34 protein-coding genes and 1 tRNA gene are annotated in these 41141 nt (G+C 49.2%); 7 read left to right on the plus strand and 28 right to left on the minus strand.

Going from position 1 to position 41141, the window contains the following annotated elements; all coding sequences use genetic code 11:
• Together ribH and HMPREF9442_RS02125 are read right to left on the minus strand one after the other, a co-directional pair.
• Positions 1-346 (minus strand): 6,7-dimethyl-8-ribityllumazine synthase (ribH, locus tag HMPREF9442_RS02120; protein WP_008624828.1); only part of this gene is annotated, 346 nt, incomplete at its 3' end.
• A gap of 22 nt (positions 347-368) precedes the next feature.
• Entirely contained in the window at positions 369-1046 is a 678-nt protein-coding gene (locus tag HMPREF9442_RS02125; RefSeq protein ID WP_008620179.1) for a tetratricopeptide repeat protein, read from the minus strand.
• Positions 1047-1223: 177 nt separating this feature from the next.
• Here HMPREF9442_RS02125 and recF point away from each other — a divergent pair, with 177 nt between their 5' ends.
• Together recF and HMPREF9442_RS02135 are read left to right on the plus strand one after the other, a co-directional pair.
• A complete protein-coding gene (gene recF / locus HMPREF9442_RS02130) occupies positions 1224-2321 on the plus strand; it encodes a DNA replication/repair protein RecF (protein WP_008624831.1) in 1098 nt (365 codons plus the stop codon).
• On the plus strand, positions 2318-2608 hold the full coding sequence (locus HMPREF9442_RS02135) for a DciA family protein (RefSeq protein WP_008624832.1): 291 nt from the start codon (positions 2318-2320) through the stop codon (positions 2606-2608). Before recF ends, HMPREF9442_RS02135 begins: the two co-directional genes overlap by 4 nt.
• A gap of 7 nt (positions 2609-2615) precedes the next feature.
• Here the strand turns inward: HMPREF9442_RS02135 and HMPREF9442_RS02140 are convergent, their stop codons facing one another.
• The 11 genes from HMPREF9442_RS02140 to HMPREF9442_RS02190 form a co-directional block, all read right to left on the minus strand.
• Positions 2616-3152, minus strand: a complete 537-nt coding sequence (locus tag HMPREF9442_RS02140) for a 5-formyltetrahydrofolate cyclo-ligase (protein WP_040602503.1) — start codon at positions 3150-3152, stop codon at positions 2616-2618.
• Between the two features lie 62 nt (positions 3153-3214).
• On the minus strand, positions 3215-4858 hold the full coding sequence (locus tag HMPREF9442_RS02145) for a S41 family peptidase (RefSeq protein WP_008624834.1): 1644 nt from the start codon (positions 4856-4858) through the stop codon (positions 3215-3217).
• Positions 4859-4871: 13 nt separating this feature from the next.
• The gene (locus HMPREF9442_RS02150) at positions 4872-5321 is read right to left on the minus strand and encodes a deoxycytidylate deaminase (protein WP_008624835.1); all 450 of its coding nucleotides are present in this window, start codon (positions 5319-5321) and stop codon (positions 4872-4874) included.
• Positions 5322-5329: 8 nt separating this feature from the next.
• Positions 5330-7411 carry a M3 family metallopeptidase gene (locus HMPREF9442_RS02155; RefSeq protein ID WP_008624836.1) on the minus strand — a complete coding sequence of 694 codons (2082 nt, stop codon included), beginning with the start codon at positions 7409-7411 and terminating at the stop codon, positions 5330-5332.
• Positions 7412-7427: 16 nt separating this feature from the next.
• Entirely contained in the window at positions 7428-8102 is a 675-nt protein-coding gene (locus HMPREF9442_RS02160) for a Crp/Fnr family transcriptional regulator (protein ID WP_008624837.1), read from the minus strand.
• A gap of 11 nt (positions 8103-8113) precedes the next feature.
• Entirely contained in the window at positions 8114-9145 is a 1032-nt protein-coding gene (locus tag HMPREF9442_RS02165) for an FAD:protein FMN transferase (protein WP_008624839.1), read from the minus strand.
• The gene (locus HMPREF9442_RS02170; protein WP_008624849.1) at positions 9136-9714 is read right to left on the minus strand and encodes a manganese efflux pump MntP; all 579 of its coding nucleotides are present in this window, start codon (positions 9712-9714) and stop codon (positions 9136-9138) included. Before HMPREF9442_RS02170 ends, HMPREF9442_RS02165 begins: the two co-directional genes overlap by 10 nt.
• 22 nt (positions 9715-9736) lie before the next feature.
• Positions 9737-10438 carry a DUF6048 family protein gene (locus HMPREF9442_RS02175; RefSeq protein ID WP_008624851.1) on the minus strand — a complete coding sequence of 234 codons (702 nt, stop codon included), beginning with the start codon at positions 10436-10438 and terminating at the stop codon, positions 9737-9739.
• Entirely contained in the window at positions 10395-10895 is a 501-nt protein-coding gene (locus HMPREF9442_RS02180; RefSeq protein ID WP_008624852.1) for a DUF6452 family protein, read from the minus strand. The genes HMPREF9442_RS02175 and HMPREF9442_RS02180 overlap by 44 nt, the downstream gene beginning before the upstream one ends.
• An 18-nt stretch (positions 10896-10913) precedes the next feature.
• Positions 10914-11867, minus strand: coding sequence for a glycosyltransferase family 2 protein (locus HMPREF9442_RS02185; protein WP_008624853.1), 954 nt, complete (start codon positions 11865-11867; stop codon positions 10914-10916).
• 2 nt (positions 11868-11869) lie between these two features.
• Complete coding sequence (locus HMPREF9442_RS02190) at positions 11870-12430, minus strand: DUF4199 domain-containing protein (RefSeq protein ID WP_008624854.1); 561 nt, start codon at positions 12428-12430, stop codon at positions 11870-11872.
• A gap of 284 nt (positions 12431-12714) precedes the next feature.
• On the opposite strand from HMPREF9442_RS02190, the gene HMPREF9442_RS02195 reads away from it, so the two are divergent.
• Positions 12715-12788, plus strand: a tRNA-Thr gene (locus tag HMPREF9442_RS02195).
• Between the two features lie 55 nt (positions 12789-12843).
• Positions 12844-13563, plus strand: a complete 720-nt coding sequence (locus HMPREF9442_RS02200) for a hypothetical protein (RefSeq protein ID WP_008624855.1) — start codon at positions 12844-12846, stop codon at positions 13561-13563.
• A gap of 91 nt (positions 13564-13654) precedes the next feature.
• On the opposite strand, the gene HMPREF9442_RS02205 is transcribed toward HMPREF9442_RS02200, so the two are convergent.
• The 12 genes from HMPREF9442_RS02205 to HMPREF9442_RS02255 all read right to left on the minus strand — a co-directional run bounded on the left by HMPREF9442_RS02205 (position 13655) and on the right by HMPREF9442_RS02255 (position 33794).
• Positions 13655-15649: a hypothetical protein gene (locus HMPREF9442_RS02205; protein WP_008624856.1), complete on the minus strand. Its 1995-nt coding sequence runs from the start codon at positions 15647-15649 to the stop codon at positions 13655-13657.
• A 180-nt stretch (positions 15650-15829) separates the two neighbouring features.
• A complete protein-coding gene (locus HMPREF9442_RS02210) occupies positions 15830-18499 on the minus strand; it encodes a hypothetical protein (protein WP_253270986.1) in 2670 nt (889 codons plus the stop codon).
• A 42-nt stretch (positions 18500-18541) separates the two neighbouring features.
• The gene (locus HMPREF9442_RS02215; protein WP_008624859.1) at positions 18542-19075 is read right to left on the minus strand and encodes a DUF3575 domain-containing protein; all 534 of its coding nucleotides are present in this window, start codon (positions 19073-19075) and stop codon (positions 18542-18544) included.
• Between the two features lie 117 nt (positions 19076-19192).
• Positions 19193-20410, minus strand: coding sequence for a fimbrillin family protein (locus HMPREF9442_RS02220; protein WP_040602501.1), 1218 nt, complete (start codon positions 20408-20410; stop codon positions 19193-19195).
• 47 nt (positions 20411-20457) lie between these two features.
• Positions 20458-21819 carry a fimbrillin family protein gene (locus tag HMPREF9442_RS02225; RefSeq protein ID WP_008624864.1) on the minus strand — a complete coding sequence of 454 codons (1362 nt, stop codon included), beginning with the start codon at positions 21817-21819 and terminating at the stop codon, positions 20458-20460.
• A 73-nt stretch (positions 21820-21892) separates the two neighbouring features.
• The gene (locus HMPREF9442_RS02230) at positions 21893-23179 is read right to left on the minus strand and encodes a hypothetical protein (protein WP_253270987.1); all 1287 of its coding nucleotides are present in this window, start codon (positions 23177-23179) and stop codon (positions 21893-21895) included.
• A 32-nt stretch (positions 23180-23211) separates the two neighbouring features.
• The gene (locus HMPREF9442_RS16605; protein ID WP_253270988.1) at positions 23212-23805 is read right to left on the minus strand and encodes a hypothetical protein; all 594 of its coding nucleotides are present in this window, start codon (positions 23803-23805) and stop codon (positions 23212-23214) included.
• A complete protein-coding gene (locus HMPREF9442_RS16610) occupies positions 23799-24413 on the minus strand; it encodes a hypothetical protein (protein WP_008624876.1) in 615 nt (204 codons plus the stop codon). Before HMPREF9442_RS16610 ends, HMPREF9442_RS16605 begins: the two co-directional genes overlap by 7 nt.
• Entirely contained in the window at positions 24410-25657 is a 1248-nt protein-coding gene (locus HMPREF9442_RS02240) for a DUF3575 domain-containing protein (RefSeq protein WP_253270989.1), read from the minus strand. The genes HMPREF9442_RS16610 and HMPREF9442_RS02240 overlap by 4 nt, the downstream gene beginning before the upstream one ends.
• Before the next feature lie 905 nt (positions 25658-26562).
• Positions 26563-29382, minus strand: coding sequence for a M16 family metallopeptidase (locus HMPREF9442_RS02245; protein WP_008624886.1), 2820 nt, complete (start codon positions 29380-29382; stop codon positions 26563-26565).
• A gap of 41 nt (positions 29383-29423) precedes the next feature.
• Positions 29424-31085, minus strand: a complete 1662-nt coding sequence (locus tag HMPREF9442_RS02250; protein WP_008624887.1) for an AMP-binding protein — start codon at positions 31083-31085, stop codon at positions 29424-29426.
• Positions 31086-31226: 141 nt separating this feature from the next.
• Positions 31227-33794: an endonuclease MutS2 gene (locus tag HMPREF9442_RS02255; RefSeq protein WP_008624889.1), complete on the minus strand. Its 2568-nt coding sequence runs from the start codon at positions 33792-33794 to the stop codon at positions 31227-31229.
• Between the two features lie 231 nt (positions 33795-34025).
• Between HMPREF9442_RS02255 and HMPREF9442_RS02260 the strand changes: the two genes are divergently transcribed.
• Positions 34026-34943 (plus strand): helix-turn-helix domain-containing protein, encoded by a 918-nt coding sequence (locus HMPREF9442_RS02260; RefSeq protein ID WP_008624890.1) that lies wholly within the window; start codon positions 34026-34028, stop codon positions 34941-34943.
• On the opposite strand, the gene HMPREF9442_RS02265 is transcribed toward HMPREF9442_RS02260, so the two are convergent.
• A complete protein-coding gene (locus HMPREF9442_RS02265; RefSeq protein WP_008624891.1) occupies positions 34935-35714 on the minus strand; it encodes a ZIP family metal transporter in 780 nt (259 codons plus the stop codon). The two genes, HMPREF9442_RS02260 and HMPREF9442_RS02265, sit on opposite strands and share 9 nt — an antisense overlap.
• Before the next feature lie 18 nt (positions 35715-35732).
• Positions 35733-36773, minus strand: a complete 1041-nt coding sequence (locus HMPREF9442_RS02270) for an asparaginase (RefSeq protein WP_008624892.1) — start codon at positions 36771-36773, stop codon at positions 35733-35735.
• Between the two features lie 206 nt (positions 36774-36979).
• Here HMPREF9442_RS02270 and HMPREF9442_RS02275 point away from each other — a divergent pair, with 206 nt between their 5' ends.
• A complete protein-coding gene (locus tag HMPREF9442_RS02275) occupies positions 36980-39442 on the plus strand; it encodes a DsrE/DsrF/DrsH-like family protein (RefSeq protein ID WP_008624895.1) in 2463 nt (820 codons plus the stop codon).
• 7 nt (positions 39443-39449) lie between these two features.
• Positions 39450-39806, plus strand: coding sequence for a MarR family winged helix-turn-helix transcriptional regulator (locus HMPREF9442_RS02280; RefSeq protein ID WP_008624896.1), 357 nt, complete (start codon positions 39450-39452; stop codon positions 39804-39806).
• 71 nt (positions 39807-39877) lie between these two features.
• Here the strand turns inward: HMPREF9442_RS02280 and HMPREF9442_RS02285 are convergent, their stop codons facing one another.
• Positions 39878-40930, minus strand: coding sequence for a YeiH family protein (locus HMPREF9442_RS02285; protein WP_008624898.1), 1053 nt, complete (start codon positions 40928-40930; stop codon positions 39878-39880).
• Between the last annotated feature and the right edge of the window lie 211 nt (positions 40931-41141).

The raw sequence follows: 41141 nt of genomic DNA on the forward strand, positions 1-41141 counted from the left end.
TGTCATCCATTACGTACAGTTTGTCTTGGGTTGCTCCCTCGCAGATGTAATCGAAGTGAGGAGTGTCGCCGCGAATCACGCAACCGATGGCTATCACGGCATCCACCTTGCCGCTTTTAGCCATTTGGGCGGCACCGAACACCAATTCAAAACTGCCCGGCACGGTCATGACCAAAATATCTTCTTCACTGACTCCATGTTTGAGCAAGGTGGTTTGCGCACCTTCCAACAACGAGCCGGTGATGTGGTGATTCCATTCGCTGACCACGATGCCGAAGCGCATGCCTTGGGCCGAGGGGACGGACTTGGGGTCATATTCAGACAAGTTATGTAAATTCGTTGCCATGTTCGTTTTCTGCTTTAGGACTTTATTCGCTTACACGTTCGATGTATTTGTCGATTTCGGCATACTGCATGGAGTTCACATACTTGGTCTTGATTTCTTTGTAGCATTCCAAAGCCTTGTCTTTCTTTCCTTGCGATTCGAAAATCTCACCGGCCTGAATCAGATAGAGGGGGCTGAGGCTGTTGTTGTCCGCCTTCTTGGCTGCTTCCAATAAAGTGGAAGTCGCTTTGTCTAATTGGTCCAATTCTGCATAGCAGTTGCCCAATGCACCGATGGCAGCAGGAGACACCATGGCATCGCCGCAATTTTTGAAATCTTCCAGACGGGTAACAGCTTCCTGATATTTACCCAATTTGGCATAACTTAATCCGGCATAGAGTTGTGCCAGATTGCCGGCTTTCGTGCTTCCGTAGTCGTTGGCGATTTTCAAGAAACCGGGAAAGCCTTGTCCGTCACCGTTCAACGCCTTTTCGTAATTGTCCGAAGCAAAATATTGCTGCCCTTTGAACATCAGTTCATTGGCTTTGGCCTCGCGCGGTTCGCTTACGAAACTCCGATAGAGGAAGTATCCGCCTACCAATACGACGATGGCGATGAAAACGTACATAATAGGCTTCTTGTATTTGTCGATGAAAGCCTCGGAAGAAATCAAAGTCTGTTCCACGTTGAGTGAATCATGCTGTGTCTTTTTGTTCGTCATTTTATTTGATGGTTTTATTATTATTTCCTGTTTTTCGTCCCATAGTGCATGGTACGGGAATAAAGCGGAGCAAAAGTAGCGAAATTCTCCCGTTTGATGAAATTTATAGCCTATTATTTTTAGGATTCGGGGGATAAACCTTAATTTTGCAGGGTGATTTAACGGGAAAACCTACGGATGATACTGAAAAAAATTTCTGTCTTGAATTATAAGAACATAGCGCAGGCCGAGTTGGCCTTCTCTCCGAAGATGAATTGTTTCATCGGACATAATGGTGAAGGAAAGACCAATTTGTTGGATGCTGTGTATTTTCTTTCCTTTTGTAAGAGCGCAACCCATTCCGTAGATTCCCAAAATATCCGGCACGGTGAGGACTTCTTCATGTTGCAGGGAGAGTATGAGCATGAGTCGGGAGAGCCGGAAGAGGTATATTGCGGTTTGAAACGCAAACAGAAAAAGCGTTTTAAGCGTAATAAGAAAGAGTATAAAAGATTGTCGGAGCATATCGGATTGGTGCCGGTAGTGCTCGTTTCTCCGGCCGATGCCGATTTGATTTCGGGGGGGAGTGAGGAGCGGCGACGCTTTATGGACATGGTAATCGTGCAATATGACCATGAATATCTCGATGCATTAGTGCGTTACAACAGGGCTTTGCAACAGAGGAACGTGTTGTTGAAACAGGAGGAGGAACCCGATGAAGCCCTTATAGGGCTATGGGAAGAAATGATGGCTCAGGAAGGGGAGAAGATATACGAGAAGCGAAAGGCTTACGTGGAGGAATTCGTTCCGGTCTTTCAGGATTTCTATGCGCGGATTTCCCGTGGAAAAGAACATGTGGGGCTGCGTTACATTTCTCATGGCCAACGTGGGGATTTGTTGGAAGTCATTCGTCGCGACCGTGCCAAGGACCGGATTATGGGGTATTCCCTGCATGGTGTCCATAAGGATGATTTGGAGATGACCTTGGGAGAGTTCCCTATAAAGCGGGAGGGTTCTCAGGGGCAGAACAAAACCTATTTGATTGCTTTGAAGTTGGCGCAGTTTGATTTCTTGCGCCGTACGGGAAGCCGTACTACTCCTTTATTGTTGTTGGACGATATTTTCGACAAGTTGGATGCTGACCGCGTGGAGCAGATTGTCAAATTGGTTTCCGGCGAACAGTTCGGGCAAATCTTCGTGACGGATACCAATCGAGACCATCTGGATCGTATTTTGGAGAAGACGGACGAAGACTACAAGCTCTTTTATGTGGAAAACGGAGAAATCAAGGCATGAGACGGAACAAGGCGGAATGCATAGGCGACATCATCCGGCAATATCTCCGGCAGGAAGGGTTGGAGACACCGTTGAATGAGACCCGGATGGCGGCAGCTTGGTCCGAAGTGATGGGGCAGGCTATTGCCCGGTATACAGGGGATGTTTTCGTGAAAAATCAAGTGTTATACGTCCATCTCAAGTCACCGGCCCTCAGGGCTAACCTAATGATGGGTAGGGAAGCATTGGTACGCAAACTGAATGAGTATGTGGGAGCGCAAGTCATTCAGAATATTGTGTTCCGTTGACAACGATTCAAAGAATCTCGTCCATGGGGATGTCATGGGGTTCGGTAGGAACATGTTCTACCCGTTGGAAATCGAAGCAAACACCTATTTTATATATATCGTAATGTTGCAACCGCGTCAGCAAACGGTCGTAAAAGCCTTGTCCGCGTCCCAAGCGGTTTCCTTTTGCATCAAAAGCCACTCCCGGGATAATGGCTAAATCAATAGAGGCGTAGTCGGTAAAGACCTCGCCGGTGGATTCTTGGATGCCGAAAGGCCCCTCTTCGAGCCGGTCTTCAGCTGCATAACGGTGCAACTCGATTTCTTTACCTTTTACGGTGGGAAGCAGGATGCATTTGCGCAAGCTCCAATAACGTACGAAGTCTTGTGTATCCACTTCGTCCGGCAATGAATGGTAGAGTAAAACCGTTCGTGCAGCGATGAATCGCGGATGTACAGCCAAACGTCTCAAAATCGGGCCGGAAAGGTCGAGTATGGCCGCCCGGGAAGTTTCTTTCTTATTTCGGGTCATTGATGCCCTTAATTCTTTTTTATTCATAAGCATAATTAATTTTGGAAAAACTACGGCATCATCAAATGCCATAGTTTTTCCAATAAGTCTCTATATTATTGGGAGGTTACAGTTTTCTGTGGGGCTTCCGGAAAAGCTTTTCCTTCTTCCAGAACCTTGATGGCACGTTCAACTGCCGGGTCATCACTGTTGACGAATTCGTAGAATTGTTCTGTTTCCTTCACGTTGTTGATGATGGAAGCATAAAGGCTTCTTCTGAAAAGTTTGCGTGACTTGTAAAGCATCAGGTTTCTTTTGCGAAGTCCCCGTTGTTGTGCAAAATCGGCAAACTTGCGGACTACGTTTTGTTGGTCTAAGTAGCGGACGAGTTCCTCGTTAGTATCTATTTCATTCAATTCCGGACGATGGCTGTCGGCAAAGTTAAATGCATATTGATGTATTAGTCCGCTTATCCACGCTTCCTTATAGTATGAGGTTATGTCTGCTGTATCTTCCGGAACAAAGATGTCCGGCATGATGCCTCCACTGCCGTAAACGGTGCGTCCCAAGCGGGTCTTGAACTGCGGGCCTTTTTGTTTGATGCTGTCTTGAGAGAAAAATTCCCCTCGTTCGTAACGTTCCATAAGGTCATTCTCGTATTCTTCTCCGTGTCCTTTTACGTAAGGCTTTTGGATGCACCGTCCAGAAGGTGTATAATACCGTGCGATGGTCAGGCGTATCATGCTTCCGTCCCGGAATTCGATGGGTTGTTGTACCAATCCTTTGCCATACGTACGGCGGCCTATGATGGTTCCCCGGTCATTGTCTTGTATGGCTCCTGCAAAAATTTCGCTGGCCGATGCCGATCCCTCGTTGACCAATACTGTCAGAGGCAGATTGGGGAAAGCTCCGCGCCCGTCGCTTTTGTATTCTTCACGTGGGAATTTGCGTCCTTCCGTGTAGAGAATCAAACGGTTCTTGGGCAGGAATATGTTGGCCATTTGTATGGCGGTCTGCATAATGCCCCCGGTGTTGTCCCGCAAGTCGATGACCAGGTTCTTAAACCCTTTCTGGTTTAATTCAGCCAAGGATACCAAGAGTTCGGGGTAGGTCGTTTCGCTGAAACTTTTGATTTTGACATATCCGGTTTCGGGGGTGAGCATGTAAGTGGCTTCTATGCTGTGTACCGGGATGTCGCCTCGTGTGATGGTATAGTAAAGTGTCTCCTTTTCACCCGTACGCCGGATGCCTAATTTGACTTTGGAGGCTTTCTTGCCTTTCATGAGTTTCATGCAGTCTTCGGCTGTGATGTCTTTTCCTGTAATGTCTTTTCCGTCCACATTGACAATACGGTCTCCTGCCAGCAATCCTACCTTTTCAGATGGGCCGCCTTTGATGACACTGATGATGCGCGCTGTGTCGTTTTGTTTGGTGAAAGACACGCCGATGCCGGAAAAACTGCCTTTCAGGCTTTCCATTGCCGCTTCTGTTTCCTTGGCTGTGGTGTAAGCCGAGTGCGGGTCCAGTTCCGCCAATATGCGGGGCATGGCTTTTTCCACGAGGTCGGTCATATTGACCGTGTCTACATATTGGTCGTCGATGATACGCAGCAGGTCGTTCACCTTGTTACTGTTCGTATTGATGATGTTCAGCCGGTTTCCCGAGAAATGGTTGGCATAGAACGTTCCTATCAATATTCCTGCCACAAGGCATAACGCCAATAGGATAGGTGTAAATCGCGATGAACTATTCTGATTCATAAATACATGTTTTTTAAAGTTCTTCAGTCTGAGTCTCCAATGGTAGGTAGTGTACTTCTATACCGGCTCTTTGAAGCAGGTCGATGCCGTCTGTCAGCCGGTATTGCCGGGCATAGAAGACCTTCTTGATGCCGGACTGTATGATAAGCTTGGAGCATTCGATGCAGGGAGCGTCTGTGACGTACAGGGTAGCTCCTTCGCTGTTGTTCCCAGACCGTGCGATCTTGGTGATGGCGTTGGCTTCTGCATGCAGCACGTAAGGTTTGGTCAGGTGGTTTTCATCTTCGCACACGTTTTCGAATCCGGCCGGTGTGCCATTGTAGCCATCGGAAATAATCATTTTGTCTTTCACGATGAGGGCTCCTACTTTGCGTCGTTCACAATAGCTGTTTTCTGCCCATATCCGAGCCATACGCAAATAGCGCAGGTCCAGTTCATGCTTTTTTTCTTCCGGAGTTTTCATTTTTTCTCTCAAGCTTTGTTTATGGGGTTGATACCGTTTCGTTTTAACAGAGCATCTATGGTGGGAGCTTGTCCGCGGAATCGTTTATATAATGCCATAGGAGGTTCCGTGCCTCCCTTCGACAAGATATTGTCGCGGAAACTTTGTGCCACTTCCCGGTTGAATATACCTTTTTCCTTGAACAGGGAGAATGCGTCAGCGTCCAGGACTTCCGCCCATTTGTAACTGTAATATCCGGCTGCATAGCCTCCGGACATGATATGTCCGAACTGTACGCTCATACAACAGGCCTCTTCAGGTTGCGGCAACAACTGTGCCGCTTCCCACGCGCGTTTTTCAAACGAAAGCACGTCTTCCTCGAAAGGTTTGTCCTGCGTGTAATAAGCCATGTCCAACAGAGCGAAACTGACCTGTCGGATACAAGCGTAAGCCGTGTTGAAATTGCGGCTTTTGATAATCCGGTCGATAAGTTCTTCCGGAAGCGGTTCACCCGTCAGGTAGTGTTGGGCAAAGGTATTTAAAAAATCGCGTTCTACGGCAAAATTTTCCATAATTTGTGACGGAAGTTCCACAAAATCCCAATAGACACTCGTACCGCTGAGACTTTCGAAGCGCGTATTGGCGAATATGCCGTGTAGGGCATGTCCGAATTCATGCAGGAATGTTTCTACTTCTCCTAAAGTGAGTAAGGCCGGTTTGCTCTCTGTCGGTTTGGTCAAATTCATGGTGACGGACACATGGGGACGATGGTTGGTGCCGTCTTCATCTATCCATTGGTCTTTGTAGGAGGTCATCCAGGCACCGCTCTGTTTACCTTTCCGGGGATGGAAATCCGTGTACAATACGGCCAGGAAAGTTCCGTCTTTGTCGAACACTTCGTATGCCGTCACGTCCGGATGGTATACCGGAATGTCGGCATTTTCCTTGAATGTGATGCCGTACAGGCGGGAAGCCAGTCCGAAGATACCTTGTTTGACGCGTGACAGTTCGAAGTACGGGCGTAGCATTTCCGCATCCAGATTGTACTTCTCTAATTGCAGTTTATGGGCATAATAACCGAAATCCCAAGGTTGCAGCACGAAGTCTTCTCCTTCTTTTTCACGTGCCTTTCTTTCCACTTCTTTTACCTCTTCCCGTGCCGTGGGCAGGTAGGCTTCCAACAAGTCGTTTAACAGTTGGTAGACATTCTGGCTGTTTTCAGCCATACGTTTCTTTAATACGAAGTCTGCGTATGTGGGGTAGCCCAACAGTTGTGCCCGTTCGCGTCGCAGGTTGACGATACGCTTGACGATTTCAAGGTTGTTGTATTCATTGTCGTGCGTGCAGATGGTATTCCGTGCCATATACATTTTCCGGCGGAGTTCCCGGTTGTCAGCATAGGTCATGAACGGGTTGTAGCTCGGGGCGTGCAGGGTGAACACCCATCCCTCCAAATCCTTTTCCTTGGCTGCCAATGCGGCAGCTTCGACAGCAGATTCCGGAAGACCTGCCAAATCCTTTTCGTCAGTCAGGTGGAGTTGGAATTTATTGGTCTCCTTCAGGTTGTTCTGTGAGAATTGCAAAGTCAACTGGCTCAGTTCCTTGCTGAGTGCGCGGAACTTTTCTTTGTCCTCGGCCGTAAGGTTAGCCCCGTTGCGTATGAAGCCGTCGTAGCTCTTGTCCAGAAGCATTTGTTCTTCAGGCGTCAATTCACGGTGGCTTTCATGCACGGCCTTTATCCGGGCGAACAGTTTCTCGTTCAGCAGGATGTTGTTGGCATGTTCCGTCAATATCGGTGACATTTTCTGTGCCAACTCGTCCATCTCGTCGTTGGTCTCCGCGCTCAACAGGTTGAAGAACACATTGCTCACCCGGCTCAGCAGGTTGTCGGGGACGCTGAATGATATGGTATTGTCGAACGTGGGAGGTTCCGGATTTTGGATGATGGTGTCCGTCAGTTCGTCATCTTGCCGTATGCCTTCCATGAAAGCCGGTTCGTAATCTTCGAGGTGTATCCGGTCGAAAGGTGCCGTGTTGTGAGGCGTTCCGTAGGAAGAACAGAAGAATGGATTTTTTCTTTCTTCGGTTTTGTTTTCTTGTATGGTGTCCATGTCGATACTTGTATTTTTAGAAGGCCTGGATCAATTTCTCCAAGGCTGGTATGATAATTTTCCTTCTTTTTAATAAGACTAAGTTTTCTTTCTGTAAACGGTTCAGGGCACGTGACACATTCATGCGTGGCTCATTGATTTGTAATCCGAGGTCTTCCATGCTGATTTCCAAAATTTTCTCCCCGGCAGGGTATACACTACGGGAGTGAATGAAATTGACGATACGTTTCTCCGTATTCCCTGAAAGGTTATGCCACAGCCATCTTCCCTGACGGTAAATATAGGAGGACAAGAGGTTAATCATGTTAAGCCGGAATACCTCGAAACGACTGAATAACAAGGTCACTCCGTCTTTGGGAATGATCAGGGCGCGTATGTCTGTCTGTGCTGTATAAGTATGCGTGTAGTGTGGAGTAATGCCGTACAGGGCTTCCGGTTGTAGGGCTACTGGCGATTGTAGCCGTTCGTAGAATGCGAAGCGGTTGTTGTCCGACCGGGTACGCATTTCGATGGTGCCCCGGAATGCCAGTATCAACTGTCGGCAAGGGTGGTCTTGTTCAGCCAGGTTCTCTCCTTCGGCATATTGGACGATCCGGTGAGGGACAGACGTGGAAAATTGTGCCAATTCACTTTTTCCGATGCCTTGAAACAATGGCAGGGCGGTCAAAGTGTCCAATGTAAAGTTTTCCATATATGTCTGTTTTATCGGTCCATCATCGTTTGGAGGGCCGGAGTTGTGTACACTTGGTTCTTCCCTTTCTCGTCCGCATAGATAAGGTAAGCTTGTATGTCGGGAGTGGACTGCAATATCTTTTTAGCCTGTTCCAATCCCATGACCATAAATGCCGTAGCGTATGCGTCGGCGGTGGCGCAGTCTTTGGCCACTACGGTGGACGACAGGATGGAGTGCTGCACAGGATAACCTGTGTGCGGGTCTATGGTATGTGCATACTTTTTTCCATTTTTGTAGTAGAAGTTACGGTAATTTCCCGAAGTCGCGATACCGAGGTCCGTGACGTTCAGTATGGTTTGGATTTCATTGTTGACATTCAATGAATCGTCTATGGGCTTATTGATGCCCACTTTCCATTTTTGCTCTTTGGGACTGAGTCCTTTCACCACGATTTCCCCTCCGATTTCAATCATGTAGTTCCGGATGCCTTTACGGTCGAACAGGCGGGCTACCGCATCACTGCCGTATCCTTTGGCAATGGCACTGCAATCCAGTATTACCCGAGAATCCTGTTTCACGACCTTCCCGTTTTCCAAAGCCACTTTTTCAAATCCGACGAACGAAAGGATACTGTCGATTTGTGACGGAGTGAGATTCTGCCCGTTTTTGAAGCCGAATCCCCAGGCATTGACTAGCGGGGCGACGGTGATGTCGAATGCACCGTCGGTATGTTTGCTGATGGTTTTGGCCAGTTGGAATACGTGGACGAACATGCTGTCCGGGGTAACCTCCTCATTCCGGTTGATTCGGCTGATGACCGATTCTTTATTAAAAGGAGAGAGGGAAACATCCACTTTTCGTAATTCGGCTTCAATTTCCTTTTGCAGACTGGAATCGCATTGGTAGGTTACGTGGTAAAACGTGCCGAAAACTGCTCCTTCTTCCCGTTGGAAAGGAATATTGGAGTGTGGGCTGCGTATGGCATATATCGTGCCGATAACCAACAGGATGAGAAATGGCAGTTGCCAACGTAGTTTTTTTCTTTTATCGTTCATGAGCATAAACCTAAATGTTCTACAATGATTTTAATACCGATACCTATCAGGATAAGACCTCCGGCGGGTGCCATGGAGCATGGTATCTTGCGTCCGATGAATATGCCTGTTCCCAATCCGGCTATGGTAAGGGCAGACGAAATGGCGGCAATGAGGACGGTTGGCATTGCGATGGTGTCCCAACTGCTACCTATTGGCATAAAAGCCATGGAAACTCCTACGGCCATGGCATCTATGCTTGTGGCTACGGCCAGTGTAAGGATGACTTTATAGCTTAGCGGGTCGAACTTGGTTTCCTCTTTTTTCCCGAAGCCTTCCCGAACCATCTGGATACCGACGGCAGAAAGCAATCCGAAAGCAATCCAATGGTCTATGGGAGCCAGAAAACGGCTGAAGAGTGTGCTGACATACCAACCGGCCAATACCATTGCTCCCTGAAAGAGGCCGAACGAAAGGATCATGGCCAACATTGGGCGCAAGACGATGTGCTTGACAATAGCACCTGAAGTGATGCTTACGGCAAAGCAATCCATGGCGAGTGCCAATCCTATTAGTATAGCTTCTGTGATGTACATGTTTGCATGTTTTTGCCGGGGTTTAAATGTCGAATATGATATTGAATGTTCCACCGATACATGAATTGCCGTATTTGCCGAAACCAGGCACATACCACGGAGAACCTTGCGGGGCCTCGCTGTGGCTCATGCGGATTTTATAGCGTACGTTCCATCCTAAGTGGAAAATTTTCCATATCCGTGTTTCTATGCCGAACACGATTTCTCCCCAATGGGAATTGGCCGAAAGCCCGTTGAACACGAACGGGACTTCGTTTCCCCACACCGGATCGGTGAATCCCGGGGAGCTTATATCGTATTTGAAAGACGTGAAAGCATAACGTAAGCCTAAATACAACCGGTTGCCAGTGTACCACTTTTTAGTAAAGTTGTAGTCCATACCGATGCGGAAATAAGGTGCCTTGGTTTTGTAGGTATTGCCTGTTTCCTCACCCTCACAGTTACTTTCCCCATATCCCAATTCAAAAACCGGAAAATATTTCTCCTTGAAATTCAAATGTGCGGCCACTTCCATTTGTGAATAATCCGAATTGAGGGATTTCATAATGACACCTACAAGGTCGCCTGACAGGGCCACTCCTCCGAATATGGGTGCTTCCTTTTTCGTCAGGTCTTCTACGGTTTCCTGAGGCTCCTTGTTGTCGGTTTGTTGAGCGTAGGAAGCGAAAGGGAGAAGTAGGCTAATTACCGCTACGGAAATATATTTTAAAATTCTCGGATACATTATAATTGATATTCGGATTTACAATTGAAACGGAGTCTACAAGCAGTCGGGTCCAACGGACGGCGGTCACATGGTGGAACATCGAAGCCGGACAAGTAGGGGATTCGTAATGCGGAGTGTTTTCTTTGTCAATCCAAATGGTGTCCCTCCGCGTACGGCCCACCGTATCGGTGAAGTGGAAGATGAGCGTGTCGGTTGCGGCACTGTAACTTACCGGAAGTTCCACTTCGCTTCCTCGTACCAGGCGGTTAATCAAAATGGAATCCGTTCCGGCAGCCGTGACCGTCAGTGTGTCCAACACTTGGATTTTGCTTTCCCCTTCATCCGTGGCGGCATAGAATCCATACGTACTGTAAACGACATTGTTTATCGGGCAGTCGGTAGATTCGCAGGAAACGGCAGCAATGAAAATGCTGATGCAAACCAACGTGAGGGTTATACCTTTTAGTTTCTTCATCTTCAAAAGATGTAATCTTTATATTTCTTTTTCAATCAAGTAATTGTTGCGTTCTGGCGAATTGCGGCTGATGAGTTCTCCCAAGAAGCCGGTCAGGAAAAGTTGCGTACCCAGTATCATCGTAGTGAGCGCGATGTAGAAGTAGGGTGAGTCGGTAATCAAACGGTAGTCGTTGCCGCAATACATGTCATACAGCTTGTTCACGCCGATAACCCCTGTGGCAATGAAACCCAAAATGAACATGATAGAACCTAAAAAGCCGAAGATGTGCATCGGTTTGACCCCGAATTTGGATAGGAACCAAAGGGAAATCAGATCCAGATAACCATTGAAGAAGCGGTTCAGGCCGCCGAATTTGGTCTTGCCGTACTTGCGTGCCTGATGGTGCACCACCTTTTCCCCGATTTTGTCGAAACCGGCGTTCTTGGCCAGATAAGGGATATAACGGTGCATTTCCCCATAGACCTCAATGCTTTTCACGACTTCCTTGCGGTAAGCTTTCAATCCGCAGTTGAAATCGTGCAGGTTTTTGATGCCGCTGACCTTGCGGGCGGTGGCGTTGAACAGTTTGGTCGGGATGGTTTTGGACAACGGGTCATATCGTTTTTGCTTGTACCCCGACACCAAGTCGAATCCGTCCGTCACGATCATGCGGTAAAGCTCCGGAATCTCGTCGGGGGAGTCCTGAAGGTCGGCATCCATGGTGATGACCACGTCACCCTCCGCTTTCTTGAAGCCGCAATACAAGGCCGGGCTTTTTCCGTAGTTACGGCGGAATTTGATGCCTTTCACGCAACTGTGCTTTTCCTGCAAATCTTCAATCAGTTGCCAAGAACGGTCGGTGCTGCCGTCATTGACGAAAATGACTTCGTATGTGAAGCCGTGTGCGTTCATTACGCGTTCAATCCATGAATATAATTCCGGAATGGATTCTTCTTCATTGAAGAGGGGTATTACGACTGAAATATCCATATTTATCGGTTTTGACTGTGAGTCGTACGGCTCTTTCCGCTTAATCCGATCCACGCGGTGGGGATGGCTAGCAGGAAGCCGAACATGAGATTATATACTAAGAATTCGAAAGTCAGTTGTATGGGAGAGATACTTTTAAGCAGGTCTATGACTTGGCGGCTGACTTCGGCCACGTCCTCTCCCGGCATCATGCTTTGCATCATAGCTACAGCCTCGGGCTGTTGCATGATGGTGGAATAAGTCTGGAGGAGCAATCCGTTGTCGATGTAGCGGAAATAAACAAATTGGGCCACCGCCATGAGCAAAGAGGCATACATGAAAATCAGCGTCGCCATCCACCACGACTGGCCGAAACGAAGGGGAAACACTTCACCTCTGAATTTCCGTATCAGGAAACCGGCTGTCACCACGGACAACAATCCGATGATGAGACCCACGTTGCCTACGAGCGGACGGGTCAACCCGATAATATAAAAAGCAAAACTGACAATCCACATCAGGCCCACCACGGCACCGTATTGGGCGGCAAAAGCACGGAGTTGCTTGTAGCTTATTGCATTCATTATGACATATATTACATTTAGCGTGCAAAAATACGAAAAATTAGCGGAATACGGCGAACTAAACTTCTTTATTTTTGTAAAATCTAAGCGGTTGAAAATGAGTTTTATTTCAGGAATGCATTAAAAAAGTATATACCAATGTTTGGAACGGAAAGAAAAAGTTCCTACCTTTGCAACCGCAAACGGGAAAGTCCTGTACGGCCAGCTCCCTTCGAATCCCCCAGGGCTTGATCGCAGCAAGGGTAGTTGGTTGTAGCGGCGCGATGCAGTAAGCTTTCCCACCCGCCTCTTTAGCTCAGTTGGCCAGAGCACGTGATTTGTAATCTCGGGGTCGTTGGTTCGAATCCGACAAGAGGCTCAAAAAGCACAAAGGCGAAACCGGAAAAGTTTCGCCTTTTTATTTTATCGGGCTTATGGCGTATGGAAAATATTATAATCCGTTGATTTTAGCACGTCTTGAATCCTATTTCGAGTCGGGCGATTGGGACGGATTGGCTGTGTATCTGGACGGCTTGTCCCATCGCGAGTTCCGTATGGCCGGTGAAATCATCAGCATGCAAATCATGCCTCGTGTCTCGGATACGGTGTTTTGGGAAGCGTTTTGTTTCCTGTTGGTGCGTAATTCCAAAGCTTTTCTGGTGACTTTGCTCAAGTCCGTTCCCCTTCGGAAGCAAAAAACCGGTTTTACATTGCGGCAAGACGGCTATGTGCCGGTAGCGGAGTTCCTGAACGATGCCGGGACGGAATTGGACCGTGCCAAATTCATCCGGTTTATGGTGGAGGTCTTCGGGGAAGATACGGAGGAATTGTCTTATTTATTCGGAAGCCTTCATGTAGATACGTCGCACGAACGTGTGCAATATTTGTTGCAGGGCAGAGGAATGTCCTGTTATTATTTATTATTCCAGTGTATGCGTCAGTTGGAGCATGAACGCGATCTTCTGGTGCGTTGTTGCCAATTCCTGATGAAAAAAGGCGATGCGTTGTCGTTCAATCTGGCCAGCGTGGCCAAGCTGTATTTCGACCTGACGCCGGTGAAGGGTACCTTCTCCTTGCATCTTGCTCCTTATCAATTGGGATGCCTCGATGCTTCCTTCGAGAGTTTCTGCAGGGTCATGAAGAGCATATCGTGAAAAAATAAAGACATCCACCCAAGGGATGTCTTTTATTATGTAATTTATGAATGATAACCTCACGGATATTCTTTTCTGTTAGAAACAATTATTAAAATGTGTAGCTTGTGCCGAGACTAACCTTGGCCACTATGTCATTGAACGGTGACAATACTTCACCACCGATGAAACCGTTTTTCAAGTAATAATGGACTTCCGGTTCGAGTAGCAGGCTCCATTGGTCGTTGATACGGTATTGCGCCACGGCACCGAGCAACAATGCAGGTGCTCCGCCAGGGTTCGCGGCGGACAGAGGACGGGGGGAGGAACCCACTTCGAGTTCGCCGCTGTATATCCGGGCATTGTCCGACATGCACTTGCTGTACAAGGCACCGCCTTCCACGAAGAGGTTGAACTTCCGGTTTAAGTCATATTTCTGGTAGACGTTGGATAAATTAAGCATATAGGCCAGTTTGATGTTCAGCAGGTTGTAGCGGTATTGCCATAGTGCGGTGAATTGTTTCTCCACGCCCATGAAATCCACCACATAACTCCCATACTTGTTTTCGTTGAGGGTTTCATACTCTATGGCAGCCTTGAGTGAGACGTAAGGCCCGAGGTGGTAGCCCACGTAGAACTGTCCCGAGTAGTTCAGGGCGAAGTCGCCCACGGTGTTCACCGAACGCATGTGTTTTAGCCCTCCTACTTGCACGCCGGAGAACAGGCGTGGCTCGAAGATGTAAGGGGGCCACGAGGCGCGTTCTTTCCGGTTGGCTGCACAGACGCGCACGCCGAGCGATATGGAGGCCGAAGTTTCGGTGAAGGATGCTTCGCGATCCACATTCACGTATGGTTCGCGGAAGTTGGCCACCACCACACGGGGCTCCACGAAAAAAGAAGTTTCTTTGTCCATGCTGTACAGGAAAGTGGCGGCACCTGTGAAACCGGCGTAGTTGCATTTCAGGCCGTTATCCGTTCCCGGGATGTATTTGGTCAGCCAACCGTATTCGCCTCCCACGGCGATGTTCATCTCAAACGGATGGCGTACTTGCCGCCAATAGGGGAAGAAGTTGAGAGGATTGACCAATCCTTCGAGCCGTCCGGCAAACATGCTGCCCTTGTAACGTGTCTCGTAGGAGGGGCGGGCTTCGGTGGATGCCGTGGTGTTGTAGCTCCAATAATATTCGGAAGCCGTGGCCGAGAGGCGGAGTCCCACGATGGGGTCGAACCACCGGCCCACGGAAATCTTGTAGCCCGTGCCGGTCGTTTTGAAGAAGCCCAAATCGTCGCTGTCATAAAAAGTCACACCTTGTGCCAGTTCGTAGAAAAATCCACGTGTATAGACCACCTCGCTGTTATAAAAGTCATTGGTATTATCCATATTGACCGTCAGGCCGGTTTTCACACCGTATTGTATGTCATACTTTGACACGTTCGTATGGCCGGAATGGTCGGCTTGGTCGGTCAGTGCGGAAAAGAACGGTTCTATGAAGAACTTGGCGTTGCGTCCGAGACCTATACCGACGTTTATACCTGCCTGTCCTTTAAAAATGGAAGCGCGCTCCTCTTGGAAAACGGAATGTATATAGCCCACGCCGAGAGTCGGAGAGATGCGGAATATGCGTCGTTTGTCGTAGCCATAAAGGTAATCGGACAGATGAAATACATAGTCTATATCGGCTTCCCATTGTTTCACGGTACCATTGCCGTCCTTCATGTCGTAGTTCGTATGCAATAGCGTGGCGCGTAGGCCATGTAGCCGGTTGAAGTCATACCCAACCACGCCACCGAAAGGTATCCCGTTCTTCATGGCCCGTTGGCCTTTTGGGGCTACTTGCGAGAAGCCTGTCGTGAATCCTACGTACAGGTGGTCAAGGAAACGGTTGCGGAAAGTATCGCCTTTTTCCACGTAACGGTCTGAGTACAGGTAGTCTAAGGGGTTGAAGTCCACGGTGTGGTCCAATTTGGGTTTGGAGGAGGTGGATACTGCCGTGGAAACCGGTGTTTCCGTGGTTGGCCGTATCGCAGTGGTGTCGGCTGTTTCCGGTGTGGAGGATGTCGCCGTGCTGTCGGGTGTTTCCACAACAGGCCGTACCGCTGTCGCCATCGTGTGCGCCTGTCCCGGTGATATGTACCACAGGCATAGGCATGTGCATATTATTGTATATTTTTCGTACATCATCATGTTTTGTATTCGTTATATTGTTTTGCCTCTGTTTTATGCCATTTTATTCTTTACCAACCGTTTATGTCATCTTGAACCTATAATGCCTTTTTCATATTCATTTCATTCCTCCATGGGTGTTGCGGCGGGTTGTTGTACCGGTATGGCAGGCGGACTGGCCGTGTCGGCACTGTTGGTCTGGATTTCCGTTCCGGATGCCGCTTCGGCAGACGAGGTGGTTGTGGGTGCGTCTCCTGTCCCTATGTCCTGTTCCCCCGTAGTTGCACCGCCATTTTCGGCATCTCCGGGGATTGCCGGCTGCGCTGCTTGTTGGGGGGCTGCGGACTTCTCCAAATCGGTCAATATCTTGCGGCATTGTTCCGGATCGGCTTTGAGTTTTTTCCAGTATTTTTTGAACGCTTTGCGGTATTCCTTGTTGAATGTACCGTCGTTGAGCATGTATTTCAGGTTGCGCTCATCCTTCAGGCAGCATTGTACCATAGGTAATCCCCAGTCTATACGTTTGTCCCCGAAACTGTTCACCGTGGGGTCATCGGCCGATGGTTCGAAAAACTCATCGAACATGAAATTGTCGTCCATGTATCCCGTCGTGGTGCGTTTAGGAGCATCCAAGTTGAAGCGTAGCTGTGCCTTGAGGTAAAGGGCTCTCGGGTCGGCGGGGGATACTTGTGTGGCATCTTCCAACATGTAGAGCGCAGTGCCCCAGCATCCGGGGTCTTCCTGCGCCGCCAATACGACGATTTTGTTCCAATATGAGGAGTTTGATACGGTATCCATGACCTCCGGGTCGTTCCATTCGCAGTTCAGGCTGCGAAGGAATATTTTCAGTCTGCGATATTCCGGTTTGCCGTCAGGCAGGAGCATTTCCGCTACGCGGTAGGCCGAAGCGAAGGCACCGGCATTGGCCAACATCTTAATGTGAGATGTGACGATGGCTTCGTCGTTGTACCATCCCTGCCAACTTGCGTTGCCGAAGTCGTCCATTTTTTGTTTGTGGTATTCCAGATTTAGTTGCACGTCGATGTAAGGTTTGAGCAGATTGGTGTCTGCCACACCGCGTTGGGCGTAACACCGGGCCAGTTCGTAGGCTGCCAATGGCCATTGGCGCAGGCCGTCCTCGTCTTTGACCGACGTGTAGGCGGCCCGGGCTATAGTTTCCTTTTCCTTCGGGTCTTTAATCATGCCGAGTAGTTCGTAGAACTCGTAAGGTACTTGTTTTTGCCCGGCGCGGTATCCGGGGTCGGTCTGGTAGAGTTCCCATATCTCTTCACGTGTCTTCACGCGGTTGGTGTAGTATTGGTATTCGATGTCCACGATGCGCAGTTGGGGCAGGATCTGTTGTTCAATGATGCTCCAACACGGCAGTTTGCGGATGGCGGCTTCCTGCCGCCCCATGTCTTTCGTCGTGGAGAGTACGGCTCGCACGCTGGCAGCCTCTTCTTTTAGCGAGTCGGCTTCCAAAAGGTTCGCCACATCAGTCCATGTGGCCACCTTGTGGGTGGTTTTGATTTCGCCCGTGCGGCGGGCATCCTGCAAGGCAGGGAAACGGCTCAATTCGTCGCGCAGGTATTCCGCACGTTCGCGGCAGAGGCGGGCATTGATGGCGTTGCCGCCTTCGGGCGAGGCCGACCCGTGGATGACCGCACTGGTGATGCCCGCATCGGCACCCATATAGCGCGACATGTTGTCTTTGAGTTGGTTCATTTGTTTGAAGTTCAACGTGTCTGTCGGGTCGAGGCGTGCTTCTCCTACCACGAATTTCAAATCGAGCTTTTCGTGGTCTTTGCTGAATTCTGCCCGTCCTCTTCGTGCATAGCGCTCGCGGTTGATGGGAAGCTCGATGAGGCTGTAATCCAAGAAGCGCATGGGATCTTTTACATAGCCTTCGCTCAGGCAGACACTGTCTTGCCGATAGGGGATGTTGGAGTTCATGCCGTATGCCTGAAGGGCATCCACCCGGTAACGCGTATTGCGGTCTACGGGTTCCAATACGAAGTGGATGAGCATGGAATCTTCCACATGGGAATGCATGAACGTTCCTTCACGGTATTTGAATAAGGGGTCGCGGGTTTCGTCAAAGCCCATACGGCGCAAGTTGCCTTTTTGAAACTGTTCGCCGTCTTTCACGAAAGGAACCAGATGGCCCACTACCTCGCCGTTGCCTTCTTCCTCATTCTCGTCCAGGTTCACTTCTTCGCTGATGGGAATCGCCTTGACCACGGGGCTGACGATGATGCGTGATTTGTCATCCGTGTCATCGGCCGACAGGTAATAGTAGAAAGGGCCGACCACCATGCGGTTACCGCACATGTTGGGGATTTGCGGTTCATTCTTCCGCTTGCGTTTGGCGGTTTTGGTCACCGTGCCTATCTGCTTGGCAGCCAAGCAGGTCACTTTGATGTCCATCATGCCTCGCAATTCCCGCTTTACGGGGTCAGAACCCGATGGTTTCACGACGATGTAACCTGTCAGTGGAAGCTGCATCAGGCAGTAGCCGTCTTGGTCGGTTTCAGCCAAAGCGTCGTACTCCGATTCTGATTGTGGGGCATAGGTCATGCCCTTGGCTTCCTCCTCTTGGCATTTCTTCATGAAGGCGTTGGCTTTGCTCGCATTGAAGAAGCCATATACGATGACACCCGGCCAAGGGGCGGCATCCTTGCTGTTCAGGTCTTCTGCGCGTCGGACCGTGATATTGATGTTCTTCACCTGGGCTTCTGCGGGGATATGGACCGCTACGATGAACAGCAGGAACAGCAGGTAGCGTGTAATCATATAGAAATTCGTTTTATACATGGTGATATGCAAGTTGCGGGTTTACTTGATGATATAGGCGAAGGAAACGCCGAGTTTAAACGGGATGAAGGCATAGCCGTGCGCTGTGCGGCGGTTTTCGGAATAATGGTCGTCGCGGTAGTAATGCTTGTGGTCGTAGTAGACGGCACCCACACTCCCGTAACATTCTATGTTCCAATGGGGCGAGAGGAAGAAAGCGTAGCCGAAAGTCAGTCCGCCACCCCAGGCGTCGCCCTTATAGGTCTCGCTGCCCCACGTGATGTCGTAAGACGTGCCAAGGGCTGCCACTCCGATGAATTCGCGCATCATGGGGCGTCCGCCGAACCAATAGCGGAACTCGGGGATGGCACCCGCCATTTTCATGTCCATGCCCCACGGTTTGTAGTTGCCGAGCACGGACAGGCCGAAAGTGGTCTTGTTGCCCGTAACGATTTCCATGCTTAAGTTGGGGGTCATCAGTCCATCCCATAGTGCGTCGGTCTTCAGGGCCAATAGCTGCGCTTTCAGTCCGGCTGTTACGGCTACTGTTATGATTGTTGATAAAAGGCGTTTCATTCGTTCTTTTCGATTGGTTTGTTCTTTTTTATTCAAAACATCTTCCGGCGCACACGGTTGCAAGGCATGCGGCCGGAAGATGTGCCGTCGGGCTTTTATGCCAGAAGGGAGGGCATGTCATAACTCGACGGAGGGGCCGTTGACGGAATCCTGCCAATCGGTGAGGCTGGCATTCGCTTTCACTTCTTCTATGTCATTCACCGTGATGGTCACCATGTAAGAGATTCCTTGTCGGAACAGGTTGGTCTCGCTGTCGGAAGCACCGTAAGGAGGCCCTACGGTAAGCCATTCTTCCGTAGTGATGTCGAAGCCTTCTTCTGGGGCTTCCCCCTCTTTGTGCAGCGTGATTTCAAGACGGTATTTCTTTTCCGGGTAGAGCATCAGGCTGCCGCCCACTCTCGTGGCCTGTCCCAAGGTAGTGCCGATGGCTACAGGCTGCAAGTCTCCGTCTTGTGCATCCTTGAGCGTGAAATCTGTCCTTGCGCTGTCGTCCGATGGCTTGATCCTTTCAGCTAGCGTGAGCCTCTTGTCCGGATCTTCTCCCCATGGTTCACGTTTTTCCAAGTCGGCCACGATGAGGTCAACTTTGGAATGCGTATCGAGGATTCTGATGGACTTCACGGAAATCTTGTCGGCATCCTCAAACACGGATTCTTCTTTTAGCGGATCCGCTCCGGGTTTCACCTGGAACTGTAAACGTGTCAGCATGTGCTGCAAGCCGATTAAGGGCATGGCTGCGTCCGCGTTCTCCCGGAAGTAGCGTGCGCTGTAAGCATACTTGTCTTGGAGCGTGGCTCTCCCCCAGATAATGTCCTGCGTGCCGTCTATCGTATAATGCACTGTGGCGCGATGGCGCGGGCCGCCGGAACCGTCTCCGTCTGCCGACGCTTCATACGTGATATGGGTATCCTCTGCATACGGATAGTAGCCGTAGAATTCATACATGTAGAATTGGCTGATGGGGTAGAAGTAGTGCCCGTCCCACGACACGTTGCTGCCTTCCTTCTTCGCTTTCACGTTTTTCATCAGGCAGGAAGCGTAGTTGTCTTCAGGGGCGAACCACGAGATATCGGGTGCGCCGTCGTTTTTCTCCTGTTTTCCACGTGCGAGACAGAACACTCCCATTTTGTCCAGATTGCCGTCATCGTCCACTGTGGCCCGCTTGTCCACAGAAGTGGACACGTCATCCGAATGGGCGGCGAAGCGGATTTCCACTTCGCTGTTGCCGGGTATGAATACGGGGGCGGCCGCATAATCCGACAGGTTTTCGTTGGAACAGCCGGGCAGCAGCATGCAAGCTACCGCCACGGCCCAAAGATAATGATGTAACTTCATCTGTCTCATGATTTGTTACTTGGTAATTAAAACTGTCCTTATCAGGTTTACGGTTCTACCGGTTCTTCCACGTCTTCTTCCGGCTCTTCTGTTGCTCCGCCGTCGAGGTTGGTGTCCACGTCAATGTCACCACCCTCTTTCCAAGCTTCAAGAGTAGCTTCCACTTCGATCTTCGCCATGCCGTAGACCTTGACCTTCACATTATAAGAAGTACCTTCGGCTGCTGCGGCACTCTCCGGAATCACGATGGGACGCTTTATATCGGTCGTACCTGCCGGGTTGGTTGAACCGTCATCGGTCTTGAAGGTCTGCTTCAGGGTGATTACCATTTCATATTCCTTTTCGCCGGGGGCTACCATCAGGCAATGACCTCTGTTCTGGTAAGTCTCACCCCAGTTTCCATCACCTTTTACCAAAGTTACGGGTACCAAATCCTTTGTTGTGCTTTCCTCTTCATTGTAGTCTTTCAGTACGAGGGCTGCTTCCTGTGCGTCTACGCTACCGGTCGGGACTTCGAAGAACAAGGTTTGTGTAGGAGCAACGGCCTCTCCACCCATGTCATAAGCCACAATCATTTTACCTGTGGTCTTGGATTTCACCGTGATTTTCTCCACTGACACGTCACTACAATCGTCATTCATACCCACAACTTGGAACGTGAAACGTGTCAACCTGTGCTTCATGACGATGTTCGGGATTACACCTGCACGTGCCGTAGCGGCGGAGAAGCCCGTACTACTTGCTGCAAGTTCGTCAGCGTCTGTCTTCTTGACAGCCATGCCTGTCATCAAGTCTTGCGAACCGTCTATTTTAAACCACACATACTTCTGGGTGGCATGACTGTTGGGGGTTATGACGGTATCCTTCACGATGAACTTGGAGTTGTCGCTGTCCGCGGTGTAACCGTTTGTATGGTCGTATATGTAGTTCGCGTCGTCCAAATGATAGGCGAAGAAGTCGTGCGTGCCTTCGTTGGGATAATAACGAGGCTTGTCGTTTACAGTCCACGTCAATTTGTTGTCAGTTTCCACCTTGGTTTGTTTAGGGGTCTGCACTTCATCGTTGGCAGAATTGACAATGGTTACTTTTTCATCCTCTTCAGCATCCTGATAGAACCACTGGGAATAATTCCAACCGTCGCCGTCGCCATTTGCGGAACGCTCCATCATGAGTACGCGGAGTTTCTCGCCGTTCCACCAATTACCGCGTTCACCGAAGTCGCCCACGGAACCGATGCCACGCTTTTCCACGGAAACCGATGGACCGGCCACAGCCAGTTCCACGGGTACCAACCCGTCATTTGCGCTTCCGGGTACGTTGCCGCCTGTGGCGACCACATCGTCATTGGAGCATCCGCTCCATACGCCCATACCAGCCACTAAGGCTGAAGCAAAAAATAACTTTTTCATCTTACGATAAATTTAAATTAAACAATATATGAAATTACACAGAATTGTGTCTTCTGTCTTTCTGCCGTTTTCCTTATTCCGGGATTTCGACATCGCCTCCGTCAATCCACCCCGGGAGGCCGTCTATTTCGAGATCCACCCTTTGCGGTCCGTAAACTTTCAGCAGCACTTCGTGCTGTTTCCCGGCTTGGAAGCCGCCTGCGAAGTGCAGGTTGGCATAACGCGCCGTGAACAACGAGCCCGACGGAATGAGGTCATCCGGGCGTGTGGTGATGAGGCGGTAGTGTATGATTACGCCCATTTCGTCTACCGGCGGGACGAGCAGTTGCGTTCCTATTTTCATGGGTTCAGCCTTAGGATCGCTCACGCCCGGTTCGGGGTTGAACATGGCATTTTCCATCTGGTAGGTCGAGCCGAACTCCTCCGGTGTGTTTTCGTGGGGCAGGTAAACCGTGTCGCGTTCCGTTTCCCATACGATGCCCGTCGGGGGAACGTTGGTCTCGTCCGTCCAGTCATGGGACACCCCCGCCCAGTCGGCGGCCACGGTGAATTGCGCCTTCGTGGTGATGACTAAGGCCACGGCCTGTATGCGTATCTCGCGCCCTTGGGCGGCCAGGTCGTCGAACGCCTGAACCTTGAAGTTGAGCCGTGCCAGTTCGTGCTTCACGCGAAGATGAGGTTCGACATGCAGGCGGGCACTTTTCGTGCTGTATACCAAATCCCCGGCATGATTCATGAGATATTTGGTTTCATCATTGTCCGGCAGCCTTTCGGCATCTTCTGTACCGGGACGGGCGTATGCCGACATCAGGTCTTGTGTGCCGTCAATCCGGAAGAACTTGGTGATGCTGCCTTGTGTCCGTTGTTCCGGGGCATATTCTTCTGCATCTCCTTTATAATAAAGGAAGAAATTGTATTTATGCTCCGGGTAAACCGCGCTGTAATACGGCGGCTCGCCATCGGCCCATATCAGTTCGCAGGCGGCTGAAATCCGTGCTTTGCGGTCGTTTATCAGGCAAAGGGGCGCACCGCCCCCAGTGGAAGTTTCGTCGGCTGTGAGGTCTGAGGGGACGTCGTACACATGGTTGCGCGTCAGGAATGCGTAGACGCCGAACTCCGCTGCCATCCATTTGGCACGTTCCTCTTCGTCGTCCCAAAAGCCGAAAGACCCTTGGCCCCGTTTTCCCGTCACTAAAGCGTAGGCCGGGTCGGTGAGCGACAGGGTGACGGGGATGCTGTCCGCTGTCATTTCCGGGTTCGGGTTGTCTGCGTCGTAGACGGGCGCATACAGTCCGGGGTAGGACTCGTTGCAGGCTGCGAGTGCGCAGCACAAACCTATTCCTGCGATGTATCTTTTCATTTCAGTATGTTTGCTTTTCCTCTTCATACGTTTCACACTTCAATTTCAAACGTTTCGCCGGGTATCCACTGGTCCAGTCCGGTCGAGGTGCTGCCACTGTTCAGGATACCGTCTTTGTCGATTTCCAGTGGTGTGCCGATTTCCACTGTGATGCTTCGGCTAGCTTGCCGGTAACCGCCTGCCTCTTCGTCCCATTGCAGTGACTTGCACTCTTTCAAGGTATGGTAGAGGTTGATGCCTGCATGGAACACTTTGGCAGCTTTCCTTTGTGTTCCTTCCTCTTCGTAGTCATAGTGGGTGTAGATGGCAATCTGCAGGATGCCCGGTCCGGTGACCATGTCTTCAGTATGGCTTCGCACGATGCCGGGAATGTTGACGGCGGCTTCACAACGCAACGCTTCCGTCGAGGTGCTATCGGCCGCTGAAGGCAGGGCGGCGTATGCCGGCCTGAACAACAGCTTGTAGGTCTTTTGGGCCAGAATCAGCCCCGTGGTCAGTTCCATGGTGGAAGGTACGCCGGAGATTTCGGCCGTAAGGCTGTCCACTACCACGCCTGCCGTCTTTTCGATGTGGAATGCGAACGACACGTCCTGCGTGAGTGGTTCGGGCGTGAAGTCCACTACCACCTGGCCTGTCCCTTCTTTGTCCAAAGGGACGGACACATGGTCCACCCGGGCATAGAACACGGGGCACCCTCACTGGAGATGAAGTCGGAGTAAGCGTTGTAATCCTTCCATTCCCCATACGCCCCCGCCACTTTCGGATCGTCTACAGGGTAGTGGCGGTAGGTAAGGTAGAGTGGGGTCAGGCCGCTTCCCAATGTGGCTGCGTCGCCTTGCGCGTCCACGATGTCGGTGGCATCTACCAGTTCACCTTCGTCCCATCCGAATGTGGCGAAGTTATATTCACCGCTGCGAACCCATAGGTTGTGCGTTCCGATTGGATCCAACGTGTCGGCCGAAGGCTGCCTTTCCGTCTCGGGCTGCATGAGGATGCCGTTGTTGCCGTTTTCTTCGGCGGTTATCCGGAATTCATACCGCAAGATGTTGACCGGACGCACGGCTATTACTCCCATGCTGTCGGGGCGGTTTCCTTGGTATTCCTCTTTCCAATGAAAACGGAAATCCATGAAAGAACGGTGAGGGTGTTCTGCCTGGCATAAGTCCACTTCTGTACATGAAGCCATGGCGCAGAGGAGCGGGAGTGCGGCAATCAGGCTGCTATACGGTTTCATACGCGTCCCTCCTTTCTTGTTTTCTCGGGGATGCTGTGTCGTAGCCTTCCTCTGTCGGCCCAATATCCGTCGGATAGTTTGCCTTTTATGTGAAAATAGGTTTCCACGGGATCTTCTTCTTTGGATTCTTTATTTTTCTTCTTACGTCTTTTTTCTTTCCGGCTTGCTTTCTTCTTGTCGCCAGTGTCTTCGGGCGTGTCGGCTTTGGCGCTTCCGGATGGTGTTTCGGAGGTGCCGTTGCCCGTTGTGGCTTGGGGGGCAGCCGTCACTTGCTCTTCCCCTTCCGTTTTCTTTCCTTTCCTCTTACGGCGGGACTTGCCCTTCTCCCCGGCCTCTGCTTTGGCCTTCTCCTTAGCCACATCTTTTAGTGAGTCGTTCAGCTCCAGTGTGCGGCGGAGCGAGTCGCGTGAGAGTTTCTCAGCTTCTGCTTCCTTGCGGCGCACCTTGTACATGGAGTCACGGATTTCCCAGTTGCGTTGCCGTACGCGTACACGTTCGTTGAATTTTTCTTTTTGCCGGGTATCCCATTCGTCGTAACGTTCGGCTCCCCCCTGTACTTTCTTTCCGATAGAGCGGAAGCGAAAGACGAATGAAAGATGTACGTCCTGTACCACCGGAAAAGGTACGATATGCCGTCCTTTCGAGCCTTGGTAAGTGTAGCATCCGTATTCTTCGTCATAGCCGAACTTGTCGTATGCCGTCATCTTGGCACCGACGGCCAAACCCAGATCCAAGTCTACGCTTCGACCATCCTTGAAAGGATAAAGGGGAACGCTCCACCCTCCGGTGAAGCCGAAGTTATAACTGTCGCCCTGTTTTCCCTTCCTTCCTAAGCTGAAAGTGTATTTTTCATACCCGACGTATAGACCTACATAATAGGCGCGCCAATTTCGGGGATTTGTGAATGTACGTCCGGAGAGCACATTGCGTCTGAAGCGTCTGAAGCCCCAAAGAGGTAAGGAAATGGTGGTGTCTCGGTTTTCTTTCGTGTAGCGTTCCATAGCCCCTCTGATCGAGCCACCCGTACGCCAATACTTCCGGAATTCCACATTTCCTGCTGCTACGTTGTACACGATGCGCGGCTGTATGGAATGGTGGGTATTCCAATTATATTTGCCGTTCATAAGTATGGAGAAACGGGTCTTTTCATTGCCTGCCAAGTCAAACTCCACCCCGAGGTTCGGAGTGGCTACTACCCAATCCACGGCGTTGGTCATGATGGACCAACGTTTAAGGAAGGGCACGGTATCGTGTTTTACGTCCTTTGTTCCGGATAAGGATTGCCCGTAAAGAATAGCGGGTGTCAAGCAAACCCACATCAAGAGTGTCCTAATGATCAACTTTTGCATTCAAACAATATCGTACAATTCGGTTTTCAATACTTTTTTAGCATTTTACAAGTCTATCTCTTACTAAGAGAGCGTACAGGCCGCGTAACTCATTATGTTACAGCTATTATTATGGAAAATATTTCGCAAAAGGTTTGCGTATTTTGTTATTTGTTTTAGGGGGGTAAATTTTAACAAAATAAATTTCTTCATTTGCTTTCTTTTACCTACTTTAGCGGTCGATTAGTCGCTCTCTTAGTAAGAGATAAACCGGATACATATATTTTTAACCGGTGTTGTCATGACAACTTGTGGAAGGGGAATATCAGACTTTTGTTGTCAGCAAAGTTATATCGGAATTACGTTAATTTAAATCAAACGTTTTTTTGCGGTGTTTTGATATGGGCGTAAAAACTTTGTGGGAACATCCCCTACACAGGGATTTCACAAAAATATCCTTCATCTTTCAGGTTGTATGGTAATTCTCTCATAATATTGATGTTACAATCTGAAGGATGTTTCAGATATCTTTCAGCCATGATTCATTTCAACCGGCTCAGATTGATGAACCGTTTGGCGCAGACTGAAAAATCGTTCGGCTGATACTGAAAAATCGTTCGGCGCAGAACTTTTTATTGCTCTCTGCCATGAAATGGAACTGAAAGATGGCCTATCTCTCCTTCATTTCATAATACATTTCGTGACAAGTAGTTGGTGTACGGCCTGAAGGATGAAGGGGTTTTTCTGAAAAACTCTTGGAAGGGGAAACATGTAATCAGTAAAATGGGAGGAAACGTGTTCCGTTTTCCTCCCATTCTTGTTTATTTCTGCTGCGGTGAGAATATCAGGTCAATGATATCTGCTTCCTTGAAGAACTTCTTGGCAAACTTCTGCACGTCCTTCGGTTGGATGGAAGCCACGAGGGTTTCCATGTTTTTCGGGTCGTTCAGGTTCACTCCTGTCTTATAATATGTAACCAAGGTGGTCAGCCAATAAGCATTGTGCTGTTTGCTTTGTTCAGCCTCTTTCAGCGTGTTCTTGACCACTTTGCTGAGTTCTTCTTCCGTAACCCCCTCACGGATGATATTGTCCACTTCCTTATAAAGCAAGGGTTTCAATTCATTCGCCTTTTCAGGGTCACATTCGAAGGTCATATACATATTATAATTGTTGTATGGTTCGCGTGAGGCTGAGCCGCTTACCCCTACGCCGTAGGTTCCGCCTTGTTCTTCGCGGATGGTCTTGGTATAGCGGTTGGTGAGGATATTGCCCAGTATGTTGATGGTATAAGCCTCTTTCAAGGTGTACTTCATTTCCCTGTTGAACAGGACTATGACTGTGGACTTCGGAACCTCCAACGGAATTTCTATGTTCTTTTCCACTTTGCCTTTCGGTGCCCTGACCTGACGGTCCACCCACTTCTCATTCCGGTAGAGGGAAGGGAGGGAACCTATGTATTTCTGGGCCATGACCCGCGCCGTGTCTTTGTCCACGTTCCCGACGATGAAGAAAGTAAAATCGCTGGCGTCGCAGATACGGTCACGGTAAGCCTTTTCAATACGGTCGAGCGTCAACCGGTCTACGTATGCGTCGTTGAACAATTGTACGCGCGGATTGTAGTTGGCAGAAATCAATGAGAGAGAATCACGCATGATGGTCTGCGGTTGCCCGGCAATCTGCTTGGCATAGATATGGTTGCGTTCGATGATGACTTTATGTGCCAGAGTATCGAAGCGAGGTTCCATGAAACGGAGGTACATCAGTTGCATCATCGTTTCGAAGTCTTTGGGCGTAGAGCTTCCGTTGACGTTCTCATACAATCCGCTGATAGAGACCTCACACCCGGCCTTTTTACCAGTCAGCAGCTTGCCCAATGCGATTTCGTCGTAGGTACCCAAACCGTAGTTCGAAGCAAATTGTCCGGCATTGGATGCCGCAGGGAGGAAATTGATATCCGTATATAAAGAAGAACCACCGGGACTGTAAGCGGCTAAGGCCACTTCGTCTTTTTCATAATCGGCCTTGCGGTAGATTACTTTTGCCCCGTTGCTTAAAGTCCATTCTTCGGCTTGGAATTGTGGCAGTTCCTTCACTTTTGTGATTGTTCCGGCTGTGGGCTCTTTTTCGATGAGGTTGCCTTTTACGCTATTGTCTTCGTATGCAGTTACTTCCTTTCCTTCCATTTCGGCAAGGATGTCCCGGGCCTCTTGTTCCGTCAGGTGTGTGACGCCTTCGCTCGGGCCGCTGATGACGATGGTACGGTTATTCGCTTTCCACCATCTGCGGGCTTGTTGGGATACCTCCTCAGCCGTGATGGTCGGAAGGATTTCCTTGACAGCTTCGGCGTAGTCCCCAATATCAATAATGGCTTCGTTGGTCAAGAAGTGGGATTGCATTTCCTCAGCATAAGCATCGTTGGAAGTTTTGTCCTTGTCTTTCACCATAGATTCAAGGCTTGTCAGCATATTGGCTTTTGCGCGGTTCAGTTCGTCTTCGGTAAAGCCATGTTGGAATATCCGTTCGTGTTCCTCTAAGGCCCCGATGAGGGCTTCTTTTTCCTGGTTCGGTTTAGCTGTCGCACTCACGGAGTAACCATAATATCCCCTTGCCATGCCGAAAAAGCCGACCGAAGCTTTTACGTAAGGGGCTTGTCCGCGTTGAATAATCTCTCCGATACGTTCACCCACCATACTGTTGTAAAAGCCGATCATCAAACCGTTTTTCACGTCCTGATACGTGGCATATCCCTTGCCGTCGTATTCTTTGTCGCGGAAGATGCGGATAACTTGTACGTTGGATGAAGTAGCTTCCTTGTCGGTGGCCAGGCAGAAATAAGTTTCGTCATGGGACGGGATTTCAAAAAATGGGCGCGGTTCCGGATTAGGGATAACGGGAATGGACGAAAAGACTTTCTTTATCTTTCCCTCCATATTCTTGATGTCGAAATCTCCTACAATGGCAATGGCTTCCAAGTCCGTGCGGTACCATTTGTGGTAAAAGTCGCGCAGGGTTTCGGGCTTGAATGTCCGGATGACATCCAAATTGCCGATGACATCACGCTCGGCATATTTCGAGCCTTTGTAGAGTATAGGTCTTTTCTGGTTATAGATGCGGGTTGCGCTGGTATTGCGTGTACGCCACTCCTCTGTGATGACCCCGCGTTCCTCGTCGATGTCTTTCGGGTCGAGGGTCAGGTAATAAGACCAATCGTGAAGGATGAGCAGGCACGTGTCCGTCAGGCTTTCGTCTGCCATCGGCACATCACTGATGTTGTACACCGTTTCGTTCTGCGTGGTGTAGGCATTCAGGTTTCCACCGAAGGAGATACCGTGGCGTTCGAGTGTGGAAATCATGCTGTTGCCCGGGAAGTTCTTACTGCCGTTAAAGGCCATGTGTTCCAAGAAGTGGGCTAAGCCGTCTTGATCGTCATTCTCCAGTAAGGCGCCTGCATTGCGGATGATGAAGAAACTGGCCCGGTCTTTAGGTTCTTCGTTATGCCGGAGATAATAAGTGATACCGTTCGGTAGCTTGCCGATCAGGACATTCGGGTCTGCCGGAAGTTTCTTGTTCCAGTCGATGGGTTGTGCATACCCTATCAGGCTGAGAAACAGGAATGACAGCAATAGAATTTTTTGTTTCATAATTTAAAAGTATAAAATCAGACTGTATGAGCAGCCTGTGATTAAGATTTCTGATTGTCTTTGTTGCGGATTTCCACTCTTCGGATTTTTCCGCTGATGGTTTTGGGCAGTTCGTCTACAAACTCGATGACTCTCGGGTATTTATAAGGTGCAGTGACTTGTTTGACATGGTTTTGCAGAGTCTTGACCAAATGCTCTTTATCTACATCTTTGTAGTCTTTTGCCAGTACGATGGTAGCTTTTACGATTTGTCCGCGAATCTCGTCGGGTACGCCTGTGATGGCGCATTCCACTACGGCAGGATGTGTCATCAATGCGCTCTCCACTTCGAAGGGACCGATGCGGTAGCCGGAACTTTTGATGACGTCGTCCACCCGTCCTACAAACCAGAAATAACCGTCTTCATCTTTCCAGGCCACATCGCCTGTATAATATATGCCGTCATGCCAGACTTCACGGGTGAGGCCTGGGTTACGGTAGTATTCCTTGAACAATCCCAATGGTTTGCCATGGGTGGTGCGGATGACTATTTGTCCCTGTTCGCCCGGTGCAGCCGATGTTCCGTCTGTTTTGAGTAAATCTACTACGTATTCCGGATTAGGTACTCCCATGGAACCGGGTTTAGGAGCCATCCATGGGAATGTGGCGATAGTCAAAGTCGTCTCTGTCTGTCCGAAGCCTTCCATCAGTTTGATACCGGTCAGTTTGCGGAATGTTTCGTACACGGCCGGGTTCAGCGCCTCGCCTGCAATCGTGCAATAATGCAGGGAAGAAAGGTCGTAATGCGTCAGGTCCTCCCGAATCAGGAAGCGGAAGACCGTGGGGGGGGCACAGAGCGATGTGATATGGTAATCTTGTATCATTTGCAGGATGTCGGCCGGATGGAACTTTTCATGGTCGTATACAAAAACCGTGGCTCCGGCAATCCATTGGCCGTACAGTTTTCCCCATACGGCTTTTCCCCATCCCGTGTCGGCCACGGTCAGATGCAGGCTGTTTTCGTGCAGGTTATGCCAATAACATCCGGTTGCGATATGCCCGAGCGGATAAGTGAAATCATGAGCCACCATCTTCGGTTCGCCGGTAGTTCCCGAAGTGAAATACATCAGGGATATGTCATCGTTCCGATTGGGATGTTCCGGTTTGACAAACGGTGCGGCTCCTAAAACGCCTTTTTGAAAGTCTTCAAAACCATGGGGCACGATTGGTCCGGCTGAAACGAGATGTTTGACGGAAGGTGAATAGGGGAGAGCGTCTTTGACGTGGTTCAAGATGACCTCTTCGCCGGCACAGACAATCATTTTGATGTCGGCGGCATTGTTACGGTAGATAATGTCTTTTCCGGTCAGCAGATGGGTGGCCGGAATGGCTACGGCTCCGATCTTGTGCAAGGCGATGATGGAGAACCAAAATTCATACCGGCGTTTCAATATAAGCATGACCATGTCCCCGTGTCCGATGCCTAACGATTGGAAATAAGAAGCCGTACGGTCTGTGTAGTCTTTCAGTTCGGAGAAAGTGAAGTCATGGTGTACACCATGGTCGTTCGTCCAACATAAGGCTATCTTGTCCGGGGCTTCTGCGGCCCATGCATCTACTACATCGTATCCGAAATTGAAGTTCTCCGGTACCTTTACATGGAAATTTTGGATGAAGTCGTCTTGCGACGTGAACGTCGTTTGACTTAAAAATCTCTCCAGCATAATCTTTTTCTTAAAGTCTAAAAAGTCGCAATATGTACTTAATTGGGTACAAAGGTAATAAATAATGGCCTATTTAGTCCTTGTCCCGTTGGAAAAATAATATGCGAATCCGCTTTGCAGTGCATATTTGCCGCCCTGAAGTCAGGCCAAGTCTACTACGGTGATGCCGGCTCCTCCAAACTGTACATGTTCGTCTTTGAAATCTTTTACGCCGGGCACCGTGTGCAGGTATTGGCGAATCAGGGTTCGCAAGATGCCGGATCCCGTCCCGTGCAGGATGCGTACTCTGGATATACCTAATATTATGGCATCGTCTATAAAATAGGTAACAGCTTGGATGGCTTCGTCTCCCCTCATGCCCCGTACGTCGATGTCCTGTTTGAAATTCAGTTTCTTTTCGTATATGTTGTCTTGCGTCTGTTTGCTGACGAAGGTGGCAGCCTGTGTCCGTGCCGGGGCATCGGGGGCTGTGGCCCGTTCCAACCGTTCCGGTTTCACGTTGGTGCGCATCATGCCGAAAGTGACGATGGCGTTCTTTCCGTCTATCTCCTCTATCGTGCCTACGGTGGTTTGCCCTTTGATGCGTACGGTCTCGCCGGGTTGCAGGGGACGGTTGCGCTCTTCCGTTTCCCGTGCGGTTTGCAGCAAGGCATCGGGCTGTGCTTTCCGCATGGCGGCTTCGGATGCTTTTTTCTCTTTCCGTTCGGCCTGTCTTTTTTTCCGTTCCTGCAGTTGTTGCATTTTGCGGGCTATCTTGTCCGCTTCATGTCGTTTTTCGATGTCGTCCAAGGTCTTTTTAAAATCATCCAATTCCTGGCGTACGTTGCGGGTCTTTTCTTTTTCAGCCTGAGCCTCCCTGATGGTTTTAATGGTGTTCTCTATCTTGGCATTCGATTCCCGGAGCAGTTGTTCGGCATCTTCTTTGGCTTTGCGCAAGATTTCTTTCCGGCTGCGTTGCAACTCTGCGATTTCCGTTTCGTAACGGGCTATGGTCTTCTCCATTTCCTTTTCCCGGAGATGGATGTTCTGCCGTTTGTTTTCCCAATACCGCTTGTCTCTTACGATGTCTTGCAGGTACTTGTCCGCGTTGATGTATTCTTTGCCCACCAACTCGGACGCATCGGCTATTACTTCCTCAGGAATGCCTATCTTGCGGGCGATTTCCACGGCAAAAGAACTGCCAGGATTGCCGATTTGCAGTTGGAACAGGGCCTGCATGTGTTGGCGGTCGTAGAGCATGGCCCCGTTCACTACCCCCTCATGGTCCTCGGCGAAGTGTTTCAGGTTTTGGTAGTGTGTCGTGATGATGCCGAAGGTCTTTTTTTGGTTGAACCGTTTCAGGACGGCTTCGGCTATGGCGCCGCCGATTTGCGGTTCCGTGCCGCCTCCGAATTCGTCGATGAGCAGAAGACTGGTGCCACAGCAAGCTTTCATCATGTTTTTCATGTTGAGCAAATGGCTGGAATAGGTGCTCAAGTCGTCCTCTATGCTCTGCTCGTCCCCGATATCGATAAAGATACTGCCGAAAATGCCGGTGCGTGAGTTTTCCCCGATAGGAACGGGAAGTCCGCATTGCAACATGTATTGGATGAGGCCTACGGTCTTCAGGCATACGGATTTTCCGCCCGCGTTGGGACCGGAGATGATGAGAATACGCTGATGTCCGTTCAGTTCGATGTCGAGCGGTACGATTTTTTTCCCGTGACGGGTCAGGGACAGGTATAGCAAGGGATGGCGGGCCATGGTCCAGTCTATCAGCGGCGCCCCTTTGATGTCCGGTGTCGTGGCATCGAACTGGTGGGCTAATCCGGCCTTGGCATGGATGAAGTCTATTTCGGCCAAAAACTCGTAGGATTGCAGTATTTCCTGATAATGAGGCCGGACCTCAGCCGTGAATTCTTGCAATATGCGTATGATTTCACGCCGTTCTTCTCCTTCCAGTTCGCGGATACGGTTGTTTGCCTCCACCACTTCAGCCGGTTCGATGAAGACCGTACGTCCTGTGGAGGATTCATCGTGGACGATTCCTTTTATTTTACGCTTTAAAGCCGGTGCCACAGGAATGACCAGACGTCCGTCGCGCATGGTGGGAGTGACATCCTTGTCCACCACGCCGTCTTGTTGCGCGTTCCGCAAGATGGCGTGCAGTGTGCGCGAGATTCCGCTTTCGGCAGCGACAAGTTCGCGGCGGATGCGCAACAGTTCGGCGGATGCCGAGTCTTTGATTTTGCCGTATTTGTCGAGTATGTTTTCAATGCGGTGTACCAATTGAGGGTAGACGGAGATCCCTTGCGTCAGGCGGCGTAAAGCCGGATAGGGGACGGAGGCATCGTCGGCGGGGCGTCTTTCTTCTGTGTCGTTATCTTCTTCGGTTTCCTTATTGAGAAACCGTACGATGTTGATAATCGTGCAAAGCGAGCGTTTCAGGTCGAACAATTCCGTTTCGTCGAGATAAGTACCTTCTATTCTGATGCGTTTGATGGCCGGGCGTACATCATAGAAGTCCTGCTCCGGAAAGTCCTCTTCTCCTTCCTGAATGCGCAGGAATTCCCGTGTCTGCTCTTGCAATTCGCGCAATAGATGCAAATCCGTCAGGAATTTCATCTGTACGACGCGCTCTATGCCAAGCGTACTCAGGCAGTGTCCCGTCAATAAAGTACGTATCTCGTCAAATCCTATTTTCTGTTCAAAATTCTGTGGATAAATCATATTTCATTTGGGTTAGCGGGTGCAAAGTTAAGAAAAAGCGGCATAAGATATTCTTTACTCGGTTCTTTTCTGGCCTGGCTGTCCGTATAAGGATAGGATGTTTTTAGTACGGAGGAATACTGGCGTGGAGGTTAGCCATCCCCCTCTACATAGAGGAATATAAGTCTGTTTTAGGATAGTTTTAATGTTATTCAGAACACTCTTTGCGAAGAATCAGGTCAGTTTATAAACATGAAGATATTTATTTTGCAATTTGAAAAAAAAAAGAAAATGGAAGAAGGATTATTGTTGGTGAATGATGATTTTGTGATATTGCGAAAAAAGGATGTATTCTCGTATGATGGTCTAACAGCAGTGAAGAGTTTTTCCCATTCGGTCTCTGATAAAATAAAAGTGGAATGGGTGATTATTACTATTATTATTTCAGGGGAAGCGGAATGTACCATCAATGGAAAAAATTACAGGGTACAGGCACGCGATATAATTATGTCTTTACCTAATTACGTCTTGGAGCGACGGGGGGAAACGAAGAATTTGTCTGTAAATTGCCTGTGCATTTCTCGTTCTTTATTTCAAAAGAGCATTTCATTCTCTTCTTATAATTGGGATGTAGTCTCATTTTTGATGGCTCATCCGGTGTTGTCGCTTACGGATATGGAGTATACATGTTTATCTTTGTATTACTCTTTAGTATCAGTTAAAATTGGAGATAAAGACAAAATGGGGTATAAGGAATCCATGCGTTGTTTGTTAAAGTCGTTTATGTGTGAGTTGTACGGTGTGATAGGACGTTATATATCTGTTGGTTCGGTTGATTATTCACAGGGGAATAACTTGTTCAAAGGATTTTTGGATATACTTACATCGGTGTATCCCAAACCTCGTTCCGTATCCTTTTATGCAGAGAAGTTAAACGTGACTTCTAAATATTTGTCTTCTGTTTGTAAGGCGACATGTGGCGACACGGCTTCTGTATTGATTCATAAGGCGGTGACGAAAGACATCGCGGATTTGTTGTCTTATTCAAACAAAAGCATTAAGGAAATTATGGTGGAATTGGATTTCCCTTCCCTTTCTTTTTTTGGCAAATATGTGAAAAAGCATTTTGGTGTCGGGCCTAAAGAGTATCGTTCCAGACATTTATCCTAATACGACATCCAGAATCATCATTAGTACGAAACCCATGGCAAAACCGATTGTCCCTACATTGGAATGTTTGCCTTGGGAAGCTTCCGGAATCAACTCCTCTACGACCACGTAAATCATTGCGCCAGCGGCAAACGACAGCAAATAGGGCAATATGGGGGTAATGTAGGCCGCCAACAGAATCGTCAGGATAGCTCCGATTGGTTCTACGACGCCGCTCAATGTGCCGATGCCGAAAGCGCGCAATCTGCTGTTTCCCTCACTACGCAGGGGCATGGAGACGATGGCACCTTCCGGAAAATTCTGTATGGCGATTCCCAAAGATAAAGCCAATGCACCGGCCATGGGAAGATAAGTGCTGTGTTCCATGGCGGCGGCCAATGCTACTCCTACGGCCATTCCCTCCGGAATATTGTGTAATGTGACGGCCAATACCAACATGCTTGTCCGTGACAATTTGCTGTGCGGTCCTTCGGGTGAGGGGCTGCCTAAATGGAGGTGCGGGGTGATCCGGTCCATCAGCAAGAGAAATGCAATACCTGCTATGAAACCGCTTACGGCCGGGACGACCCGGGTAGCATCTTCCGTGCCGCTCATTTCTATGGAAGGTATCAGCAGCGACCATACGGAAGCCGCCACCATGACACCGGAAGCGAATCCCAATAAGGTTTTCTGTACTAAATCCGGCATTTGCTTCTTCATCAGAAAAACACAGGCGGCACCTAAGGTTGTACCGGCAAAAGGTAATAATAATCCTATGATTAGTCCTTCCATGATTGTATATTTGTCATATTATTCCAATGTAATTTCACCGGCCAGACTGGTATTCATGAGGTGCCTGACTTTTTCGGAGGGCAGGTCATGTCCCAAAAGGAACATCAATTTGGTCAATGCACATTCCGGGGTGCTGTCATATCCGCTGATAACCCCGGCTTCCAGTAACTGGCGTCCTGTTTCATATCGTTCCATCTCCACACTTCCCGACTGGCATTGGGTTATGTTGATAATGATGATGTTACGTGCTGCGGCTTCCTTGATGAGTTTGATAAACCACGGCTTCTGTGGGGCGTTGCCCGAACCGAAGGTCTTCATGACTACGGCTTTCAATCCTTTGATGTTGAAGACTGAAGTAATGATGCTTTCTTGTATTCCGGGAAAAAGTGTGAGAACCACTACATTGGTATCGAACAAGTAGTGTGCTTTCAGGGGACGGGACGGGTCAGGCCGGCGTATGCGTTCCGGTTTGATTTTGATGTCGATGGCACTATGCCCCAGGCACGGATAATTATACGACTTGAAAGCATTGAATTTTTCTGCATTGATTTTCGTGGTACGGTTGCCCCTCATCAGGTCTCTTTCGAAATAGATACAGACTTCCGGCACCATGGCCGTACCGTCCGGATGTTTGGCCGCAGCAATCTCGATGGCGGTAATCAGGTTTTCTTTGCCGTCTGTCCGCAACATGCCCATCGGAAGTTGTGAACCGGTCAAGACAACCGGTTTAGACAGGTTTTCCAACATGAAACTCAATGCAGAAGCTGTATAAGCCATAGTGTCGGTTCCATGCAGGATGACAAAACCATCGTATTGTCCGTAATTCCGTTCTACAATTCGTGCCAATCTAGCCCAATGGTAAGGTTCCATGTCGGAAGAGTCAATGGGGGGATCGAAAGAATAGGTGTTGATATGATAATTAAAACGTTTCAACTCCGGAACAAAGTTCAGCAAGTGGTCGAAGTTGAAGCTTTCCAATGCTCCTGTTTCCGGGTTTTCTATCATTCCGATAGTTCCACCTGTATAAATCAGCAATACGGAGGGGGCAAAGTCTGTCATATATCCATGGTTTTGCGGTTCATTTGCAAATATAGTGATAATTTCTGGATTTTGAGGTGGAGTGAATCGCTTTTGTTTGTGTTTTCTAAAAATGCTTAAACTTGGAAAGTTTTCCGTTGGAAATTTGTTTCATTGTAAATTAAAGGCGTTCTTTGCAAAAGTTTCTATTGGAAAATAATGATAATACAAAATAATAAGTAAAGAATATGAAGTATGTAATTATAGGAGGAGTGGCTGGTGGTGCGACTGCGGCTGCCCGGATTCGTAGGAATACGGAGAAAGCGGAAATCATTTTGTTTGAAAAAGGAGAATATATATCGTATGCCAATTGCGGTTTACCTTATTACATAGGTGGGGTGATTAGTGACAGGGAGCGGCTTTTCGTACAAACTCCGGAGGCTTTTGCACGTCGTTTCCGTGTGGATGTCCGTACAGCATCCGAGGTGACGGCAATAGATGTACGTCGAAAAGAAGTTACGGTAAGAACATCTGACGGTCGGGAATATGTGGAAACTTACGACAAACTCTTGCTTTCGCCCGGAGCCTCCCCGGTACGTCCTCCTTTGACAGGTATCGACAGCCGTGGAATCTTTACGTTGCGTAATGTACAAGACACCGACCGTATAAAAGATTACGTACGACAACATCAGGTCAGACGTGCACTTATCGTAGGTGGCGGTTTCATCGGTTTGGAAATGGCTGAAAATTTGCAACATACAGGGGCAGAAGTGGCTGTGGTGGAAATGGCAGCTCAGGTCATGGGACCTATAGATTTTTCTATGGCGGCTTTAGTGCATGAACATCTGTTGCAGAAAGGGGTGAAGCTTTATTTGGAACAGGCGGTGGAATCTTTTGAGGAAACCGCTTCCGGAGTGACGGTAAAGTTCAAGTCCGGTATCACGATAGAGACGGATTTGGTGATTCTTTCCATTGGGGTACGTGCTGAGACATCGTTAGCCTCCGCTGCAGGATTGGAATTGGGAGAGATGAAAGGAATCCGTGTGAATGACTATCTGCAGACATCGGACGAGTCGGTGTATGCGGTCGGTGATGCGATAGAATTTCCTCACCCTTTGACCGGTAAGCCTTGGCTGAATTTCTTGGCGGGGCCTGCCAACCGGCAGGCACGTATCGTGGCCGACAACATGGTGTTCGGCAATAAAACAAGATACGAGGGAGCCATCGGGACTGCCATTGCCAAGGTGTTCGACCAGACCGTGGCTTCAACAGGTCTTCCGGCCAAACGTTTATTGCAGTTGGGGATACCTTATCTTTCGGCTACGATACATTCCGGTTCTCATGCCGGATATTATCCCGGAGCCTTGCAGATGGCCATAAAGATTACGTTTTCTCCCGATGGAGGCAAACTTTACGGAGCACAAATCGTGGGGTATGACGGTGTGGATAAACGGATAGATGAATACGCTATGGTCATTAAGCGCGGAGGTACAGTGTACGATTTGATGGAGTTGGAGCACGCTTACGCTCCACCTTTTTCATCAGCCAAGGATCCGGTGGCGGTATCAGGCTATGTGGCCGGGAACATATTGAACGGGAAAATGAATCCGCTTTATTGGAGGGATTTAAAAACGGCTGATTTGAACCGCGTGACATTGGTGGACGTGCGTACGCCCGACGAATATGCACTGGGAGGGATAGACGGTGCGGTGAATGTGCCGTTGGATGAGATGCGGGAACGTTTGGCAGAGTTACCTCTCGATAAACCTGTGTGGGTGTATTGTGGTGTGGGGTTGCGCGGTTATCTGGCTTCTAATATCCTGAGAGAAAACGGCTATGACGTGAGGAATCTGATAGGAGGGCTTAAGACCTATAAAGCGGCTGTGAATCCGGTTCTTCTTCCCGATGCGTCTGAAGGCGTTTGCGTTCAGAAGTCAAGTGGCACATGTTGTGCAAGTCAGGAGGAAAAGGTGCCGGTTGCCCGCATTGTCCGGGTAGATGCTTGTGGTATTCAATGTCCCGGTCCTATTCTGAAATTGAAGAAGAGCATGGAACAACTACGACCAGGAGAATGTTTGGAGATACGTGCCACGGATGCCGGTTTTCCCCGTGATGCCGAAGCCTGGTGCCGGATGACAGGAAACCGTTTTGTTTCTGCCCAAACCGAAAATGGTACATACATAGTCAGAGTAGAGAAAGCGACACCTTGTGCGATGGAGGTTTCACTTCCGGACTCGACGGCAAAAGGCAAGACCTTTATCTTGTTCAGCGATGATTTGGATAAGGCGTTAGCCACTTTTGTTTTGGCTAATGGTGCTGCGGCTACTGGAGAGAAAGTGACCATTTTCTTCACTTTTTGGGGATTGAATGCCATTAAGAAGACAGAAAAGCCAAAAGTGGAGAAAGACTGGTTGGGAAAGATGTTCGGCATGATGTTGCCGTCCGATTCCATGAAACTGAAACTTTCAAAAATGAATATGGGAGGCATGGGAGCACGGATGATGCGCCATATCATGAAACGTAAAGGCATTGACTCGTTAGAATCATTACGCCGCCAGGCCATTGAAAACGGAGTGGAGTTTATAGCCTGCCAAATGTCCATGGATGTGATGGGGGTGAAAAAGGAAGAGTTGTTGGACCATGTGACGATTGGCGGAGTGGCTACGTATATGGGGCGTGCCGAAGAGGCTAATGTAAACTTGTTTATCTAACGGCGCGATGGAAAAAATCAAATGTATTTGTGTCATGAGGGACCTTTACCGTTCTCTTGCTTTGTTGGAAACCCGTTTGTCGGAAACATACGGTTTATCATTGAATGAAGCGATGGTCCTGTGTAGCGTTGGGGAAGAAACCGTGATGGCAGGGGCGGTCGTGGAACGTACGGGGCTGACGGCCTCGCATGCTTCCAAAGTGATACGTTCGGTAGAAGAAAAGGGCTTGTTAGTTCGATCCTTGGGAGAGAAAGACAAACGCCAGATGTTTTTTACCCTGACTGATAAAGCCAAGGAAAGGTTGGAAGACATCAGAAAGCATGGGATAGAGATCCCCGATTTACTGCTTCCTTTCTTCCAATAAGAGACGGAACATATCTGAAAATCCCCATGGCCGGTTAGGACCATGGGGATTTTCAGATGTCCGAATTCTTTTCAGAACAACAATTTTACAATGGCATATCCACCGAATACCAACCAGACATAGAGGATGCCGGCCAGATAGAAGGGTTTGGCTCCGGCTTGTTTGAATTTGTCTATGCTGGTTTCTGCACCGAGCGCCGTCATGGCCATGGTGAGCAAGAACGTGTCCACGTTATTGATGAACCCTATACCTGCCTGCAAAGTTTCCTGAGGAATGAAAGTGGCAGATTGTAATAGGGAATTAATACCGATGACGACCAAAAAATAAAAAGCGAACCAAGGTATTGTGATTTTACTCTTTCCAGCTGCGCCTTTATTTTTTTGTTTTCCGGAGAGGCAAACGCTCATGATGACCAAAACGGGTGCCAACAGCATGACGCGTATCATTTTGGTGATGGTGGCGGCATCTGCCACGTTGCCTCCCGCAGCATCGATGGCGTTACCTGCTCCGACTACATGGGCGACTTCGTGCAGGGTCGAACCTATGTATACGGCTATGGCTTGGTCGCTTAAGCCGTCCAACCATCCGGCACGGTACATGATGGGGTAGAGGAACATGGAAAGCGTCCCGAATATCACCACGGTGGATACGGCAACCGCTGTCTTGTGGGCTTCGCAGCGCACGACCGGTTCGGCTCCCAACACGGCTGCAGCCCCGCAGATGGCACTGCCTGTAGAGGTCATTAAGGCTGTCTGGCTGTCTACTTTGAGTAATTTTCCCATTAATATACCTAAAGCCAATGTACCGGCGACGATAATCAAGTCGGCCGTAATGGCCGGAAGTCCTATGGCCAGTACCTGTTGGAAAGTCAGCTTGAAGCCATAGAGTACTACACCTGTGCGCAAGATTTGTTTGGAACAGAACTTGATTCCCGGAACCCATGTTTCGGGCAGTTTGTTGCGTAAGCTGTTGGCGTATAGCATGCCTAAGATGATACCGACAATCAGCGGGCTGAAGGAAAGCTGTTTGACGAACTCGAATTCTGCGATGTAAAAGGCAGAAAACGAAAATAATACGATAAGCAAAATTCCGTGCAGGACTTCTCCTTTGTTTTCCTTGAACATAAATTTATATGGGTTTGGTTATAAACATTTTGTAGGTCTTTCGCGCAAAGGTACGACAAATAATTGTTATGAATGTACGAAAAGGCATGTTTTTTAGGTTGTGGGGATATAAGTTCATATTTCCGCCACGCGGTACCGGTTCCCATAATGCGTATGCACTTTCTGCACCCCTTCGGTCACGAGGGCTTGCGCCAGTTTGGGCAGCGTCACG

Source organism: Paraprevotella xylaniphila YIT 11841 (genome assembly GCF_000205165.1).
Taxonomy (GTDB): domain Bacteria; phylum Bacteroidota; class Bacteroidia; order Bacteroidales; family Bacteroidaceae; genus Paraprevotella; species Paraprevotella xylaniphila.

Coding starts and splice junctions, on each gene's coding strand:
- HMPREF9442_RS02125 (WP_008620179.1), bottom strand. CDS start 1,046: ATGACGAACAAAAAGACACAGCATGATTCACTCAACGTGGAACAGACT.
- recF (WP_008624831.1), top strand. CDS start 1,224: ATGATACTGAAAAAAATTTCTGTCTTGAATTATAAGAACATAGCGCAG.
- HMPREF9442_RS02135 (WP_008624832.1), top strand. CDS start 2,318: ATGAGACGGAACAAGGCGGAATGCATAGGCGACATCATCCGGCAATAT.
- HMPREF9442_RS02140 (WP_040602503.1), bottom strand. CDS start 3,152: ATGCTTATGAATAAAAAAGAATTAAGGGCATCAATGACCCGAAATAAG.
- HMPREF9442_RS02145 (WP_008624834.1), bottom strand. CDS start 4,858: ATGAATCAGAATAGTTCATCGCGATTTACACCTATCCTATTGGCGTTA.
- HMPREF9442_RS02150 (WP_008624835.1), bottom strand. CDS start 5,321: ATGAAAACTCCGGAAGAAAAAAAGCATGAACTGGACCTGCGCTATTTG.
- HMPREF9442_RS02155 (WP_008624836.1), bottom strand. CDS start 7,411: ATGGACACCATACAAGAAAACAAAACCGAAGAAAGAAAAAATCCATTC.
- HMPREF9442_RS02160 (WP_008624837.1), bottom strand. CDS start 8,102: ATGGAAAACTTTACATTGGACACTTTGACCGCCCTGCCATTGTTTCAA.
- HMPREF9442_RS02165 (WP_008624839.1), bottom strand. CDS start 9,145: ATGCTCATGAACGATAAAAGAAAAAAACTACGTTGGCAACTGCCATTT.
- HMPREF9442_RS02170 (WP_008624849.1), bottom strand. CDS start 9,714: ATGTACATCACAGAAGCTATACTAATAGGATTGGCACTCGCCATGGAT.
- HMPREF9442_RS02175 (WP_008624851.1), bottom strand. CDS start 10,438: ATGTATCCGAGAATTTTAAAATATATTTCCGTAGCGGTAATTAGCCTA.
- HMPREF9442_RS02180 (WP_008624852.1), bottom strand. CDS start 10,895: ATGAAGAAACTAAAAGGTATAACCCTCACGTTGGTTTGCATCAGCATT.
- HMPREF9442_RS02185 (WP_008624853.1), bottom strand. CDS start 11,867: ATGGATATTTCAGTCGTAATACCCCTCTTCAATGAAGAAGAATCCATT.
- HMPREF9442_RS02190 (WP_008624854.1), bottom strand. CDS start 12,430: ATGAATGCAATAAGCTACAAGCAACTCCGTGCTTTTGCCGCCCAATAC.
- HMPREF9442_RS02200 (WP_008624855.1), top strand. CDS start 12,844: ATGGCGTATGGAAAATATTATAATCCGTTGATTTTAGCACGTCTTGAA.
- HMPREF9442_RS02205 (WP_008624856.1), bottom strand. CDS start 15,649: ATGGCGACAGCGGTACGGCCTGTTGTGGAAACACCCGACAGCACGGCG.
- HMPREF9442_RS02210 (WP_253270986.1), bottom strand. CDS start 18,499: ATGATTACACGCTACCTGCTGTTCCTGCTGTTCATCGTAGCGGTCCAT.
- HMPREF9442_RS02215 (WP_008624859.1), bottom strand. CDS start 19,075: ATGAAACGCCTTTTATCAACAATCATAACAGTAGCCGTAACAGCCGGA.
- HMPREF9442_RS02220 (WP_040602501.1), bottom strand. CDS start 20,410: ATGAAGTTACATCATTATCTTTGGGCCGTGGCGGTAGCTTGCATGCTG.
- HMPREF9442_RS02225 (WP_008624864.1), bottom strand. CDS start 21,819: ATGAAAAAGTTATTTTTTGCTTCAGCCTTAGTGGCTGGTATGGGCGTA.
- HMPREF9442_RS02230 (WP_253270987.1), bottom strand. CDS start 23,179: ATGAAAAGATACATCGCAGGAATAGGTTTGTGCTGCGCACTCGCAGCC.
- HMPREF9442_RS16610 (WP_008624876.1), bottom strand. CDS start 24,413: ATGAAACCGTATAGCAGCCTGATTGCCGCACTCCCGCTCCTCTGCGCC.
- HMPREF9442_RS02245 (WP_008624886.1), bottom strand. CDS start 29,382: ATGAAACAAAAAATTCTATTGCTGTCATTCCTGTTTCTCAGCCTGATA.
- HMPREF9442_RS02250 (WP_008624887.1), bottom strand. CDS start 31,085: ATGCTGGAGAGATTTTTAAGTCAAACGACGTTCACGTCGCAAGACGAC.
- HMPREF9442_RS02255 (WP_008624889.1), bottom strand. CDS start 33,794: ATGATTTATCCACAGAATTTTGAACAGAAAATAGGATTTGACGAGATA.
- HMPREF9442_RS02260 (WP_008624890.1), top strand. CDS start 34,026: ATGAAGATATTTATTTTGCAATTTGAAAAAAAAAAGAAAATGGAAGAA.
- HMPREF9442_RS02265 (WP_008624891.1), bottom strand. CDS start 35,714: ATGGAAGGACTAATCATAGGATTATTATTACCTTTTGCCGGTACAACC.
- HMPREF9442_RS02270 (WP_008624892.1), bottom strand. CDS start 36,773: ATGACAGACTTTGCCCCCTCCGTATTGCTGATTTATACAGGTGGAACT.
- HMPREF9442_RS02275 (WP_008624895.1), top strand. CDS start 36,980: ATGAAGTATGTAATTATAGGAGGAGTGGCTGGTGGTGCGACTGCGGCT.
- HMPREF9442_RS02280 (WP_008624896.1), top strand. CDS start 39,450: ATGGAAAAAATCAAATGTATTTGTGTCATGAGGGACCTTTACCGTTCT.
- HMPREF9442_RS02285 (WP_008624898.1), bottom strand. CDS start 40,930: ATGTTCAAGGAAAACAAAGGAGAAGTCCTGCACGGAATTTTGCTTATC.